Genomic DNA, 42,295 nt, shown 5'->3' on the forward strand with positions numbered 1-42,295 from the left:
CGGATGAGCTGGCCGGCCGTGGTCCTCGCCCTCGTCCTCACCCTGGGCGCTCCGCTCTGCACCCTCGTCGGCTGGCGGGTCCTGCTCACCGACCTCGGCACCCGCCTGCCCCTCGCGCCGGCGGCGAGCATCTTCTTCGTCGGCCAGCTCGGCAAGTACGTGCCCGGGTCGGTGTGGACCGTCCTCGCGCAGGCCGAGATGGGGGCGAAGCTGCGCGTGCCGCGGCGTCGGATGGCGGTCACCGGGCTGCTCGCCATCGGTCTGGGCATCCTCTGCGCCGGGCTCCTCGGCGTCGTCGCGCTGCCGCGGCTCCTGGCCCGGGGCAGCTCGCCGGTCACCGCCTGGGTCCTCGTGGGTGCCGTGCTGCTGGGCGGGGTGCTGTTCCACCCGCGGCTGCTCAACGGGATGGTCGCCCTCGGGCTGCGCCTCCTGCGCCGCGAGCCGCTCGAGCACGAGCTCGGCGGGCGGGCCGTCGTCCTCACCGGCGCGTGGTTCCTCGGGGCGTGGGTCTCGGCCGGCCTCGGGGTGGCCGTGCTCGTGCGCTCGCTCCAGCCGGACGCGTCGCTCGCCGACCTCGTCGTGGCCGGCGTGTGCGGGTTCGCGCTGGCGTCGGCGGTGGGGCAGATCTCCGTCCTCGTGCCGGCCGGGGTCGGCATTCGCGACGGCGTCCTCGCGCTGCTCCTCGTCACCTTCATGCCGTTGTCGGCGGCGACGGCGGTCGTCGTCGTCGCCCGGTTCCTCGCGATCGTCGCCGACCTCGTCGTGGCGGGCGGCGGCTGGGCCTGGGGCCGTCGGCACCACCTCCTAGGATCCGAGGGATGAGCGAGCGACCGGAGCGCGAGGAACAGCTCGCCTACTCGGAGTCGATGGCGAAGATGCTCGACGAGCAGGCGCGCCGGAAGAAGGCGGCCAAGCTGATCGCGGTCGTCCGGCACGCGCTCGGGGTCTCGTCGCTCGACGGGCTGAGCGCGGTCGACGTCGGCTGCTCGGCGGGGTTCATCGCCGACGAGCTCGCCCTCGCCGGCGCGCGCACGAGCGGCGTCGACATCGACGAGCCGGGTCTGGCGAAGGCCCGCGCGCGCTTCGGGGAGCGCGTCGACTTCCGGCTGGCCCGCGGCGAGGACCTGCCGTTCGAGGAGGCATCGGTCGACGTCGTCGTCCTCAACCACATCTACGAGCACGTCGTCGACCCCGAGGCGGTCGTCGCCGACATCCACCGGGTGCTGCGGCCGGGCGGCCTGCTCTACCTCGGGGTCGGGCACCGGTTCCAGGTGCTCGAGCCGCACCACCGGCTGCCGTTCCTCTCGTGGCTGCCGCAGCCCGCCGCCGACCGCTACATGCGGCTCACCGGCCGGGGCGAGGAGTACTACGAGCACTACTACTCCCCGCGCGGGCTGCGCCGCCTCTTCGCCGCCTACGACGTCTGGGACTACACCCTCCCCGTCCTCGCCGACCCCGCCGCGTTCTCGGCCGACGACAACGTACCCGGTTGGGCCGCACGGGTCCCCGAGCGTGTGCTCGCCGCCGGCCTACCCCTGGTGCCCACGTACGTGTGGGCCGCGTTCAAGGGAGCCGCGACCCCGGCCGGCCCGCCACTGCGCGTCGCGCCGCGCCACCTCGGCTGATGGCCGACGGCACCGTCCGTGTCGTCCGGGCCGGGCGCCCGGTGCCGCTCGGGGCGGTCCTCTCGATCTTCCGCCGCGGCGGTGGCGACCCGACGAGCCGCCGCGACGACGCCGGCTGGTGGTTCGGCTGGCGCACCCCGGACGGGCCGGTCACCCTGCGGCTGTCGGCGCCCGGTGGCGTGGCCGAGGAGGTGCGGGCCGAGGCGTGGGGGAGCGGCGCCGCGTGGATGCTCGAGCAGGTGCCGGCGCTGCTCGGCGAGCACGACGACCCCGCCGGGTTCGAGCCGTCCCTGCACCCGCTCGTCGCCGACGAGTGGCGGCGCCGGCCGGGCTGGCGGGTGCCGCGCTCCGGCCTGGTCGTGCAGAACCTCGTCGCGTCGGTCATCGAGCAGAAGGTCACCGGCAAGGAGGCCTTCGCCGGCTACCGGCGGCTGGTGCGGCGCTTCGGCGAGCCGGCTCCCGGGCCGGGGGAGGCGCTGCGGCTCGCGGTGCCGCCGACGCCCGCCGGCTGGGCTGCGGTGCCGTCGTGGGAGTGGCTCGCGGCCGGCGTCGACCCGGGGCGCTCGCGGACGGTGACCGCCGTCGTCCGCCACGCCGGCCGGCTCGAGGAGGTCGTCGGGATGCCGGCCGACGCGGCGCGCACCCGGTTGACGGCGCTGCCCGGCATCGGGCGCTGGACGTGGGCCGAGGTCGCCCAGCGGGCCCTCGGGCTGCCCGACGAGGTGAGCTTCGGCGACTACCACGTGGCCAAGGACATGACGTGGGCACTGACCGGCACCCCGCAGGACGACGACGCCCTCGCGGCGCTGCTCGAACCGTGGCGCGGACACCGCTACCGCGTGCAGCGGCTCCTCGAGCTCGGCGGCCACCACCGGCCGCGTCGCGGTCCCCGGATGTCCACCCCGACCCACCTGCCGACCCGCGGTCGCTGACCTCCCCGGTCGCCGCGAACCTCTCCCTCGGGCCGTTCGGCGCGTGCTACGGTCTGCGCGTCTCCGGTGGCCCCGGGGGCGATCGGGGAGGAGATCTCGCGTGTCGACGTCGTGGAGACGGGCCGTGGTGGCCGTCCTGGCGGCCGGAACCGCCGCCGGGTTGGCGGCCGGACCAGCAGCGGGGGAGGTGGGGGTGGAGACCCGGCCGGCCCCCAGCGTGCCTCTCGAGCGTCCCGGCCCGGTGTTCCCGAAGCCGCCCCGGGTCGCGACGCCGCAGTCCGGGCGCTCGGCCGGTGCGGCCGTCGCGCGGGGCTCGGGAGTGGCCAGGACCACCCCACTGGCCGTCGCCACGACCTGCCCGGTGGGGCAGGTCGTCTCGCGGACCTATGCCGTCGAGGGCTTCGAGGACGGCAGCGTCCCGAACCCCGAGTACTCCGAGGGCTGGACGGTCGGTGCACCCGAGGACGGCGACGCGCCCGAGGGCTCGAACGTGGCCATGACGACGGCCCGCTCCACCGGCCGCACGGACCACGTCATCAACCCGCTCTTCTCGCCCGTCGCCCCGGGCAGCCTCTACGTCTCCCTCACCTACCGGGGGACCTTCGCCCCCGGGGAGTCGGGGCTCTTCATCAACGACGGCAGCGAGGCCCTGGCCCCCTCGTCCGCGTGGCGCACCATCCGGCGAGACGCGACGTCGGTCAACGCCTACGGGGTCGTCGACGTCTACGTCGACCTCGTCACCGACGTCGAAGGGTCCGCGAGCCACGTCGAGATCGACGACGTCCGGGCCTGGACGTGCACGGCCGTCCCGGTCTCGGGGGTCCGGGGTGACTGGACCGGCGACGGCCTCGTCGACCTGCTCGGCACGACCACCGACGGTGACCTGTGGATGTACCCCGGTCGGGGCAACGGCCGCGTCAACGGGGGCACCCGGGTCGGCACCGGCTGGGACGAGTACTCCTGGGTCGGCAGCCCGGGTGACGTGAGCGGCGACCGGCGGACCGACCTCGTGGCCCGGGACGAGGCCGGGGCGCTGTGGCTCTTCGGCGGCCAGGGCCGGGCGACCTTCGCGCCGCGGCGCCAGATCGGCAGCGGATGGGGAACGATGACCGCCCTCGCGACGCCCGCCGACATGGACCTCGACGGGCTCGCCGAGCTGCTGGCACGGCGCGCCGACGGCACCCTGCACCTGTACTCGTTCACGCCCACGGGGGGACTGCGCTACGACCGCCGGGTCGGTACCGGGTGGAACGGCATGGCCTGGATCATCGGCATGGGCGACCTCGACGGCGACGGCCGGGGCGACACGGTCGGCGTCAGCGCCGACGGCGGGTGCCTCTACGCCTACCGGACCACGACGGTGGCCACCCTCGGTCACGCGACCCGGGTCGGCTGCGGGTGGCAGGCCATGACCTACCTGACCTCGCCGGGCGACCTCGACCGCGACGGACTCGGCGACCTCCTCGCCCGCCGCGCCGACGGGACGCTCTGGTTCTACAAGGGACGCGTCGGCGGCGGGGTGCGTAGCGGGATCCAGGTCGGCTCCGGCTGGAGCGGGATGGAGACGATCACATGACTTCCACGACCCTGCGCCCCAGGAGGCCCGCCCGGCTGCGTCTCGTCGTCGTCCTCGGCCTCGCCGTGGCGCTCGTGCTGCAGACGGCCGTGGCCCAGGCGTACGTCGCCGTCGCCTACGCACAGCGCGGTCTCGTGATGACCGAGCGGCCGTCCTCCAGCCCGGGCGAGGTGCGGGCCACGCTCACCCTCACCCTCGCCGCCCACGAGGCCCGGCTGCTGCGGGCCGAGTCGAAGTCGTACAACGGGAAGCCCGACCGCAATGCGCTCGGCCAGAAGATCACGTGTGAGCGCCCGGACGGCACGATCGTCAAGGAGTCGTGGACCGGCACCAACCTGCTGGCCCGCGACGGCCTCAACCACGTGGTCAACCGGCTGCTGTTCGTCGCACCGACGGCCGGCACCTACCTCTGCCGGCTCCGCGTCTACGTGAACTCGCACTTCGCCGAGCCGGCCCGCGCGACGCTCTACAGCGGCTTCGTGGGGGACACCTCGGGCACCCTGACGACCCAGCGCCTGGGCGTCTCCCGGGTGGCCAAGGGGTCGGTGTTCTTCCCGTCGGGCGACGGGTCCCGGCGCCGGGTCGTGCCGATCTTCCGGTACCTGCCGCCGCCGGGAGCCACGACGGTCGACGCGCGGGCCGACATCTACATCACCAACTGCTACGGCACCGGCGGGGCCGGTTGCCCGGCCGCGAGGTTCCCGCCCAGCGGCTCCTCGACCTACGCCGTCCAGGGCTTCCTCGTGCCGGCGAACCCGGCGTGCAAGACGGTCTCCACGGCGCGCTCGGTACGCAGCTTCGACAGCCTCAAGCACCACCTCGGGCACGTCGTCGACATGACCGCCAAGATCCCGACCGGGGTCGACTGCGGCTCGTGGAGCACTTACACGGAGGTCCAGTGGCTGGCCGGCATCCCGTTCGCCGTACAGCTTTACCCGTACTCGCAGTCGTCCATCATCGGCTCCTGAGCCGCTCCCGGGCGGTTCAGGACAGTCGCACAATCGCCGACACCGGTGTGCGGGAACGAACCTCGGCCACGAGGTCCTCGGAGACCGCCGCCACCTCGGTTCGGGCGACGAGGCGGCCGAGGTCGTAGGGGTCGCCGGCGGCCAGGACCACCTCGGCCGACCCGGCGCCGACCGCGACGTCGGCCGAGCCGTCGGGCACGTCGTGCAGGGCGAGCCCCACCACCCGCGCCACGCGGTCGGGCAGGGCCTCCGGGGCCACGGACCGCAACCCGACCTCGGCCGAGGCCGCCGACCCGGGCGCGACGCCCAGCGCGCCCCGCAGCGCCTCGACGTGGCCGCGGGCGAACCAGTCGCCGGGGCCGGTGCGCACGAGCGCGGCCGCCGCGACCGGCGACCCGCCGAACCATCCGGCCGGCAGCCCCCGCACGAGCGCCGCCGGGACCCCGGCCGCCTTGCCCTTGACGAGGTCGGCCGCCGCGGCCACCTCGTCGGCGACCGCCCGGGCGGTGACCGCCAGCGGCCGGCCGTCGTGGTCGACGCCCCCGCGGAGGTCGTCGAGCGGCGCCATCCCGGCGAGCCCGAGCGCGAAGTCGGTCTGGCCCGCGCGCCACGGGCGTCCGGCGGTGTCGCTGAGGACCACCGCGAACGGCGTCCCCGCGGGGAGCCCGGCGGCGGCCAGCACGCCGTCCCGGAGCCGCCCGGCCTCCGCGTCCGGGTCCTCAGGAAGCAGCAGCACGGCACCGGACGGGCCGGTGTTCGAGGAGTCCACCCCGGCGGCGGCCATCACCGGGCCCGCGACCGACTCGACGACGCGGGTCGGCCCCGTGGACCCGGCCCGCTCGGCGACCACCCGCCGGGTGTGCGCGGCCACCGCCTCGGCGCGCTCGCCGGCCCAGGTCAGGCCGAGCGCCTTCGAGACCACCTTGCTCGACACGACGAGGCAGTCACCGGCCCGTGGCGCGCACCCCGCGGTGCGGGCGGCCCCGACGAGGAGCCCGGCGAGGTCGTCCCCCGGCGCCACCTCGGGGACGCCGAGGAGCCCGACGACCTCGACGCGCGGGCGACTCGCGCTCACGCCGAGACCGTGCTCGCCAGCCGGAGCGCGTGTTCCGCGATGCGACCGGCCGACGCGACGTCCGACATGAGCAGCGGCCCGTCGAAGACCTCGACGCGAGCCCGCGGCAGCACCGTGTCGGCGTCGGCGGGGTCGACGAGCCAGGCGTCGAGGAAGTCCTCGTAGAGCCCGGCCACGGCCGCGGCGGTGGCCGGCACCCCGATCGCCGCGAGGCACGCGTCGGCGTGGCCGCGCACCGGCCGTCCGGAGATGAGCGGCGAGACGCCGACCACCGGCGCCGTCGTGCCGCGCAGTGCGTCGCGGACCCCGGGCACCCCGAGGACGATCCCGATCGAGACGACCGGGTTGCTCGGCGGCAGGAGGACGACGTCGGCCCGGCGGATGGCGTCGAGGACCCCCGGCCCGGCGGCGGCGCGGTCGAGGCCGGCCACGACGAACCGGCGGGCCGGCAGGGACGCCTGGTGGCGGACCCACCACTCCTGGAAGTGGATCGCCCGCTCGCCGCCGGCCTCGTCGTCGACGACGACGTGCGTCTCGACCGGGGTGTCGGTCATCGGCAGGAGGGTGATCCGGCGCTCCGGCAGGCCCCAGCGGGCGGCCAGCCGGGCGGTGACCTCGGAGAGGGGCACTCCCTGCCCCAGCCACTGCGAGCGGACGACGTGGGTGCCGATGTCGAGGTCGCCGAGCGCGAACCACTGCGGGCGGGCGCCGTACGCGGCCAGCTCCTCCTGGACCCGGTGGCTCTCGCCGGCCCGGCCCCAGCCCTGGGTGTCGTCGACCCCGCCGCCGAGGGTGTACAGGAGGGTGTCGACGTCGGGGGAGACCCGCAGCCCGAAGAGCGTGATGTCGTCGCCGGTGTTCGCGACGACCGTGACTTCGGCGTCGGCGAGACCGGGCGTGCTGTCGAGGTGGTGCCGCAGGCCGCGGACGAAACGGGCCCCGCCGACACCGCCCGCGAGGGCCGTGATGCGCATGGAGGTCAGTCTCTCAGCCCGCGGCGGACGCCGAGCACCCGCCCGCACGGCACGTCCGCACCACCACGCCCCTCCCGTACCACGGACACCGCCACCGGGGAAATCCGGCCAATAACACCGAACGGCTTGACGAGCACGGCATGACACGCGTGTAATTCCATGCATGTACTCCGGGGTGACCGGCCGGTGTGCACGGGTCGAGGTCGAGGAGGAACCACAATGCACGAGCTCTTTCTGGTCGAGGGGATGCTCGGTGACGCCGAGCCGGAGGAGGGGGCACTCTCCTGGCAGGAGCGCTCGCTCTGCGCCCAGACCGACCCCGAGGCGTTCTTCCCCGAGAAGGGCGGCTCCACGCGGGAGGCGAAGAAGGTGTGCGTCTCCTGCGAGGTGCGCGCCGAGTGCCTCGAGTACGCCCTCGCCAACGACGAGCGGTTCGGCATCTGGGGTGGCCTCTCCGAGCGCGAGCGCCGCAAGCTGAAGAAGCGCGCCGTCTGAGCCGGGGCCCCGCCCCCTCAGCAGCCACCACCGGATGACGCTCGCCCCCCCACGCCCCGTGGACACCGTGCCGGCCCCCTCCGCCGGCGCGGTGCCCCCCGTCGTCACGGCCCTCGTCGTGACCCACCGCGACCCCGCCGGCCTCGCCGACCTCCTCGAGGCCGTCCTCGGCCAGAGCCTCGTCCCCGACGACGTGCTCGTCCTCGACCGGACCGCCGGTGCCACGCTGGCCGCCGGCGAGGGCGAGCCGGAGGCCACGGTCGGCTCCGTCGTCGCGGCCGCCAGCGCGCGGCACGGCCGGGCGCTGCGGGTCGTCGCCGTCGACCCCCGGCACGCGGTCCGGCGGGTGGCCCACCGCGCCGTCGTCGAGGAGGTCGACGCCACCGAGGGGACCGGGCTCGTGTGGTTCCTGCCCGTGGGGGCGCACCCGGAGCGGACGGCCCTCGTCCGGCTCGTCGACGCCTGGCGGCGCTCGCCGTCCACCGGGGTCGTCGGCCCCAAGCACGTCGACGTCGACGCCCCGAACCGCCTCCGCGCGCTGTCCATCCGCACCACCCGCGGCGGTCGCCTCCTCGCCCGGCCGCAGCCGGGGGAGCCCGACCAGGGGCAGTACGACGCGACGACGGACGTCCTCGCGGTGCCGTTCGCCGGCTCGCTCGTCGAACGCGACCTCCTCCTCGCGCTCAAGGGCTGGGAGACCTCGTTCGGTGACGTCGGCGCCGACCTCGACCTCGGGTGGCGGGCCCAGCTGAGCGGACGCCGCGTCGTCGTCGTCCCGTCCTCCCGGGTGCGCTCGGGTCCGGGCGTCGCCGTCGCCTCGGCCACGACCTCGGGCCGCCGCCGCGCCGCCCGGCGGGTGGCCCTGGCCCGCGCCCCGTGGTGGTGGTCGCCGATCCTCGTCGTGTGGATCGGCGTCACCTCCCTCGTCGCCGCCCTCGGCCTCCTCCTCCTCAAGCGCCCCCGCAGCGCGTGGGCCGAGCTCGCGGCGCTCACCTCCCTCGACCCCGTCCGAGGCCTTCGCGCACGGTGGCGCACGCGGCACCGTCCGGTGGTGCGCCGGCGCGACCTCGGCGCCGTCTTCGAGCCGCGCCGGGCGGTCCTCACCTCGTGGGGCGACTCCGTGCACCACGCCCTCGTCCCCCCGCAGCCGCCGATCGGCGACGCCGCGGCCGACCTCAACCCCCGGTCCTGGTTCGTCAAGGTGGTCCGGCACCCGGGCGTCGTCGCCGTCGTCACGGCCCTCGTCGTCACGGTCGCCGCCGCCCGGACCCTCGGTCTCGGCGTGCTCACCGGCCTCGGCGGCGGTCTCACCGGCGGCGAGCTGGTCGGTGCCCGGGTGGACGCCCCGGCGCTCTGGCACGCGTGGCGCGACGGCTGGTCCGGGAGCGGCCTCGGCGGCCCCGACCAGGCCGGGCCGGCGAGCGCCCTGCTCGCGGCCCCCGCGTGGCTCGTGGCGCACCTCCCGCTCGTGCCGGTCCCGTCCTCGCCCGGCGGCCTCGTCGTCGCGCTGCTCGTCCTCCTCGCGATGCCGCTCGGCGCCCTCTCGGCCTACCTCGCGCTCCGGGTGGCGACCCGCCGCCCGTGGCTGCGCACGCTCGGTGCCGTCGCGTGGGCGACGAGCGGCCCGGCCGCCGCCACCGTTGCGCAGGGACGCCTCGGCGCCGCGGTCGCCCTGGTGCTGCTGCCCGGTGTCGCGGCCGGACTCTGGCTCGTCGGGGCCCGGCGCTCCACGGCGACCAGCGGCTTCGCGACGGCGCTCGCCCTCGTCGTCCTCGGCGCCTTCGCCCCGGTGCTCGCCGCCCTCGGGGTGCTGCTCGCGCTCGTCCTCGCCCTCGTGCGGCCCGGGGTGCGCGGGCACGCCGTCGTGGCCGCCGTCGTCCCCGCGGCCGTCCTCGCGCCGTGGCTGCTCAGCGCCGGCGCGGTGTCGTGGCCGGCGGTCGTCGGTGCCAACGGGCTCGCCGCGTGGGGCGGCACGCCCCCCGCGGCGTGGCGGATCGCCCTCCTCGACGCCGGCGGCGCCGGGGCCCCCCTCTGGTGGACCGCGCTGCCGCTCGTCCTCGGCGGGGTGCTCGGCCTCGTCGCCGGCCGTCGCTGGCGCGGCGCCCCGGCCTCGCTCGCGCTCCTCCTCCCCGTCCTCCTCGCCCTCGCGCTCGCGGCTCCCCGGGTCCGCCTGGGCACGGTGCCGTCGGGGGTGGCCGGTGCGGGTCAGCCGATCACCCCGTGGGTCGGCACGCTGCTCCTGCCGGTCGTCCTCGTGCTCGTCCTCGCGTTCGTCCGGGGCCTCGACGCCCTCCCCGTCCGTGGCGGGCGCGACACCGTCCGGGTCACGGCCCGGGTCTGCCTCGGGGCCGCGGTGGCCGGGGTGGCCCTCGTGGCCGCCGGTGTCGTCTCCGGAGGGCTCGGCGGGCTGCTGTCGCCGTGGAGCGACCCCCGTCCGGCCGTGGCGGTCGACCAGGCCGAGGGTGCCTTCGCGACCCGTTCGCTCTTCGTCGTGCCCGGCGACAGCGGCGCCGGCTACCGGTTCGTCGGCCGGGAGGACGCCGCGCTCGTGCGCCAGCTGCCCGGTCGGCCCGGCGCGGACGCCGCCGTCGCCGGCCAGGTGACCGCCCTCCTCGGTGCGGTCCCCGGCAGCGAGCGGCTCGTGACCGGTGCGGCGGCCGACCTCCTCGCGGTCCGCGGGGAGCAGGTGCCCGAGGTGGTGCGCCGGCTCGACGCCACCGACGGCCTCCAGCGCATCTCCCCGCGGGCGGGGTGGCAGCTGTGGCGGCTCAGCCCCACCGGTGCCCGGGCCCAGGCCCTGGTCGCCCCGCCGCGGCTGCGGATGGAGACACCCCGGGAGACCCGTCTCGTCGTCGCCACCGGAGCGCACGGAGCAACCTCGACGACGATCGACGCGCCCGCCAAGAGCCGCCTCGTCGTCGCCGAGCCCGCGGCGTGGGCCGAGCACGCCGTCGTCGAGGTCGACTCCCGCGTCCTCACCCCCCTCCCACGGGCGGCCTCGCCCACCTACGAGCTGCCCGCCGGCCCCGGCGAGCTGACGATCACGCTCACCGACCCCCAGCGGTGGTGGCACCTCGGCCAGCTCCTCGCCCTCGCGGTGCTCGCCTTCCTCGCCGTGCCCTTCGGCCGGCGCGAGACCCGGGTGGTGGTCCGATGAGCCGTCCGGCCGTCCTGGCCCGTCTGGCCCGGGTCCGCCCCGCGCTCCCGGGCGCCGCCCGCGTCGTCGTCGCCGCCGGTGGGGCCGGCGCGCTCGTGTGGCTGGCCGGCGCGCACGCCGACACCCTCGACCTCGCCGCCGCGAGCGGGGTCAGGCAGGCACCGGTCGCCCCGACGAGCCTCGCGACGAGCCTCGACGCCATGTGCCCCGGCCCTGAGCTCACCGGCCTCGAGGGCGTCGACGACGTCGCCGTGGCCGGGCGGGTGACCGTCGCCAGTGGTCCGGCCGAGCTCCTCCCGGTCCCCGCGACCGGCAAGGGCAGCGCCGCCCTCGCCGCCGGGTCGGGCGGCCTGGCCACGCTCACCGACCGCCCGGGCGCGGTGACGGGAGCCCTCCCGACGTCCGGGCCGGTCACCCTCCGCGCGAGCGGCGCGCTGGCTCCCGCCCTGACCGCGACCCAGGAGTGGTCCAGCGCCGCCAAGGACCTGCGTGGACTCGTCACGACCCCGTGCCGCACGGCCGCCACCGACCTCTGGCTGCTCGCCGGTGGGGCCGGCGCCGGGCGCCAGGAGCGCCTCGTGCTCACCAACCCCGGCGGCAACCCGGTCACCGCCGACGTCACGGTGCACGGCGGCAGCGGCCCGCTCGCCCCGCCGCGCACGGTGACGGTCACCCCGGGTGGCCGGACGACGCTCCTCCTCGACGCGGTCGCGGCCGACGAGAAGACCCCCGCGGTGCACGTCGCGGCCGACGGTGGCGGGCTCACCGCCACCCTCACCGACACCTGGATCGAAGGCACCACCCCGAAGGGCGCCGAGACCGTCGTCCCCGCGGCCGACCCCTCGACCGTCCAGGTCGTCCCGGCCGCCGTGCTCGACGGTCGGGCGACCCTGCGCGTCGTCGCGCCCGGGTCGGACGAGGCCGTGACGAGCGTGACCCTCCTCGACCGTTCCGGCACGGTGACGACGACTGCCGACACCGTGCTCACGGTCGGCGCGGACGCCGTCGGCGAGCTCGCGCTGCCGGCCGTGCCGCCGGGCACGTACTCGGTCGTCGTCCGCTCGGACGTCCCGGTCGCCGCCGCCGTGCTGACCCGCACGGCGAACGGCAGCGGGGCCGGAGACATCGGCTGGGCCGAGTCCTCGCCGGTCATCGACGCCGTCGCCGGTCTCGCCCTGCCGCCGACCCCCTCGGTGGCCCGGTCGCTGCACCTCGTGAGCACCGGCGGGGCGAGCACGGCCGACGTGACGGTGGTCGTCGACGGCGAGCCGCGCACCCGCACGGTCGCCCTCGTCTCCGAGCGGTCCGCCGACGTCGACCTCGCCGGGGCCTCCGCCGTCTGGGTCGAGCGCACCGACGGTTCGGGGGCGCTGCGCGGCGGGGTGGTCTCGAGCGTCGGCGACGGCGCGGGCCGCCTGCTGTCCGTCGTGCCACTGGCCCCGGTCGCCGTCACCTCGCCGGTCAGCCGCGCCTTCCCGCTGCCCTGACGGACGGGCCGGGACCGACGGCGGGCTCAGGCGTCGGGGTCGGCGTCCGGGTCCAGCTCGTGGGCCGGCACGCCGAGAAGGGCGGCGACCTGCTCGGTGACGACCTCGCGGACGATGTCGGCGAGGTCCTGCTCGTCCTGCGCGCGCGCCTCGACCGGCCTGCGGTAGACCACCACCCGGTCGGCGCGCGCCGCCGTCGCCCGCAGCAGCCGGCCGAGCGGAGCGACCTGCTCCTCCCACGGCGCAGGGTCGGTCGGGGGGACGTCCTGTACCGCGAACTCCGTTCCGGCGTAACGGTTCCCGAGGTGTGGGCGAATGCGGTCGGCGGCGTCCAGGACGAGGTCGTCGAACCGCTCCCGACGGGTGGTCATCGCGGGGACGGCCGGGTGGGCGAGGGGGCCCCGAGGTCCCCGGCCGTGGCGGTCGCGGCGGCGGGCGGTCACGGGCCCGATGCTACGGCGTGCCTCCGGCGACCCGGGGCCGGCGCCGCCTAGAGTCACCGTGTGAACCTGTCGCGGAAGTGCACGAAGACCGGCTGCCGTCAGCCCGCGGTCGCGACGCTCACCTACGCCTACTCCGACCGCGCGGCCGTCCTCGGCCCCTTGGCGACCTACGCGGAGCCGCACACCTACGACCTCTGTGCCGAGCACGCGACGCGTCTCACCGCGCCGCGCGGCTGGGAGGTGGTGCGCCTCGCGACCGAGTACCCGGACCCCGAGCCGACCTCGGACGACCTGCTCGCCCTCGCCGACGCGGTCCGCGAGGCGGGCCGCCCGCGCACCCCGGCCGAGCCGGTCCCGGCCCCCGACGTCGTGACCGGCGAGGTGGCCCGTCGCGGGCACCTGCGCATGCTGCGGGGCAGCGCCGAGGCCTGAGCCCGCCCCGAGGCGCCTGTCTGGTGCCCCGGAGGGCTCCTCGACCACCCGGTCCGACCTGCTCGGCCGTTCGGCCGATCCGGCCCCCGAGGCCCTCACGCCCCGTCCCCGCACGGCCCTACCGTCGGCAGCGCCCACCATCGCCTGCAGGGAAAGGGGTCGCCGTGGCCCGGCCGCGCCTCCGCCTGACCGCCGCCTGCCCGGCGACGTCGGGCTCCCGGCGTGACGAGCAGGGGGCCATCGCCCTGGAGGCGGCCATCGTCTTCCTCTTCCTCTTCACCCTGCTCGCGGGCGTCGTCGACGTCTCCCTCTTCTTCAAGGACACGTACTCGGTCTCCTCGGCGGCGCGCGCCGGGGCCCGGATGGCGGCGGCCGACCCGCTGAGCACGACCTTCGCCCGGGACACCGCGACCCAGGTGGCGAGCGCGCTGACCGACCTGGACTACTCCCGGGTCACCGAGATCTGGGTCTACAAGGCGGATCCCGACACCGGTGACACGATGTCCGGGAGCACGTGCGGCACCAAGTGCGTCAAGTTCACCCTCACCGCGCCCGGGGTGGCCAGCGCCGGAACCGGCACCTGGACCTCCCGGAACGCGTGTGCGAGCACCAGCGTCGACGTCGACTCGGTCGGGGTGCTCGTGCGGTACCGCCACAAGGCGGCCGTGATGTTCGCGAACAACCAGATCATCACCGAGCGGGTCACGATGCGGCTCGAGCAGATCCCCTCGACCCAGCAGTGCGTGTCGGTGCCGTGATGTGGATCCGTCGCCGTGGGGAGAAGGGCGCCGCCGCCGTCGAGGCCGCGATCGTCACCCCGATGTTCATCCTCCTCATCGTGGGCATCCTCGAGTTCGGGATGTTCTTCAAGGACTACCTCTCGGTCGCGAGTGCCGTCCGCGCCGGTGTGCGCACGGCGTCCGCCGAACCGCGGATGTCGACCTACGCCCAGCACGCCGCCGACAGCGTCGGCGGTGAGGGCGCCGGCTTCGCCAGGGGAGACGTCCAGGAGCTCTGGGTCTACAAGGCCAACCTGGCCGACAAGTTCCCGATCGGCGCCAGCAGCTTCGCCAACTGCACCACGTGCGTGAAGTTCGCGTGGAACGGCACCTCGTTCAGCCCGACGTACTCCAACTGGGCGGCCGCCTCCCAGCAGGCGTGCGCCGCGGGACCGCCGGACCGGGTGGGGGTCTACCTGCGGTTGCGCCACAAGGCGTTCACCGGCTTCATCTTCACCTCCATCACCATCGAGGAGTCCACCGTGCTGCGCTTCGAGCCCAAGCCCTCGACCCAGACGTGCGAGCCATGACCGGGCGGCTCCGGCGCCGTGCGGGCGCGCGACGGCGTGACGAGCGCGGCTACGTGGCGGTCACCTCCGGGCTGCTCCTCATCGTGCTGCTCGGCTTCTCCGCGTTCGCCGTCGACGTCGGCCACTGGTACCTCGAGGGCCAGCGGGCCCAGCGGGCGGCGGACGCCGCTGCCCTGGCCGGCGTGACCAAGCTGCCCGGCGACCGGGCGGGCGCGTACGCCCTGGCCAGCGACTACGCCAAGGGCAACGGCTTCACCAACGCGCCGGGGACCACCGTCACCTCGTCTCTCGCCGGCGGCTCGACCCGACTGCGGGTCGACATCAGCTCGCAGGTCAAGAACGTCTTCGGCGGCTTCCTCGGGATCGACTCGACGACCGTCTCGCGGCACGCCATCGCGGAGTTCGCCGGGCCGGTTCCGCTGGGCAGCCCGTGCAACCACTTCGGGGACGACCCGGAGGCCGGGAGCACGACGAGCAGCAACTGCAACAACACCGGACAGTTCTGGGCCAACGTCGGCAGCCCCGCGGCCAACAAGGTCAGCGGGGACGCGTTCCAGAACGACACCTGCAGCGCCTCGGCCTCCGACGGCTGCCCCGGGGGCAACAACGTCGACTACGACCCCCTCGGGCACGTCTTCACGATCACCCTGCGGCAGGCGGTCTCCAACCTGCAGATCGAGGCCTACGACCCCGCCTTCGTCGCCGTCGGCGACTACTGCACCCTCGGCGCGGCCAACCTGAGCGGCGCGAAGGGCCTGCCCTACCCGGCCGCGTCGGTCGTCTCGAACCCCTCGTCGCGCTACGCGGACGGCTCGACGGCCTGGTGCACCGGTGACCAGCCGTTCACGTCCAACGCCCAGGTCGACACCAAGTTCACGATCCGGGGCCCCGCCGGCAACCCGTGGGAGCCGACGGCCTGGACGCAGCTGGGCGGCAGCTGCGCGCCGAAGACGTACCAGGGCTACTACGGGGACCTCAAGAAGGTCCTCGACAAGCGGACGAGCCAGTACGACGCACGTCCCGACGTGGCCGAGAACTTCCGGCGCTGGAAGACCCTGTGCTCGATCCCCGGCACGGTCCAGCCCGGGACCTACGCCATCCAGGTGCAGACCAACGGCCTCGGGGCGGACGGCGAAGGCGGCCACAACCGCTTCTCGCTGCGGGCCTACGGGTCGGGCGCCTCGGACAAGGACAACATCTCCATCGCCGGGTTCTCGAAGATGGTCATGTACGGCAACACCCCGAACGGGACCTCCAAGTTCTTCCTCGCCCGGGTGCCGAGCAACTCCAGCGGCCAGTTCTTCAACCTCAACCTGTACGACATCGGCGACGGCGCGACGTCCGGGAGCACGATCACGGTCATCCCGCCGACCGAGACCGGAGGGTCGTTCAGCGGCTGCACCGGCAAGGGCGTGACCACCGGATCGCTCCCGGGGTGCAAGATCTCGGTCAACAGCTCCTACAACGGGCGGTGGCAGACCATCACCGTGCCCATCCCGGCGTCATACTCCTGCAACGACTCCCAGGCGTCCGGTTGCTGGATCCGCCTCCAGTTCTACTACGGTCCCAGCTCGACCCCTGCGGACACGACATCCTGGACGGCCACGCTCGACGGGGACCCCATCCGCCTCGTCGAGTGAAGCCGCGCGCCGGGGCGGGGCGGCGTCGGCTCGCGTAGGCTCGGGCGCCGTGACCACCCGATCCCTGACCGACGTCGTCAAGGCCTACGACGTCCGCGGAACCGTTCCCGACCAGCTCGACACCGCCGTGGCCCGCGCCCTCGGCGCGGCGTTCGCCGAGGTCGTCCTCGGCCCGGAGGACGCCCCCGGCTGCGTCGTCGGCCACGACATGCGCGACAGCGGCCCGGCGCTCGTCGAGGCGTTCGCCGCGGGCGTGCGCTCGCGCGGCCACGACGTGACCCTCATCGGGCTGTGCAGCACCGACGGCCTCTACTACGCCAGCGGGGCGCTCGACCTCCCGGGCGCGATGTTCACCGCCAGCCACAACCCGGCCCGGTACAACGGGATCAAGCTGTGCCGCAGCGGAGCCCGGCCGGTCGGCCAGGACTCCGGGCTCGCCGACGTCCGCGTCCTCGCCGAGCACCTCCTCGCGTCCGACGCCGACGACACCACGGCGGACGGGGTGCCGGGCGCGCTCGTCGAGCGCGACGTGCTCGCCGACTACGCGGGCTTCCTCCGCGGCCTGGTCGACCTGTCCACCATCCGCCCGCTGCGCGTCGTCGTCGACGCCGGCAACGGCATGGGCGGGTTCACCGTCCCGGCCGTGCTCGGGACGGCGGCCGGACTGCCGGCGCTGCCCGTCGACGTCGAGCCCCTGTACTTCGAGCTCGACGGCACCTTCCCGAACCACGAGGCCAACCCCCTCGAGCCGGAGAACCTGCGCGACCTCCAGGCCGCCGTCGTCGCGCACGGCGCCGACCTGGGGCTGGCCTTCGACGGTGACGCCGACCGCTGCTTCGTCGTCGACGAGCGCGGAGAACCGGTGAGCCCGAGTGCGATCACCGCCCTCATCGCCCGTCGCGAGGTGTCCCGCGCGGTTGCCGAGGGGGCCGACGCGGCGGACGTCTCCGTCGTCCACAACGTCATCACCTCGGCGCAGGTCCCGGAGGTCGTCGCGGCCACCGGCGCCCGGGCGGTGCGCACCCGGGTCGGCCACTCGTTCATCAAGGCCGAGATGGCTCGCCACGACGCGGTCTTCGGTGGCGAGCACAGCGCGCACTACTACTTCCGCGACTTCTGGTTCGCCGACACGGGGATGCTCGCCGCGCTGCACGTCCTCGCGGCCCTGGGCGAGCAGGAGCAGCCGCTCAGCGTCCTCATGGCCGACCTCAGCCGCTACAGCGCCTCGGGAGAGGTGAACTCGACGGTTGCCGACGCCCCCGCCGCGACCGAACGGGTCCTCGCCTGGGGTGTGGAGCAGGGGGTCGAGGTCGACCGGCTCGACGGGCTGACCCTCGTCCACGCCGGTGGGCCGGACGACCCGATGTGGTGGCTCAACCTGCGCGCCTCGAACACCGAGCCGCTGCTCCGGCTCAACGTCGAGGCCGAGGACCCCGCGACGATGGCCCGCGTCCGGGACGCCGTGCTCGCCATCGTCCGGGCCGGCTGAGCCCCCGGGTCAGGCCGGGCCGGGGCTGCGTCGACGGGGCGCGTCGGCCCGCGGGCGGGTGGCGCGCCGGAGGGCGGCCTGCTCGAGCCGGAGGGCCTCGCTCGCCCCGACCGCGTCGCCGCGGGCGTCGAGGACCGCCGCGAGCACCTGGTAGCTGAAGGCGACGCTCAGGGGACGGTCGAGGGCGGTGAACTCCTCGACGACGGTCCGGACGTCGGCCTCGGCGGACTCGAGCTCGCCGAGGGCCAGACGGGCCCGGGCCCGGGTGCGCCGGGCCCGGGCGGTGAGGAAGGCGTCACGGGAGGCCGAGGCGCGCGCCAGGGCGGTCTCCGCCTCGTCGACGGCGTCCGCCGGGCGCCCCGCGGCGAGGCTCACCTCGGCGCGGGCGTCGAGCGCGTACGAGTACATGTGCACCGCGCCGATGGAGTCGAGCAGCTCGAGCGCCTCGTCGACGAGCAGCGTCGCGGGAGCGAGCTCTCCGGTCCGCCGCCGCGCGCGGGAGAGCTCGAGGGTGGCCAGCGCGTAGGCGACCGTCCGCGGGGTGTCGCGGAGGATCTCCCGGGCCCGGGTGAACTCGCGGGCGGCCTCCGGCAGCTCGTCGTAGTCGTTGTGCACCGTGCCGCGGGTCACGGCGGCCCATGCGGCCAGCGTCGGGTCGCCGACGCGGGCGATCGCCGCCTCCGCCGTCGCCAGCGCCGCCTCGGCCTCGGCTCGGCGGCCGAGGGAGGTCGCCGCCTGGGCGCTGACGAGGGAGGCCGCGGCGGCAGCGCCGTGTGCTCCGAGCAGCACGAGCCGCGGCCGGGCGGCCTCCGCGAGCTCGCGGGCCTCCTGCGACGCCGACCGGCGGTCCTGGAGCAGCCAGGCCCGGCACAGCACGAGGTGTGCGGCGCCGAGCCGGCTGTCGTCGTCCGCACCGACGAGCGCCGCGGCGACCACGTGCTCGGCCTCGAACCACGCGTGGAGGTCGGTCGAGGCGTCGGTACCGAGCGCGGTATCGGTGAGCAGCCGCCACGCGAGGTCGGGCCGGACCTCGGCGAGGTGCCGGGCGAGGGCGACGAAGAGCGGTGTCTCGGTGCGGAAGAAGCGACGCGAGCGTCGCCGGGTACGCGGCGCCGGCGAGGCCGGCGCCACGGACGACGGTCGCGGCGGGGCGGGCAGGAAGCGGTTGGGGCGGTCGGGGAGGAAGGCGTCGACGCGCGCGACGGCGGCGGCGCCCACGGCCTCGACCTCGGCGGCGGTCGCCGGGTGGAGGCCGCCTCCCGACCCCGACCGGTCGGCCCGGGCGCGGACGTGGCCGCGGACGAGCCCGTGCAAGCGGTACTGGGTGTCGTGGTCCTCCCGGACCACGGGCTCGACGAGCCCGGCCTCGACCATCGCGTCGAGGGCGGCGTCCCCGGCCGCCGCGTCGCCGAGCACCCCTCCGGCGACCCAGCCGCTGAACGAGTCGACGGGCAGGTGGGCGACGGCGTCGACGACCCGGCGCGCGTCCGGGCTCAGGCCCTCGAGCAGGTGGTCGAGGCTCTCGCGCAGCACGGCCATCTCGTCGGCGCCGTCCGGCCCGGCGACCTCGAGCCGCTCGGCGAGTTCGTCGAGCCCGAGGTCCGGACGCTGGGGGAGGCGTCCGGCCACCAGCCGCAGGTCGTGGTGCATCCCGCCGGTGAGCCGGACGACCTCGGCGAGCGCCTCCGGCGCGTCGGCGACGCGGCCGGGGCCGACGAGCGACTCCAGCAGCGCCCGGGCGGGTCCGGGTCCGAGGCTGCGCAGCCGGACCCGGTGCCGCCCACCGACGCCCGGGACCGGACGCCGGGAGGTGACCAGGGCCATCGAGCCGGGGGCGGCGGGGAGCAGGTCGGTGAGGCGGCAGTCGTCCTCGTCCCCGGGCCCGCCGCACGCGACGTTGTCGAGGACGACGAGGACCCGGCGCCCGTCGAGGAGGGAGCGCAGGAGGCCGGCCCGGGCGCGGGCGGTGGCGGGCACGCCCTCGGGGTGGACCCCGAGCAGTGGGAGGAAGGTGCGCACCACCGCCTCCGCCGGCGTCCCGCCGGGGGAGTTGGCCCCGTCGTGGTAGAGGGTGCCGTCCGGGAAACGGTCGCGCAGGGCGTGCCCGGCCTCGAGGGCCAGCGCCGACTTGCCGCAGCCGGGCAGGCCGGTGACCTGCACGACGACCGCCGACGAGTCGAGGGAGCCCGCCGCCCGGCTCACCTCCTCGAGCTCGGCCTCGCGCCCGACGAAGGCGTCCGGGCGGCGGGGGAGGGTCCTGGGGACCGGCAGCGGGTGGGGTGACGCCTCGGGCGGGGCGTCGACGGATCCGACCGGCTCGCCGGAGAGGACCGCCCGCTGGGCCTCGGCGAGGCGGTCGGACGGACGCACCCCCAGCTCGTCGTCGAGGCGGGTCCGGGCCTCGCGGAAGACCTCGAGAGCGCGCCGCTGCTGGCCGGTGGCGGCGAGTGCCAGCATGGACAGGGCCGTGAAGCCCTCGTGGAACGGGTGCCGTGCGCTGAGGGCGGCAAGCTCGGCGACGAGCCCCTCGAGGGAGCCGCAGCGCAGCGCGGCGTCGTGCCGCTCCTCGAGCACCGAGAGCCGTTCCTGCGCGAGGCGGGCCCGTTCGACCTCGACGGCGGCGGTGAGCGGCGCGCCCTGCAGCGGGTCGTGGCCGAAGGTGGCCAGCGCCGTGTCGTAGCGGGAAAGGGCCTCCTGCGGCTGCTCCGCCCGCACGGCCCGGGCCGCGGTCACCTCGGCCTGCCAGGCGTGGAGGTCGACGCGCAGCTCGTCCGCGAGCCGGTACCCCCGGCCCTCCGTGACGATGACCGGCTCGGCGCCGGCCTTGCGGCGGATGCCGGAGACCAACGACTGCACGCGGTTGCGGGCGGAGGACGGCTGTGTGCCGTCCCACAGCCACGCTCCGAGGGAGTCGACGTCGACGTGGTCACGCAGCGCGGCGAGCGCCAGGAGGCCGTGCTCGAGCTCGGTGAGGCGCACCGGTCCCGCACCCGACGACAGGCGGACCCTGCCGAGGATCTCGAGCTGCACGGGCGGTTTCCTCCTCACGTGACGACATCCAGGACCCTAGGCAGCAGGTCAGGTCCTCACAACACGGGCGAGGGGGGAGGACTCCCCGAGCCCGGGGGGTGTGGAAGGATCGGGGCGACCGATCCGGCCCCCTGCGAGAGGACCCCATGAGCGAGCCGGCCGTGCCCAGCGCCCACCTCGAGCCCTGGCTGCGCGACATCCTCCGCTGCCCCGCCTGCCGGGGTGAGCTGCGCGACGAGGCCGGACCCACCGGCCCCGAGCTGGTCTGCACGAACGCCGCGTGCGGGCTCGCCTACCGGATCGACGAGGGCGTGCCGGTGCTCCTCGTCGACGAGGCCCGCCGCCCGGGCTGACCGGCCCGCACGAGGACGACGATGACCTGGGTCGACGAGGCGCGGCTGGACGACCTCGACGCGCTCACGGCGCTCGACACCCGCGACTCCCTCCGCTCGCTCGCCTCCGCCGGGGCCCAGGTGCGTCGTGCCCTCGTCGCCGCCGACGAGGCGGGCGTCGGCCGGGTCTCGGGCGGCGAGCGCCCCCGGTCGGTCCTCGTGGCCGCCCTCGGCGGCTCGGCCGTCGTCGGGGACGTGCTCGACGTGCTGGCCGACCCCGGGTCGCCCGTCCCCGTCACGGTGCGCCGGGACGCCCCCCTGCCCGGATGGGTGGGGCCGCTCGACCTCGTCATCGCCGTCTCGCAGAGCGGGCGGGCGGCCGGCCCGCTCGCCCTCGCCGCCGAGGCTGCCCGGCGCGGCGCGTCCCTGCTGACCGTCGGAGCGGCCGGCTCGCCGCTCGCCGACGTCGCCGCCCGGGCCCGGGGGGTGCACGTCGACGTCGCGATCCCGGCCCCGAGCTCGCGCACGGCGCTGTGGTCGCTGCTGACGCCGGTGCTCGTCGCCGCGGACCGGCTCGGTCTCGCGTCCGTCCCGGTCGAGGTCCTAGAGCGGGTCGCCGACGTCCTCGACGACGTCGCCGAGGAGTGTCGTCCGTCCTCCGAGGCCTTCGTCAACCCAGCCAAGGTCATCGCCACCGGGCTCGACGGCACCGTGCCCCTCGTCCTCGGCGACGGTGCCCTCACCGGGGTGGCGGCCTGCCGCGCCGCGCAGATGCTCTCGCGCACCGCCCGGGTCCCCGCGACCCACGGGGCGCTCCCGGACGCCGCCTCCTCGGTGGTCGCCACGCTGGACGGACCGTTCGGCAGCGGCCTCGGAGCCGTCGGTGGAGGCGGACCCGGTGGGGGAGAGCGCGACATCTTCGCCGATCCCTACCTCGACGGGCCGTCGCTGCCGCGGCTCGGGCTCGTCGTGCTCCGCGACCCGGGTCTCGACCCCGCCGCCCGCGGGCTCGCGGACGCCGTCGTCGGGTCGGCCCGCGAGGCCGGGGCGGTCGTCCTCGAGCCCGAGGCGCGCGACGGCCACCCGGTCGAGCGGCTCGCCTCACTCGTCGGGCTCACCGACTTCGCCGCCACCTACCTCGCCCTCGGGCTCGGGTTCGACCCCTCGGTCTCCCGGCACGTCACGGACCTGCGCGACCGCACGAGCTGAGCCTCAGCCGTTCTCGGCGTGGTGCCGACCGGTCTGGGCCTCCTGCGCCTCGCCCACGGGCCGGTCCTGCACGACCTCGGGGTCGTCCTGCGGGTCGGACACCGGGATGGTGGGCTCGACGCGGTCCCCCATCTCCGCGGCACGGCTCGCCTGCCCGGCGTTCATCCGGGCGATGTCCTCGGCCTCCTCCCGCCACTGCTGCGCGGGGCCCGCGGCCCGGTCCTCGGTCTCCTCCTGCTGCGCCTCCCGGGCACGGCGGACGGTCTCGGCGTCGGGCTCCTTCGTCATGCTGACGGCTTACCCACCCGGGCCGTTCCCAACCCCGGACGCCACGACGGCCCGGTCCTGCGCGGGGCAGGACCGGGCCGTCGCGACGCTCAGCGCCGGGGGCGGACCAGCTCGGGACGGAGCACGAGGAGCAGACCCAGGCCGGTGTAGCCCAGGAGCAGGTGCACTCCGCCGACGAGGTTGCCGAGGGCCTCGCCGGCCACGACGAAGGTCGGGACGGTGACGACGGCCCAGCTCTCCGCGAGCAGCGGCCACCCGCGCGCCGCACCCCGCCACCGGCCGGCGACGGCCACCTTGACGCCGATGACGAACATGCCGAGCATCGACAGGGGCCAGAACACGTCGAGGACGGCGAGCCAGGGGGCGTCCCGCCAGGCCGGCACCGCGCCGTGGAGCAGCGACCACACCATGGCGACGGCGAGCACGACCCGCTCGACCGGGACCATGCGGCGGGCGAAGCGACCGGTGCCGGTGGCGAGGGTGGCGGCCTGGACGCCGAGCAGGGCCCAGACGCCGACCTGGAAGACCAGCCCGCCGAGGTCCTGCACGGCCCACCCGAGGGAGGTCTCGGGCATGCTGCCGACGGTGAAGGTCGCCAGGGCCCAGGTCGCGGCGCCGCCCGCGAGGAGGGCACCGCGACGCCGCACGGAGCGCAGGTCGACGGCGGCCGCCCGGTCGAGCCGCTGCTCGTGCGCCGGGTCGCCGCCGGGGGCGACCGCGGGGGTGGGGGAGTCGGTCCGGGCGGGGGCCGGGCTCAGGGTGGTGCGTTCCATCGTGCTGTCCTCTCGAAGGGGAGGTCCTGCCTCCCGGTCGGTGCGGCGAGTGCTCGCCGCGGCTGAGGAGCAGGTTTCCCGGCCGGCGTCCCGTGGCGTCAGGGGCACCGGTCCCGTCGTGCGTCACCGCCGGTGTCCCGGCCGGAACGGGACGCGCGTCCCACAGACACCGGGACGCCCGGTGCGGCACGCTGCTCGGGTGACGACCACCATCGCCGAGCGCCCCGTGTCCGCCGCGCGCGGCCGGTGGGCCGGCCGCGCCCTCGTCGGGGCAGTTCTCGGCATCGCGCTCGTGACGGTGCTCCTCGACCTCAGGGTGGACGACCGGCACCGTGCGCTGCTCCGGCTCGACCCGGGCTGGACGGCCGCTCCGCCGGCGCTCGCGCTCGTCGTCGCCGGGGCGCTCCTGCTCACCCGGCGTCCGGGGAACCGGCTCGGGACGGTGCTCTCGGGCTTCGGCCTCTGGTGGGCCGTCGACGGCCTGGCGGCGGCGTGGCTCGCGCTGTCCACCACGACCTCGCCGGCGCTCCCGGGTGCGACGGCCGCCTTCACCCTCTACCAGCGGCTCGGCGCCGGCCTGCTGCTCGCGCTGCCGCTCGTGCTCGTCCTGTTCCCGACCGGCCGCTGGCCGGTCAGGCGGGCCCGCTGGGCGGCGGCGGTCTCGGTCCTCGCGGCCGGCCTGTTGCCGCTCGTGCTCCTGGCCGCTCCCTCGCGCCTCGCCCAGGCCGAGAGCGGGTCCGGCGCGCTGCCGGCGCCGCTCGCCGGCGTCGACCTCGACCCGCTCACCCTCCCGCTGCCCGACGGCGTGTGGACGGTCCTCCTGCGCACCGCCTACCTCCTCCTGCCGGTCAGCCTCGTGCCAGCCCTCGTCGTCGTCGTGGCGCGGCACCGCCGGGCCGGTGGGCGCGAGCGCGCCCAGGGCCGGTGGCTGGTGTGGGCGGCCGTCGTCGACGTGCTCGTCATGCTCGCGGTGGCCGCCGTGCCGGCGCTCGGGGGGATCGGTCTCACCGTGGCGGTCGCCGCGACCGCCGGGGCCGTCGCGGTCGCCGCCACCGACCCGGGCCTCGTCGACGTCGACCGGCTGCTCGGCGACACCCTCGTCCTCGCCGTCCCGGTGGTCGCCTCCGTCCTGCTCGACCTGCTCGTGCTCGGGGGCACCTCGTGGCTCGTCGGCGACCGCGTCGAGCAGCGCGAGGCGTTCGTCCTCGCCGTCGTCGTCGTCGTCGGGCTCTGGCTGCCGCTGCGGTCGCGGTTGAGCCGATGGGTCCGGCGAGCCATCGGGGGCCGGGAGGATCCCTACGACGTCGTCGCCGGGCTGGCCCGCCGGCTCGAGGACTCGCGGACGGCGCACGACGAGCTCGCGGCGGTGACCCGCGCCGTGGCGCGGGCCGTGCGCACGCGCTGGGTCGGGGTCGAGGTGGCCTCGGAGGACGGGACGGTGCTCCTCGTCGAGCACGGCGAGCGGCCCGAGGCGACCCGCGGCCTGCCGGTCACCTACCGCGGCGAACAGATCGGGCGGCTGCTCCTCCCGGCGAGCGGCGTCGGGACGCGCCTGCGCCCCGCCGAGGAACGCCTCATGGCGGACGTCGTCCGGCAGGCGGCCGCCGCCGTGCGCGCCACCCTCCTCGCCGAGGCGCTCCAGGACAGCCGCGAGCGGCTCGTCACCGCGGTCGAGGACGAGCGCCGACGGTTGCGCCGCGACCTGCACGACGGGCTCGGACCGATGCTCGCCGCGGTGGCCACGCGCATCGACACCGCCCGGATCACCGCCCCGCGCGACCCGGAGGGGGCCGACGAGGTGCTCCGCCGGGCCCGGTCCGACGTCACGGGCATGCTCGGCGAGGTCCGGCGGCTCGTCCACGGCCTGCGGCCGCCGGCGCTCGACGACGTCGGGCTCGTCGGCGCGCTGGCGCAGCACGCGCGCGCGGCGGCCGCCGGCGTGGAGGTGGACCTCGAGGCGGGGCCGGGGGTCGACGACCTGCCGGCGGCGGTCGAGGTGGCGGCCTACCGCATCGTCGCCGAGGCCCTCGCGAACGTCGGGCGGCACAGCGGTGCCCGGCGGGCCGTCGTGCGCCTCGGCGTCTCGGCGGGCGCCCTCGAGCTCGAGGTCGTGGACGACGGGCGGGGCATCGAGGACGGCACCGCGGCCGGGGTCGGTCTCGTCTCGCTGCGGGAGCGGGCCGCGGAGCTCGGCGGCAGCTGCTCGGTCGGTCCCGGCCCGGGCGGCCGGGGCACCCGTGTCCTGGCGCGCCTTCCGGTCGGGCCCGGCCCCGGGGGGCAGGCTGGTGGCCGGTCGTCCGCTCCCGCTGCTCGGTCGACCGCGGGGAAGGAGGCGCCGTGAGCGAGCCGGTCGGGGTCCTCGTCGTCGACGACCACCCGGTGTTCCGCGAGGGCTTCGCGGCCCTCCTCGCGAGCATCGACGAGGTGCGGGTGCTCGGGACCGCCTCGACGGGCGCGGAGGCCCTCGTCAAGGTGGCCGCGCTCGCCCCCGACGTCGTCGTCATGGACGTGCAGATGCCCGAGCTCGACGGCATCGAGGCCACCCGTCGGCTGGCCGCCGAGCACCCGGACGTCGGCGTCGTCGTCCTCACCATGTCCGAGGAGGACGCGACGATCTTCGACGCCGTCCGGGCCGGGGCACGCGGGTACCTCCTCAAGGGTGCCGAACCGGACGAGGTGGTGCGCGCGGTGACGACGGTCGCGGCCGGTGGCGTGGTCTTCGGTGCGGTGCTCGCGTCCCGGATCGCCGAGTTCTTCGCGCGGCCCCCGGCACCGGACCAGACGCCCTTCCCGGAGCTGTCGCCGCGCGAGCGCGAGGTCCTCGACCTCGTGGCCACCGGCCTGACCAACGGGCAGATCGCGGCGCGGCTCTTCCTCTCGCAGAAGACGGTCCGCAACCACGTCTCCGCCGTGCTCCAGAAGCTGCAGGCCGCGGACCGCGCCGCCGCGATCATCCGGGCCCGCGACGCCGGGCTCGGTCGCTGACCGGTCAGCCGGGGAGCGCGAGGGCGAGTCGCTCGGCGCCGGGCAGGGCCAGCAGGTCGGCGCCGGTGAGGAGCAGCTTGCCGCCGCGGGTGCCGCTGCCGACGACGACCTCGCCGGCCTCGACGACCGCGTCGTCGACGAGCACCGGCCACCCCTCCGGCAGCCCGACCGGGGTGATGCCGCCGAACTCCATCCCGGTGAGGGTGACGGCGTCGTCGTGGGGCGCGAAGGAGATCTTCCGGGCGTCGAGGCGCCGGCGGACGACGCCGTTGACGTCGGCCCGGTGCGTGGCGAGGACCATCACCGCGGCGTACCGCGTCTCGCCACCGCGCCGGCCGGCGACGACGACGCAGTTGGCGCTGGCCCCGAGCGAGACGTCGTAGGCCTCGCACAGCGCGGCGGTGTCGGCCAGGCCCGGGTCGATCGCCGCGACGAGGGCGCCGGGCACGGCTGTCAGGGCCGCGGCGACCGGAGGCGCCAGGAGCTCGGGGTGGTCGGCGGCGGGCATCCAGTCGAGGGTTCCGCGGGAGGTCGGCATGCACCCCACGGTAGGCGAGGCACGATCCCTAGGATCGGTGGCATGGCGCAGGACGAGAAGGACGAGGGCGACCGCGACGGTGGCTCGGTGGCGATCCTCGCAGCGCTGCTGGCCAACCTCGGGGTGGCCGTCACCAAGCTCGTCGCCTTCCTCCTCACCGGCTTCTCGTCGATGCTGGCCGAGAGCGTCCACTCGCTCGCCGACACCGGCAACCAGGTGCTGCTCCTCGTCGGCAGCCGGCGCGCCCGTCGCTCCGCGGACCTCGAGCACCCCTTCGGCTTCGGCCAGCAGCGCTACGTCTACTCGTTCGTCGTCGCGATCATGCTGTTCGTCCTCGGCGGCGTCTTCGCCCTCTACGAGTCCTACGAGAAGATCCGCGAGGCGCTCGGCGAGGACGACTACGACCCCTTCGCCTCCCGCTGGTGGTGGGTGCCGCTGGCGGTGCTGCTCGTCGCGATGGTGCTCGAGGGGAGCAGCCTGCGCACGGCCGTGCGCGAGTCCAACCGGATCCGGGGCCGTCGCTCGTGGCTGCGCTTCGTCCGCACGACGAAGTCGCCCGAGCTGCCGGTCGTCCTCCTCGAGGACTTCGGGGCGATCATCGGCCTCGCCCTCGCGCTCCTCGGCGTCGGGCTCACCCTGCTCACGGCCAACCCGGTCTGGGACGGTCTGGGCTCGGGGGCGATCGGGGTCCTGCTCGTCCTCCTCGCGGCCTTCCTCGCCGTGGAGATGAGCTCCCTCCTCGTCGGGGAGGCCGCGATCCCCGAGGTGCGCGCGCGCATCATCGCCGCGCTCGAGTCGCCCGAGGCCGTCGACCGCGTCATCAACAGCCGCACCATGCACCTCGGCCCGGACGAGGTCCTCGTCGCGGCCAAGCTCGCCGTCGGTGCGACGGACAGCGCCGCCGAGGTCACCGCGGCCATCAACGAGGCCGAGCGCGCGGTCCGCGAGGGCCTGCCCGGGATGAGGATCGTCATCTACCTCGAGCCCGACCTGGACGCTTCACCCGGCAGCCCGAGCGTCGACGGCCCCGGCGGGGTGGTGGCCGACCCCCGCGAGTCCGCCGTCGAGGACGCCTCCCGGGGCTGAGGCCGGCGAAGCACCGGGGTCGGCCGAACGGACGACACACCCGCGTCCGGGAGGCCGACGGACCACGGGATCCGTAGGCTGGCGGGAACCGTGGACCCGCACCAGTGACGAGGAGGTCGTGCATGGCCCCCGTGGCGGCTCTCGACGCGACCGAGCTCGTGCCCGCCGGCACGTCGCGACGGCCCTCCCCGCTCGCCCTCCAGCGCGCGCTGCGCCTGGTGCCGCAGCTCGGCTGCCTCGTCGTGGTGGGTGCGCTCGGTGCGTCCAGCCACCCGGCGCCGGTGACCTACCTCGCCGCACAGGCCGTCGTCCTCCTCGCGATGGTGGCGCTCCGGGGCCCCGGCGACCCGGCCGTGGTGCGCCGGTCGCGAGCCGGGCTCCGTCAGGGCGTGGTGACCAGCGCGGTGGCGGTCGCCGCCCTCGGTGCGCTCGGCGTGCCGGTCGCGACCGTCCAGCTCGGCGTGGTCTGCGCCCTCGCGGCGTGGTGGGGCCTCGGGGTGGCCCGGGACTCCTACGTCGCCGCCGGTGCCCAGCTCGACGCCATCCTGGCCACCCTGCCTCCACCCGAGCGGGCCCCCCTCCTGCCGACCGACGCGGGTCGCGGCTGAGCCGTCGAGGCACGGCCGCGGACCGACCGGCCCGTCCGGCGCCTGCGGTAACCTGAACGCTGCACTACCGGCCTGGGTGATGACCCTCGCACTGCGCGGCCCAGATGGGCGACGCCGGTCAACTCGAACAGACGCTGCCCACAAGGAGCTTTCGCATGTCCGTTGACCACAAGGTCCGCGACCTCTCGCTCGCCGAGTCCGGTCGCCACCAGATCCGCCTCGCCGAGCACGAGATGCCCGGCCTGATGTCCCTGCGCGCCGAGTACGGCGACGCGCAGCCGCTCGCCGGCGCGCGCATCGCCGGCTCGCTGCACATGACCGTCCAGACGGCCGTCCTCATCGAGACGCTCACCGCGCTCGGTGCCGAGGTCCGTTGGGCCTCCTGCAACATCTACTCGACCCAGGACGAGGCCGCGGCCGCGGTCGTCGTCGGCCCGCACGGCACCCCCGAGGACCCGCAGGGCGTTCCGGTGTTCGCGTGGAAGGGCGAGACCCTCGAGGAGTACTGGGACTGCACCGAGCAGATCCTCACCTGGCCCGGTGGTGCCGGCGCCAACATGATCCTCGACGACGGCGGCGACGCCACGATGCTCGTGCACAAGGGCAAGGAGTGGGAGACCGCCGGCCAGGTGCCGCCCACGACCGAGGAGGACTCCGAGGAGTTCGGCGTCTTCAAGGCACTCGTCCGCCGGACGATGGCGCAGGACCCGCAGAAGTGGACCCGGGTGGCCGCCGAGATCAAGGGCGTCACCGAGGAGACCACGACCGGCGTGCACCGCCTCTACCAGCTGGCCGAGGCCGGCGAGCTGCTCTTCCCGGCGATCAACGTCAACGACTCGGTCACCAAGAGCAAGTTCGACAACAAGTACGGCTGCCGCCACTCGCTCATCGACGGCCTCAACCGCGCCACCGACGTCCTCATCGGCGGCAAGGTCGCGGTCGTCGCGGGCTACGGCGACGTCGGCAAGGGCTGCGCCGAGTCGCTGCGCGGCCAGGGCGCCCGGGTCATCGTCACCGAGATCGACCCGATCTGCGCGCTCCAGGCCGCGATGGACGGCTACCAGGTCGCGCGCCTCGACTCGGTCGTCGACCAGGCCGACATCGTCGTCACCTCGACCGGCTGCTTCAACGTGGTCTCCGCCGAGCAGATGCAGCGGATGAAGAACAAGGCGATCCTCGCCAACATCGGCCACTTCGACAACGAGCTCGACATGGCCGGCCTCGCGAAGGTCCCGGGCGTGAAGAAGCAGGAGATCAAGCCGCAGGTGCACGAGTGGACCTTCGAGGACGGCGACTCGATCATCGTGTTGTCCGAGGGGCGCCTCATGAACCTCGGCAACGCCACCGGCCACCCGAGCTTCGTCATGTCGAACTCGTTCTCCAACCAGACGATCGCCCAGATCGAGCTGTTCGGGAAGACCGACGAGTACTACGACGAGGACGGCAGGCCGCAGGTCAAGACCCTCCCGAAGCACCTGGACGAGAAGGTCGCCGAGCTGCACCTCGAGGCGCTCGGGGTCGAGCTCACCGAGCTGACCAAGGAGCAGGCCGAGTACCTCGGCGTCGACGTCGCGGGGCCGTACAAGCCGGAGCACTACCGCTACTGACACCGGATGGGGGGACGCACCACGCGGACCCGGGTGGGGAGACCCGGGGACCGGACCGAGAGGCTCGCGGCGCTCGCCGCGGGCCTCTCGGTCGTCGTCGCGGGGGCCCTGTTGGCCGCCGGGCTGGCGCTCTCGCCGCGGGGCCTCGACCTGCTCGACGGGGCGTACCAGCTGCGGCTCGTCGCGTCGCCCGGTGCCTCCCGAGCCGCGGGCGAGGTGTACCTGTTCGGCTTCCTCCTCCACCCCGTCTACGAGCTGGTCGGGGAGGACGTGGCGGTGCTGCGCACGGTCGGGGCGCTGCTCCTCGCCGCAGCCGCTGCGCTGGCCGCCCGGGACCTCGTGCGGATGGCGGCCCGCGGGAGCCGCCTCGCGGCGTCGTCGACGTGGGCGGTCGCGGCGGCCGCGGCGGCCTCGACCCTGCTGGTGCGCACGTTGTGGACCCGCGACCCGGGCTACCGCTGGGTGGCCCTGCTGGGCCTGGTCCTCGTCGCCGCGGGCCTGGCGCGCGCCGAGGACGGCCGTGACCGGTCCGCCGGTGTCCTCCTCGGGCTGGGGCTCGTCGTCGCGGGGACCGGTCGGCCGACGACCGGAGCGGCCGCCGGGCTCCTCGTCCTCGTCGTCGTGGCGCTCCGGCGGTGGTGGCGTCCGCGGTTCCTCGGCTGGACCGGTGCCGCCGTCGTCGGCGCGGCCGCGGGCGTGCTCGCCCTCGCCGGGATGACCCCGCGGCAGGCCGTCCAGTACCACGTCTCCGGGCTGCGGATGGTGGAGCTCCTCGGTGACCACGGGTCCGTGCTCCAGCTCGCGGGCTTCACCGTGCCCGACGTCAGCGGCCTGCTCCTCCTCGGCACGCCACTGCTCCTCGTGGTGCTCCCGCCGCTCGTCCTCCGTCGAACCGTGGGGTCCGCCGTCACCCGCGCCGCGGGGAGCTCAGCAGGCGCCGGTGCGGTGTCCGCGCTCGTCGTCCTCGTCCTCGGCGGGGTCCTGGCCGCGTTCGCGAGCCACCTCGTCGGCGCCGGCGGACAGGTGCACCGGTCACTGTCGGTCGCGCTCGCCCTCCCCCTGCTCGCGACCGTGGCGCTGCTGGCCCAGCGGGGTCGGGCCTCGGGCCGCGCGGTCGTCCTCGTCGCGGTCCTCCTCCTCCCGTACCCGTACGCTCTCGGATCCAACGTGGCGTTCTCCCTCGTGACGGCGCAGGCCGCGTGCCTCTGGGTGGCCGCCCTCGGCGCGGTCGCGGTGCTCCCCGCACGGACGGGACCGACCCTGCTGTCCCCGGCGGTCGCCGCCGCCGTCGGGTGCGCGGTGACCGGGATCGTCCTCTGGACCGCGTGGTCGGCCGGTCCGCCGGAGTCCTCGTTGGCCGGCGCCACGGTCCCCGCCCCCGTCGCCTCGGGCACGCTGCTGCTCCCGGCCGACGAGGCGGCGGTCGCGACCCGGCTGCACGGGCTGGCGGACGAGGAAGGCATCTCCGCCGACACCCCGGTGGTCGACCTCACCGGGGTGGGGGCCGGCTACGCCTTCGAGCTCGGAGGCCATCCGCTGGGACGGGCGCACCTCTACGGGACGTGGGCGGGCGGGGTCGAGTCGGCCCGCTACGCGCTCGACCGGGTGCCGTGCCGCGAACGCGCCGCGGCCTACCTGCTGTACGCGCCGGACAACCCCTCCGACGTGTCGCCGGCGTTCACGGGCGGGCGGCTGGACCTCCACCGCGACTACACCGCCGTGGACCGCTTCGCGTCACGTCAGTTCGGGCGGACCTTCGAGATCTCCGTGCTCCGGCCCGGGCCCGCCGTCGCGAGTCGGTTGGGCTGTCCCGCCTCGCCCTGAGGATGCGGGAGGCGGCGCGCACGGACGGCGCACCTCCCGATGGGCGGCTGCTCACCGCGTCATGATGGCCCCGTGCACCCTCCCGACCACCAGCGCCTGCGTTCGCACGCGGTCCGGCTGACCAAGTTCGGGCTCACCGGCGGCGCCGGCTTCGTGGTCGACTTCGGCACCCTGGTCGTGCTCCACGGTGTGCTGCGCTGGCCCCTCGTCGTCGCCACGCTGGGGGCCTACGTCCTCGGAGGCGTCGTCCACTACGGGCTGACCCGGATGTGGGTCTTCCCCCACGCCCGGGATGCGGGTGAGGTGGGGAAGGTGGTGCGCTACCTCCTGCTCGGGGCCGCGAACGCCCTCGTCACGGTGATCGCCGTCACCGGACTGAGCCGGCTCGGCGTCGACTACCGCGTCGCCAAGGTCGCCGCCGTCGTGGCGCTGTTCTTCACGAACTACCTGCTCACGCCGCGCTTCGTCATGACGACGTCCCGCGGCAGCCGGACCGTCGCCCCGGAGTCGAGCGACCGCTCGAGGAAGGTGCGGTAGGCCGCGAGGAGTGCCGGTCGGCGCCGGACGTTGTCCGGGTGCACGAGGTGGACGGCAACCCCGCCCGCGGCCCAGACCGCCTCGGCGGCCCGGGTCCACGCGTCGGCGACCTCGTCGGCGGAGAGCCGGTCGACGAACGCCAGGAAGTAGTCCTGGGGCAGGGTGAGCGGAAGGTGGGTCAGGCCCGAGGGGCCGATGAACGGGATCGTCGTCCCGCACCCCGTGCGCCAGCCGTGCGGCCCGCCGAGCTCGACGGTCGGGGGGGTCATGTCGTACTCGAAGAACTCGGCGACGACCTCGAACATCCCCGCCGACCGGACCAGCTGGCCGGCGCGGAAGCCGCGCACCCGACCGGCCATCGACGGGTAGACCTCGAAGAAGTGGGCGAGCCGGGTCCGAAGCTGCTCCGGTGGAAGGAACGGCAGCAGTCCATCGTGGAGGTAGCCGTGCGAGAACACCTCGCAGCCCTCGTCCAGGAGGGCCTCGAGGACAGAGCCGGCGACCGTGTACCGACGGGAGAGCACGCCGACGGCCGACGCGACACCGAGCTCCCGCTCCACCCTCCGCAGCATCTCGACGCCGGCGAGCCCGTACTCCTCGTCGAGGTCGTGGGTGAGGACCAACGTGCGCTCGGTGTCGACCTGCACGGGGACTCCCGCGAGCCGCGACGCCTCGGTCCACACCTCCCGCCGGAAGGTGTCGAGCCTCGTCTCGACGGGGTCGGCGGGAAAGGGGTCCGGACCCTCGGCCTCCGCCCGGCGCAGGCCAGCGATGCGTGCTCGGTTGAGCCGGGTCCGCACGGAGAACGGGATGAGGGTGTACGGGATCGGCAGTCGTGAGTAGGTCGGTTGCTCCCGTGCGAGGTCGGACTCCCGAAGGTGGTCTTCCTCGACCTGCCACCACGGCAACCCGAGGTGGACCCGGTCGCCCTCGACGTGCCAGGTCAGCTTCGAGCCCTCGTGCGTGACGATCCGCTCGCGGACGCGGCGTCGGTCCTCGGCGTCCGGTGTCCAGCACCGGTACGCGAGGCTCGTCATCCGCTCTGCCCGACGTCCTCGGGCCGCAGCGTCTTGGCGACCCGGAAGCCCGGGCCCACGACCACGCTGTACGGTGCGACGTCCTTGTGCACGACGACACCCGTCGCGATGACCGAGTGGTGTCCGATCGTCACTCCGGGGGTGACCGTCACCCCCGGCATGAGCCAGCAGTCGTTCTCGATGGTCGTCGTGAACTGCTTGTCGGGGTAGAGGACCGAGAGGTCGCGCGCGGTCACGGTCGTCTGGTGGGTGGTGATGATGCACCGGGCGCCGATCGCCACCCGGTCGCCGATGACGACGTTCTGCGGAAAGAGCTTGTCGAAGAGGACGCCCTCGCCGACGAACACGTCCCGGCCCATCGAGAGTCCCGACGCGCGGTAGACCCGAGCACGGGCGGCGTCGGAGGGCACCCAGTCGGCGGCCCGGTGGAGGAGCGCTGCACGAAGCGACATGGCCTCAACCTAGTGGGCGCGACCCCCGCTCGCCGGGTGGTCGCCTGCTGCTGCCGGTCGTGTCGACGCAGGTCAGGAATCCTCCGGCGGCTGGGGACGGCCGAGCAGGGTCCAGCCCTCCGCGGTCCCCGCGACCGACCAGCCTCCCCGCGTCAGCGTGGCCGCCGGCGGGGAGCCGGCGCGCACCAGGGCGGCGGAGCAGCCCCGGTGGCTGACGAGTGCGGTCGTGCCGTCGCCACCGGCAGCGAAGCGTGCGTAGGCCTCGACGTCCGCCGGTGCGTAGAGCTCGGTCCGACCGTCGATCACCGGGACGAGCCGCGGGTGGGCCCACCACAGCCACCCCCCGACGCCGTAGTCGTTGCACACGACCGTCCCGTCGGGGAGCGCGTCCAGCCGGTCGGCCAGGGCGGTCGGGAAGCCCTGTGGCGCGGCCGCTCGCGTGCCGGCCAGCGTCCACGCCCCGCCGAGACCGACGGCAGCCGCCACGAGCAGCGCCAGCACCTCGGCCCGGCCGAGCCCCTCTCGGCCGAGAGGGGTGCGCTCCTGCACCGCTCGGGCGAGGAGCGGGACGAGGAGCGCGGCGGCGAGCGCGACGGTCCGGCCGTGCGTCACGAGGAGGTAGCCGGCCAGGACGAGGACGCCGATCTCGGGCCACGTCGGCGCCCGCCCCACGTTCCACACGAGCACGAGCAGCATCGCCATGGCCCACGTGACGAGGAACGCGGGCATCCCCACGGTCGGGGGACGCCACTCGTCGATGAGCGCCGTGATCGTGCCCACCTGGAACGGTGCCGTGAGCAGGCGGGGCCCGACCGGCGTCAGCGCCGCGGCGACGAGCGACGTCAGCGCAACAGCGGTGGCCCGCGCCACCACACGGCCGGGCGCCCGCTCGAGCCGCAGGCCCACGGCGACGACGAGCCCGAGCAGCGGTGCGACGAACCAGAACCCGTGGAGGCACGCCCAGACCCAGGTGAACGGGACGAGCCACCACCGGCTGCGGTGGTCGCGGGCGGTCGCGAGCCAGGCCCCGCCCGCGACGAGGGTGAACGGGAGCGAGAACGACTGCGGCCGTGCGCTGAGCGTCATCGAGGTGCCGACGGCGGCCGCGAGGGCCAGGGCGGCGGCGGGGAGCACGGCCGCGTCCCGCCGCGCCACGAGGTACGCGACGACCAGGGTCGTGGTCCCGAGGAGCGCCACGTACCAGGCGACGGCGGGCAGCCCGCCGAGGCCGTGCAGCCAGGAGAGGAGGAGGTCGCCCAGCCACTGGTGCCGGATCCACTCACGGGTCGTGAACGGGCTCCACGGGTCGGGGCCGACCAGGTCGAGGTGCCCGCGCAGCTCGTCGCCGGTGCGCAGGTGCCACCACGTGTCGGGGTCGTTGACGGCGTGGACGGTCTGCGTCGCGACGACGAGGACGACGAGCACGAGCGGGGTGAGCCGGGCCCACAGCGGGATGCGCCACGGCCGACCGTCAAGGGGGTCGTGCTCGGGCTCGACGACCCTCATGACGTGCACCGGTCCACGCGCCAGAGTGTGTACGGCCCGCTGCTCGCCAGCTCGGTGAATCCGGGTGTGTCGGAACCGACCCGGGCGAGGCCGGCGTAGGCGTCACCCAGCGCGGTCTCGTCGGCGTTCGCGTCGCCGCCGGTGAGGACGTGGGTCAGTCCGGACGCGACGACGGCTCGGCACACGCCGGGGTCGCTCCGCACCCGGTCCAGCCGGGCCGCCACCTCCACTGCCCCGGGCCGCGACGGGAGCGGCGGGTCGCCCACCGGGAACAGGAGGGTGACGTCGCGGTGGAGGAAGAGGAACGTCCCGCCACGGAACGGGTCGGCGGCGACCGTCGCGCCTCGAGGGAGGCGGTCGGCCAGCGAGGCGAGGGCGTCCTGCTCGGCGGGCGTCGCCCACCACCGGTCGGCGGTCTCCGGGTGGTACAGCGCGCGGACCACGGGCGCCGCCGTCACGAGGGTCAGGGCGGCCAGGCCGGCGACGACGAGGGGCACGCCCCACGGCACGAGCGCCCGGGCCTCGCCGGCTCGGCCGGCGACGTTCCGGGCCAGGGCCGCCACCGCGAGCACGGCCGGTACGACGGCCAGCGCCCTCAGTCGGTTGACGTCGCTGTACCAGGGCCACGTGAGGACGGAGACGACCCCGTGCGGGAGGACGAGGACGGAGGCGGCGAGGGCGAGCGGCACGACGAGACCGACGGCGACCCAGGCGCGGCCCGCGCGGACCGACAGGACGGCTCCTGCCGTGACGGCGAGCGCACCGACCGCCGCGGACAGCGGGTGCTGCGAGACCGTGGAGAGGACGAGGGCGACCACGTCGAGGGCGCCGTAGCCGCCTCCGGCGGCTCCCGCGACGAGGAGCCGTTCGGGCGGCCGCACCGACCACGCGGCCGCGACGGCGAGCGCCCCGCCGGCGGCCACGACCACCGCGAGACGGTGACGACCAGCCCGGGCCAGGCGCTCGAGGACGGCCGGGAGCCCGATGACCGCCACGCCGTAGAGCGCGGCGGGGTGGACGACGGTGGCCGCTGCGGCCCCGACGACCGGGAGCACGGCGGCCGCGGCGATCCGCCTCCGCCCGCCGGCCACCGCGACCAGGCCGGTGAGCTCGAGCACCTGGGAGAGGACCGGGGGCAGGAGGGCCGTCGCGAGCAGGAAGGGCCACACGACGCCCCACGTGAGGAGCTGGTAGGGCAGGCCGTAGCAGAGGAACGCGCTCACGGCGGCGGTGGTGAGGACGGCCGGGGACGGACCCCACACGGTGCGGGCCAGGAGCACCACGCCGACCGGCCACACGAGGGACACGACCACCGTGAGCAGGGCGTGTGACGCCGTCAGCGGGTCGACGCCACTGAGGCCCGTCACGAGCGCCGCCACCGCGTGCCATCCACCCGGGTAGGGCACCCGGGCGTACGCGGTGACGTCCCCGGCCCACGCGGACCCGTCGCGCACGAGCATCGTCGTCGCGCCGACGTGGAAGATCGAGTCGTGGATCTGGGGCCACGCGGTCGCGCTGCCGACGGCCCGGCCGAGGACGGTGGCCACCACCGCACCGCCGGAGACGACCGCCGCAGCGGGCCACCACCGACCGCCCGGCCGGGAGGGTTCACGAGGGTCCTCGACGGGACGGGCGAGCAGCCGGGTCGCCCCGGCGACGGCTGCCGTCAGGACGGCGAGGACGACCGCTCCCGCACCGTGCACCGTGTCCGATGCGGCCACGTGCCCCACCGCTCCGGTGAGCAGCAGCAGGGCGATGGAGACCGGTGGGGCGGCTCCCCAGGCCGTCCAGCCGCGGCGACCGGCCGACCACAGCACGGCGAGGCCCGGGAGGAACAGGAGCAGCGTCGCGGCGAGGAGGGCGATCGTGAAGCTCACGGTGGGAGCACCGGTGCGCCCGGAATGACCCAGAGCGCGCGGACCCACCACCACTGGAGGAGCACCTCGACGAGGAGGACGGCGCCCGCGGCGACGACCACCCCGCGCGTCCCGAACCGCGCCAGCGGTGCGGTGACGGCGCGCCGGGTGGGCTCGGCGGGCACGAGGGTGAGCAGCGAGTAGCGCAGGATGCTCGGGTTGATCGTCGTCGTGAGCAGCACGTAGCCGAGGTAGAGCGGCCCCCACGTGCCGAGCCCGTCGGCCGGCCGGTCGGGACGCGGTCGGCGGCTGCGGACCCAGGCGAGTGCCCCGCCCACGAGGACGAGCGCGAGCGCCGCCGCCGGCCCGACGAGCTGCCAGATGCCGGCGACCCAGCCGCCGCGCAGCCCGCCCGCCTTGACCCAGGCGGCCATCGTGTCGGTGAAGGCGGTCGGGATGCCGGTCAGCACGGCGACGGTGACCGGCCACGCCGCCGTGGCCAGCCCGGCGACGCCGACGGAGACGAGGAGTGGACGCACGTCGGCGCGACGCTCGTCGCCGGCCGGCGCGCGGTGGGCCCGCCACGCGAGCACGAGGAGGTACAGGGCGACCGGGGCGAGGACCGGCCGGGTGAGCCCGAGGACGAGCAGGGCCCCCCACAGGACCGCCCACCGGCGCCCGGCCAGCGCGGTGAGCACGACGACGAGCAGGAGCAGCGCGAGCGACTCGGTGTAGGCGGTCTGGAACACGACGGCCGTCGGGAACACCGCGAGCCCCGCGACCGCGAGGTGGGCCACGAGCCGCCCCCGGGTGCGCACCAGCCATCGGGCCAGGAGGACGACGGCGAGCGCGCCCGCGACGAGGCTGACGAGGCTGGCCGCGACCCCGAACGAGGCACCGGTCACGGCCATCACGCCGCGGCAGAGCATCGGGTACACGGGGAAGAAGGCCATCTCGTTGCGCTGCGCGGGCGGGCCGAAGAGGGCCGGGTCGGTGCGGTAGCCGTGCGTCGCGATGGTCTCGTACCACTGGCCGTCCCAGTTGGTCACGACGTCCCAGTAGCCCGGCGAGGCCGGCAGCGACCCCTCGACGTGATGGTCGGGGGAGTCGGTGAGGGCGACCTGGGCCGGGGCGGCGAGGAGGAGGAAGACGGCGCTGAGCGCCCGCGCGAGGAGGAAGACGGTGAGCGCGATGGCGGTGTCCCGGACGGTCGGCCGGTCTCCGGCGCCCGCCGACGGCACGGGGTCGGCCGACGCCCCCGCCTCGCGCATCAGGGTGCCCCCGTCGTGGTCGCTCACCCTCGGCTGGCGTTGGTCGGGTCCTGGATGTCGAGGAGCATCGCGAAGAGGAGCATGTGGATGCCGGACAGGAGGGGGCCGACGCAGAGGATGACCGAGCCGGCGGTCGCGACCGGGGGCCCGAGGGTCTCCCAGAGCACCCAGAGCCCGACGAGCAGGCCGAAGCCGGTGAGCGCGATGCCGGCGAAGAGGAGGAGGGCGACCGCCGAGAAGGACTGGAGGACGTACTTCCACCAGATGCGCGTCCAGAACCCCTTGAACAGCCGCGCCGCGATGCGAGGGCCCACCGTCGCGAGGTTCATCCCGGAGACCTCGGTGCCGTACCGCGCGGGGACCGCGACGTCGGCCGCCGGGACGTGCGCGATGTTCAGCTGGATCAGCAGGTCGTTCTCGAAGTCGTAGCGCTTGGCGATGAGGTCGAACGGGACGCGCTCGAGGGCCTCGCGGTGGATGGCGGTGTACCCGTTCTGCGGGTCGAAGAGGTTCCAGTAGCCGGAGGCGGCCTTCGTGAGGAAGGACAGGACGATGTTCCCGACGACGCGCATCGCCGGCATGCCGGCGAAGCTCCCGCGGCCGTAGAACCGGTTGGCCTTCGTGAACTGCGCTCTGCCGGAAGCGATCGGGTCGAGCAGCTGGGGGAGGAACTCGGGGTCCATCTGCCCGTCGCCGGCCATGACGACGCTGACGTCGGCGCCGAGCTCGAGGGCGCGTCGGTGGCCGGCGAGCACGGCCCCGCCGACCCCCTGGTTCTCGGGCAGGCGGATCACCTCGGTGCGCTCGTCGGCGGCCTCGCGGGCGCGATCGCCGGTGGCGTCCGGGCTGCAGTCGTCGACGACGATCACGTGGTCGACGAGGGGCGGCATCGCGGTGACCGTGGAGGCGATGAGCGCCTCCTCCCGGTACGCGGGCACGACGACGGCGACGCGCATTCCCTCGTACACCGTCACACTCCTCGCCGTCGGCACCGGGGGCCGGGTCCTGCCGCAGCGAAGATAGCCCGCGGGGCCGCCGCTTCGCCCGCGGCACGCATCGTCCGTTCGGGTCTTTCGGCCGAGGGCCGTCGGGCGGCCCCTCCCGCGCGCGCGTACAGTCGCACGAGCGGGCCCGCCGTCCGGCCGGCCCCGACCCGAGGCGGGACCAGCACCTGCACGGCCGGAGGCCAGGATGACCGCGACGACCCGGACGCGTGGCGCCGCCGCGGTCGCGACCGGCGTCCCCGCCCGGATCGGCCGCGACCCGTTCGGCGCCCTCGGCGACCTCGGGTCGGCCGCCCTCGTCGCGGTGGCCGGCCTCCTCGCCCTGATGACCCTCGCCGCGCCCCTCGGCTGGCGGCCGCTGCGCTCGCAGGCGGCCTCCGTCGGCCTCCTCGTCCTCCTCGCCGTGGTCGCCGTCCTCGCGCTCCGGGTCCTGCGCCGCGGCCGCGGCCCGTCGGCGCCGCGCACGGCCCAGCTCGTGACCGCCGCCCCGGCCCTGCTCGTCGTCGGGTGGGCCGTGGCCGCCCGGTTCCTCCCGGTCGGCGTGCGTACCGAGTGGTACCTCGGCGGCGACCACGTCCGCCACCTCGTCCTCACCGCCGAGGAGCAGGCGGCCGGTGTGCTCGGCTACGACGTCGAGTCCTACCCGCGGGCGTGGCACACGGTCGTCGCCCTGGTCTGGAGTGCCGCGGGCCTGCGCCCCGAGGACTCCGTCACCGCCGTCGTCGACCTCGGCGCCCTCCTCGCCTGGCTGCTCTCCGCCGCGCTCGCCCTGACGACGGCCGCCCTCGCCGCCTCCCTCGGCTCCCGCACCGGGCTCGGCCTGCGCGCCTCCGCCGGAGCGGGGTTCGTCGCCGGCTGCGTCACCGCGTGGCCGTTCTTCCTCGCCACCTACCAGGCGCTCGGGCTGGAGGGGTCGCTCGTCGCGGCCTCCGTCCTCGCCGTCGTGCTGCGGGCGCGGCTCACGGACCCGACCGGGGCCCGCGGCTTCGTCGTCGCCGTCGCGGGCGGGGTGGTCCTCGCGCACACCTGGCAGCTGCTCCTCCCGGTCGCCGCGCTCGCGGCGCTGGGCCCGGCCCGGGGCCTGCTCCGTGCCGGGCGGCGCGGCCGGCTCGTGCTCGCCGTCGGCCTGCTCGTCGGGGCGGTCGCCGCCTGGCCGGCCCTCCTCGCCGTCGTCACCCGGGTCGGGGTGCAGCACGCGAGCGACGCCGACGTCGTCTCGCCGGTGCCGTGGGCGTTCCTCGCCCTCGGGGCGGGGGCGGCCGGCGTCCTCGTCCTCCGGCGGCGCCACCGGCGTACCGCGACCGTGCTCGCGCTCATGGCGGTCCCTGCGGTGACCGGGGTCCTCCTCGCGCTCTACGTCGGGGTCTCGCCGCTCGCCTACTACCCGAGCAAGCTGCTGTGGCACACCGCGGTCCTCGGCCTCGCGCCCCTCGCGGTCGTCGTCGTGGGGCTCGCCCTCCGGGTCGACCGCGCCTCGTTCCGCGGCGCCTCGCTGCTGCGGGTCGTGGGAGGTGGCGGCCTCGCGACGGTCCTCGTCTTCGCCCTGCTCGGCCCGTTCGCCGCCTTCACCGGTGGGTGGTCGACGACCGACGGGCCGACCGTGCTCCGCGCGGTCTCGGCCCCCGGCGCCGGCGACGCGCAGGTGGTCTGGACGGATGGTCCGGTCGTCACCGACACGGTCGCGCGGATCCTCCTCGCGGCGGTGCGCCCGACGAGCGGGGGCATCGACCGGCCCCAGTCGTCGCTGACCGTCGAGCAGGAGTGCGCGTTGCTGCGGGCCGCGGACGCGCCGGCGGTGCTCAGCGACCACCCCGTCGCCGAGGTGCGGGCCCGGTACGCGTGCGTGCCGGACGTCCGCGTCGTCGCCGTACCCCGTTCGTCCTGACTGCTCGGCCGAACGGCCCCTTGCCCGGCCCGGCCCGTGACCGCGGGTCGGGCGGGCGCCTAGCGTGACCGGGACCGACCCGCCCGCGCGATCCCGAGGAGCCCGATGGCCCAGCCCACCCTGGCCGCCGTGCCGGTCGCGCCCGACCTCGGCCGGCTGCGCCGCACGTGGGCCGTCCTGCCCGTCGTCGTCCGCTACGGGGTCGTCGGCGGGGTCACCCAGGTGGTGTACCTCTCGGTGCTCGGCGGCTCCCTGCTCGTCGGTGCGCACTACCTCCTCGCCCTCGCGGCGGCGCAGCTGTGCGCGATGGCCTTCGCGTTCCCCGCCTACCGCGGACTCGTGTTCCGTGCCGGCGGTCCGCTCGGCCGCCAGGTCGTGGCCTTCCTCGGGGTCTGGTGGACCGGGGCCGCGATGAGCCTCGTCGGCGTCCCGCTCTGCGTCGAGGCCCTCGGCCTGCGGCCCTTCGTCGCCCAGCTCCTCGTCCTCGTCGGTGTCGTGGGGTTCTCCTTCCTCGGCCACCTGCGGGTCACCTTCCGGCGCCGCGCCGAGGCCTGAGCGTCGCCGTGGCCGGGTCGACCACCTCCCGGGTCGCGGCCCTCGACGGGCTGCGCGGTCTCGCCGCGCTCGCCGTCGTCTCGAGCCACGTCGTCGTGCACCTCGGCCTGCTGCCCTTCGCCCCGCTCGGCAGCATGGGCGTCATCGTCTTCTTCGCGCTCTCCGGCTACCTCGTCGCCGGGCTCGTGTGGCGGGCCCCCGCCTCGTGGGCGGCCCACCGGACCTTCCTGCGCCGGCGGGGCGTGCGGCTGCTCCCGCCCGGCGGCCTCCTCGTCGGTGTAGCCGCGCCGCATCGGCTCGATGCGCACCT

38 protein-coding genes are annotated in these 42,295 nt (G+C 75.7%); 25 read left to right on the top strand and 13 right to left on the bottom strand.

What is annotated here, in order from left to right; translation table 11 throughout:
- The 5 genes from PKA89_RS11910 to PKA89_RS11930 form a co-directional block, all read left to right on the top strand.
- A partial coding sequence (locus PKA89_RS11910; protein WP_324419678.1) for a lysylphosphatidylglycerol synthase domain-containing protein occupies positions 1-822 on the top strand: 822 nt, incomplete at its 5' end.
- Complete coding sequence (locus PKA89_RS11915; RefSeq protein WP_324419680.1) at positions 819-1,625, top strand: class I SAM-dependent methyltransferase; 807 nt, start codon at positions 819-821, stop codon at positions 1,623-1,625. The genes PKA89_RS11910 and PKA89_RS11915, both read left to right, overlap by 4 nt.
- Positions 1,625-2,557 (top strand): DNA-3-methyladenine glycosylase 2 family protein, encoded by a 933-nt coding sequence (locus PKA89_RS11920; RefSeq protein WP_324419681.1) that lies wholly within the window; start codon positions 1,625-1,627, stop codon positions 2,555-2,557. The genes PKA89_RS11915 and PKA89_RS11920 overlap by 1 nt, the downstream gene beginning before the upstream one ends.
- A 193-nt stretch (positions 2,558-2,750) precedes the next feature.
- Positions 2,751-4,133: an FG-GAP-like repeat-containing protein gene (locus PKA89_RS11925; RefSeq protein WP_324419684.1), complete on the top strand. Its 1,383-nt coding sequence runs from the start codon at positions 2,751-2,753 to the stop codon at positions 4,131-4,133.
- Positions 4,130-5,101 (top strand): hypothetical protein, encoded by a 972-nt coding sequence (locus PKA89_RS11930; protein ID WP_324419686.1) that lies wholly within the window; start codon positions 4,130-4,132, stop codon positions 5,099-5,101. Before PKA89_RS11925 ends, PKA89_RS11930 begins: the two co-directional genes overlap by 4 nt.
- Before the next feature lie 16 nt (positions 5,102-5,117).
- On the opposite strand, the gene PKA89_RS11935 is transcribed toward PKA89_RS11930, so the two are convergent.
- Together PKA89_RS11935 and cofD are read right to left on the bottom strand one after the other, a co-directional pair.
- Positions 5,118-6,176: a coenzyme F420-0:L-glutamate ligase gene (locus tag PKA89_RS11935; protein ID WP_324419688.1), complete on the bottom strand. Its 1,059-nt coding sequence runs from the start codon at positions 6,174-6,176 to the stop codon at positions 5,118-5,120.
- Positions 6,173-7,150, bottom strand: coding sequence for a 2-phospho-L-lactate transferase (cofD, locus tag PKA89_RS11940; protein ID WP_324419690.1), 978 nt, complete (start codon positions 7,148-7,150; stop codon positions 6,173-6,175). Before cofD ends, PKA89_RS11935 begins: the two co-directional genes overlap by 4 nt.
- A gap of 219 nt (positions 7,151-7,369) precedes the next feature.
- On the opposite strand from cofD, the gene PKA89_RS11945 reads away from it, so the two are divergent.
- The 3 genes from PKA89_RS11945 to PKA89_RS11955 are packed head-to-tail and all read left to right on the top strand — an operon-like array spanning position 7,370 to position 12,289.
- Positions 7,370-7,645, top strand: coding sequence for a WhiB family transcriptional regulator (locus PKA89_RS11945; RefSeq protein ID WP_324419692.1), 276 nt, complete (start codon positions 7,370-7,372; stop codon positions 7,643-7,645).
- 34 nt (positions 7,646-7,679) lie between these two features.
- On the top strand, positions 7,680-10,802 hold the full coding sequence (locus PKA89_RS11950; RefSeq protein ID WP_324419694.1) for a glycosyltransferase: 3,123 nt from the start codon (positions 7,680-7,682) through the stop codon (positions 10,800-10,802).
- Positions 10,799-12,289, top strand: coding sequence for a DUF5719 family protein (locus PKA89_RS11955; RefSeq protein WP_324419695.1), 1,491 nt, complete (start codon positions 10,799-10,801; stop codon positions 12,287-12,289). The genes PKA89_RS11950 and PKA89_RS11955 overlap by 4 nt, the downstream gene beginning before the upstream one ends.
- A 26-nt stretch (positions 12,290-12,315) precedes the next feature.
- Here PKA89_RS11955 and PKA89_RS11960 read toward each other — a convergent pair whose 3' ends face one another.
- Positions 12,316-12,732 (bottom strand): metallopeptidase family protein, encoded by a 417-nt coding sequence (locus PKA89_RS11960; protein ID WP_324419696.1) that lies wholly within the window; start codon positions 12,730-12,732, stop codon positions 12,316-12,318.
- 60 nt (positions 12,733-12,792) lie between these two features.
- Here PKA89_RS11960 and PKA89_RS11965 point away from each other — a divergent pair, with 60 nt between their 5' ends.
- From PKA89_RS11965 to PKA89_RS11985, 5 genes are all read left to right on the top strand, one after another.
- Positions 12,793-13,164 (top strand): DUF3499 domain-containing protein, encoded by a 372-nt coding sequence (locus tag PKA89_RS11965; protein WP_324419697.1) that lies wholly within the window; start codon positions 12,793-12,795, stop codon positions 13,162-13,164.
- A 164-nt stretch (positions 13,165-13,328) separates the two neighbouring features.
- Positions 13,329-13,922: a TadE/TadG family type IV pilus assembly protein gene (locus tag PKA89_RS11970; RefSeq protein WP_324419699.1), complete on the top strand. Its 594-nt coding sequence runs from the start codon at positions 13,329-13,331 to the stop codon at positions 13,920-13,922.
- Positions 13,922-14,473 (top strand): TadE/TadG family type IV pilus assembly protein, encoded by a 552-nt coding sequence (locus tag PKA89_RS11975; protein ID WP_324419701.1) that lies wholly within the window; start codon positions 13,922-13,924, stop codon positions 14,471-14,473. The genes PKA89_RS11970 and PKA89_RS11975 overlap by 1 nt, the downstream gene beginning before the upstream one ends.
- Positions 14,470-16,113 (top strand): pilus assembly protein TadG-related protein, encoded by a 1,644-nt coding sequence (locus PKA89_RS11980; RefSeq protein ID WP_324419703.1) that lies wholly within the window; start codon positions 14,470-14,472, stop codon positions 16,111-16,113. Before PKA89_RS11975 ends, PKA89_RS11980 begins: the two co-directional genes overlap by 4 nt.
- 49 nt (positions 16,114-16,162) lie before the next feature.
- Complete coding sequence (locus PKA89_RS11985) at positions 16,163-17,602, top strand: phosphomannomutase/phosphoglucomutase (protein WP_324419705.1); 1,440 nt, start codon at positions 16,163-16,165, stop codon at positions 17,600-17,602.
- A gap of 9 nt (positions 17,603-17,611) precedes the next feature.
- Here the strand turns inward: PKA89_RS11985 and PKA89_RS11990 are convergent, their stop codons facing one another.
- Positions 17,612-20,632, bottom strand: a complete 3,021-nt coding sequence (locus tag PKA89_RS11990) for a BTAD domain-containing putative transcriptional regulator (RefSeq protein ID WP_324419706.1) — start codon at positions 20,630-20,632, stop codon at positions 17,612-17,614.
- 146 nt (positions 20,633-20,778) lie between these two features.
- Between PKA89_RS11990 and PKA89_RS11995 the strand changes: the two genes are divergently transcribed.
- Both PKA89_RS11995 and PKA89_RS12000 read left to right on the top strand, forming a co-directional pair.
- Positions 20,779-20,985 carry a Trm112 family protein gene (locus tag PKA89_RS11995; protein WP_324419707.1) on the top strand — a complete coding sequence of 69 codons (207 nt, stop codon included), beginning with the start codon at positions 20,779-20,781 and terminating at the stop codon, positions 20,983-20,985.
- A gap of 21 nt (positions 20,986-21,006) precedes the next feature.
- Positions 21,007-22,173, top strand: coding sequence for an SIS domain-containing protein (locus PKA89_RS12000; RefSeq protein WP_324419709.1), 1,167 nt, complete (start codon positions 21,007-21,009; stop codon positions 22,171-22,173).
- A gap of 3 nt (positions 22,174-22,176) precedes the next feature.
- On the opposite strand, the gene PKA89_RS12005 is transcribed toward PKA89_RS12000, so the two are convergent.
- Together PKA89_RS12005 and PKA89_RS12010 are read right to left on the bottom strand one after the other, a co-directional pair.
- Complete coding sequence (locus PKA89_RS12005; protein ID WP_324419712.1) at positions 22,177-22,461, bottom strand: hypothetical protein; 285 nt, start codon at positions 22,459-22,461, stop codon at positions 22,177-22,179.
- Positions 22,462-22,550: 89 nt separating this feature from the next.
- Positions 22,551-23,234, bottom strand: a complete 684-nt coding sequence (locus tag PKA89_RS12010) for a hypothetical protein (protein ID WP_324419714.1) — start codon at positions 23,232-23,234, stop codon at positions 22,551-22,553.
- A gap of 199 nt (positions 23,235-23,433) precedes the next feature.
- On the opposite strand from PKA89_RS12010, the gene PKA89_RS12015 reads away from it, so the two are divergent.
- Together PKA89_RS12015 and PKA89_RS12020 are read left to right on the top strand one after the other, a co-directional pair.
- Positions 23,434-25,575: a histidine kinase gene (locus PKA89_RS12015; protein ID WP_324419716.1), complete on the top strand. Its 2,142-nt coding sequence runs from the start codon at positions 23,434-23,436 to the stop codon at positions 25,573-25,575.
- Positions 25,572-26,219: a response regulator transcription factor gene (locus PKA89_RS12020; protein WP_324419718.1), complete on the top strand. Its 648-nt coding sequence runs from the start codon at positions 25,572-25,574 to the stop codon at positions 26,217-26,219. Before PKA89_RS12015 ends, PKA89_RS12020 begins: the two co-directional genes overlap by 4 nt.
- A 4-nt stretch (positions 26,220-26,223) precedes the next feature.
- Here the strand turns inward: PKA89_RS12020 and PKA89_RS12025 are convergent, their stop codons facing one another.
- A complete protein-coding gene (locus PKA89_RS12025) occupies positions 26,224-26,757 on the bottom strand; it encodes a YbaK/EbsC family protein (RefSeq protein ID WP_324419719.1) in 534 nt (177 codons plus the stop codon).
- Positions 26,758-26,799: 42 nt separating this feature from the next.
- Between PKA89_RS12025 and PKA89_RS12030 the strand changes: the two genes are divergently transcribed.
- The 5 genes from PKA89_RS12030 to PKA89_RS12050 all read left to right on the top strand — a co-directional run bounded on the left by PKA89_RS12030 (position 26,800) and on the right by PKA89_RS12050 (position 32,419).
- On the top strand, positions 26,800-27,843 hold the full coding sequence (locus PKA89_RS12030; protein WP_324419721.1) for a cation diffusion facilitator family transporter: 1,044 nt from the start codon (positions 26,800-26,802) through the stop codon (positions 27,841-27,843).
- Between the two features lie 122 nt (positions 27,844-27,965).
- On the top strand, positions 27,966-28,451 hold the full coding sequence (locus tag PKA89_RS12035) for a hypothetical protein (protein WP_324419723.1): 486 nt from the start codon (positions 27,966-27,968) through the stop codon (positions 28,449-28,451).
- Between the two features lie 155 nt (positions 28,452-28,606).
- The gene (gene ahcY, locus PKA89_RS12040; protein WP_324419725.1) at positions 28,607-30,058 is read left to right on the top strand and encodes an adenosylhomocysteinase; all 1,452 of its coding nucleotides are present in this window, start codon (positions 28,607-28,609) and stop codon (positions 30,056-30,058) included.
- A 6-nt stretch (positions 30,059-30,064) separates the two neighbouring features.
- The gene (locus tag PKA89_RS12045; protein ID WP_324419727.1) at positions 30,065-31,882 is read left to right on the top strand and encodes a hypothetical protein; all 1,818 of its coding nucleotides are present in this window, start codon (positions 30,065-30,067) and stop codon (positions 31,880-31,882) included.
- A 72-nt stretch (positions 31,883-31,954) separates the two neighbouring features.
- Positions 31,955-32,419, top strand: a complete 465-nt coding sequence (locus PKA89_RS12050) for a GtrA family protein (protein WP_324419729.1) — start codon at positions 31,955-31,957, stop codon at positions 32,417-32,419.
- On the opposite strand, the gene PKA89_RS12055 is transcribed toward PKA89_RS12050, so the two are convergent.
- From PKA89_RS12055 to PKA89_RS12080, 6 genes are all read right to left on the bottom strand, one after another.
- A complete protein-coding gene (locus PKA89_RS12055; RefSeq protein WP_324419731.1) occupies positions 32,326-33,456 on the bottom strand; it encodes a hypothetical protein in 1,131 nt (376 codons plus the stop codon). The genes PKA89_RS12050 and PKA89_RS12055 overlap by 94 nt on opposite strands.
- Positions 33,453-33,908: an acyltransferase gene (locus PKA89_RS12060; RefSeq protein WP_324419733.1), complete on the bottom strand. Its 456-nt coding sequence runs from the start codon at positions 33,906-33,908 to the stop codon at positions 33,453-33,455. Before PKA89_RS12060 ends, PKA89_RS12055 begins: the two co-directional genes overlap by 4 nt.
- Before the next feature lie 72 nt (positions 33,909-33,980).
- On the bottom strand, positions 33,981-35,414 hold the full coding sequence (locus PKA89_RS12065; RefSeq protein ID WP_324419735.1) for a hypothetical protein: 1,434 nt from the start codon (positions 35,412-35,414) through the stop codon (positions 33,981-33,983).
- The gene (locus PKA89_RS12070; RefSeq protein WP_324419737.1) at positions 35,411-37,291 is read right to left on the bottom strand and encodes a DUF6541 family protein; all 1,881 of its coding nucleotides are present in this window, start codon (positions 37,289-37,291) and stop codon (positions 35,411-35,413) included. Before PKA89_RS12070 ends, PKA89_RS12065 begins: the two co-directional genes overlap by 4 nt.
- Positions 37,288-38,568: a hypothetical protein gene (locus tag PKA89_RS12075; protein ID WP_324419740.1), complete on the bottom strand. Its 1,281-nt coding sequence runs from the start codon at positions 38,566-38,568 to the stop codon at positions 37,288-37,290. The genes PKA89_RS12070 and PKA89_RS12075 overlap by 4 nt, the downstream gene beginning before the upstream one ends.
- Positions 38,565-39,509 (bottom strand): glycosyltransferase family 2 protein, encoded by a 945-nt coding sequence (locus tag PKA89_RS12080; RefSeq protein WP_324419742.1) that lies wholly within the window; start codon positions 39,507-39,509, stop codon positions 38,565-38,567. The genes PKA89_RS12075 and PKA89_RS12080 overlap by 4 nt, the downstream gene beginning before the upstream one ends.
- Before the next feature lie 223 nt (positions 39,510-39,732).
- Between PKA89_RS12080 and PKA89_RS12085 the strand changes: the two genes are divergently transcribed.
- The 3 genes from PKA89_RS12085 to PKA89_RS12095 all read left to right on the top strand — a co-directional run.
- The gene (locus tag PKA89_RS12085) at positions 39,733-41,430 is read left to right on the top strand and encodes a hypothetical protein (RefSeq protein WP_324419743.1); all 1,698 of its coding nucleotides are present in this window, start codon (positions 39,733-39,735) and stop codon (positions 41,428-41,430) included.
- Positions 41,431-41,535: 105 nt separating this feature from the next.
- Complete coding sequence (locus PKA89_RS12090) at positions 41,536-41,985, top strand: GtrA family protein (RefSeq protein ID WP_324419745.1); 450 nt, start codon at positions 41,536-41,538, stop codon at positions 41,983-41,985.
- Positions 41,986-41,993: 8 nt separating this feature from the next.
- Positions 41,994-42,295 (top strand): acyltransferase family protein (locus PKA89_RS12095; RefSeq protein ID WP_324419748.1); only part of this gene is annotated, 302 nt, incomplete at its 3' end.

The sequence above is a fragment of the Phycicoccus sp. genome (assembly GCF_035325325.1).
Classification (GTDB): domain Bacteria; phylum Actinomycetota; class Actinomycetes; order Actinomycetales; family Dermatophilaceae; genus Phycicoccus.

What these genes read in the sequence shown, in the direction of transcription:
- PKA89_RS11975 (WP_324419701.1), top strand. Translation starts at nt 13,922, where the DNA reads ATGTGGATCCGTCGCCGTGGGGAGAAGGGCGCCGCCGCCGTCGAGGCC.
- PKA89_RS11945 (WP_324419692.1), top strand. Translation starts at nt 7,370, where the DNA reads ATGCACGAGCTCTTTCTGGTCGAGGGGATGCTCGGTGACGCCGAGCCG.
- PKA89_RS12035 (WP_324419723.1), top strand. Translation starts at nt 27,966, where the DNA reads ATGGCCCCCGTGGCGGCTCTCGACGCGACCGAGCTCGTGCCCGCCGGC.
- PKA89_RS12000 (WP_324419709.1), top strand. Translation starts at nt 21,007, where the DNA reads ATGACCTGGGTCGACGAGGCGCGGCTGGACGACCTCGACGCGCTCACG.
- PKA89_RS12045 (WP_324419727.1), top strand. Translation starts at nt 30,065, where the DNA reads ATGGGGGGACGCACCACGCGGACCCGGGTGGGGAGACCCGGGGACCGG.
- PKA89_RS12030 (WP_324419721.1), top strand. Translation starts at nt 26,800, where the DNA reads ATGGCGCAGGACGAGAAGGACGAGGGCGACCGCGACGGTGGCTCGGTG.
- PKA89_RS11930 (WP_324419686.1), top strand. Translation starts at nt 4,130, where the DNA reads ATGACTTCCACGACCCTGCGCCCCAGGAGGCCCGCCCGGCTGCGTCTC.
- PKA89_RS12005 (WP_324419712.1), bottom strand. Translation starts at nt 22,461, where the DNA reads ATGACGAAGGAGCCCGACGCCGAGACCGTCCGCCGTGCCCGGGAGGCG.
- cofD (WP_324419690.1), bottom strand. Translation starts at nt 7,150, where the DNA reads ATGCGCATCACGGCCCTCGCGGGCGGTGTCGGCGGGGCCCGTTTCGTC.
- PKA89_RS11995 (WP_324419707.1), top strand. Translation starts at nt 20,779, where the DNA reads ATGAGCGAGCCGGCCGTGCCCAGCGCCCACCTCGAGCCCTGGCTGCGC.
- PKA89_RS12085 (WP_324419743.1), top strand. Translation starts at nt 39,733, where the DNA reads ATGACCGCGACGACCCGGACGCGTGGCGCCGCCGCGGTCGCGACCGGC.
- PKA89_RS12090 (WP_324419745.1), top strand. Translation starts at nt 41,536, where the DNA reads ATGGCCCAGCCCACCCTGGCCGCCGTGCCGGTCGCGCCCGACCTCGGC.
- PKA89_RS12055 (WP_324419731.1), bottom strand. Translation starts at nt 33,456, where the DNA reads ATGACGAGCCTCGCGTACCGGTGCTGGACACCGGACGCCGAGGACCGA.
- PKA89_RS11980 (WP_324419703.1), top strand. Translation starts at nt 14,470, where the DNA reads ATGACCGGGCGGCTCCGGCGCCGTGCGGGCGCGCGACGGCGTGACGAG.
- PKA89_RS11955 (WP_324419695.1), top strand. Translation starts at nt 10,799, where the DNA reads ATGAGCCGTCCGGCCGTCCTGGCCCGTCTGGCCCGGGTCCGCCCCGCG.
- PKA89_RS12065 (WP_324419735.1), bottom strand. Translation starts at nt 35,414, where the DNA reads ATGAGGGTCGTCGAGCCCGAGCACGACCCCCTTGACGGTCGGCCGTGG.
- PKA89_RS11950 (WP_324419694.1), top strand. Translation starts at nt 7,680, where the DNA reads ATGACGCTCGCCCCCCCACGCCCCGTGGACACCGTGCCGGCCCCCTCC.
- PKA89_RS12060 (WP_324419733.1), bottom strand. Translation starts at nt 33,908, where the DNA reads ATGTCGCTTCGTGCAGCGCTCCTCCACCGGGCCGCCGACTGGGTGCCC.
- PKA89_RS11915 (WP_324419680.1), top strand. Translation starts at nt 819, where the DNA reads ATGAGCGAGCGACCGGAGCGCGAGGAACAGCTCGCCTACTCGGAGTCG.
- PKA89_RS12010 (WP_324419714.1), bottom strand. Translation starts at nt 23,234, where the DNA reads ATGGAACGCACCACCCTGAGCCCGGCCCCCGCCCGGACCGACTCCCCC.
- PKA89_RS12025 (WP_324419719.1), bottom strand. Translation starts at nt 26,757, where the DNA reads ATGCCGACCTCCCGCGGAACCCTCGACTGGATGCCCGCCGCCGACCAC.
- ahcY (WP_324419725.1), top strand. Translation starts at nt 28,607, where the DNA reads ATGTCCGTTGACCACAAGGTCCGCGACCTCTCGCTCGCCGAGTCCGGT.
- PKA89_RS11920 (WP_324419681.1), top strand. Translation starts at nt 1,625, where the DNA reads ATGGCCGACGGCACCGTCCGTGTCGTCCGGGCCGGGCGCCCGGTGCCG.